The 57,671-nt window shown below is 49.1% G+C and carries 51 protein-coding genes, 2 tRNA genes and 1 pseudogene (2 of these 54 running past the window's edge); 35 read left to right on the top strand and 19 right to left on the bottom strand.

Annotated elements, in window-relative coordinates; all coding sequences use genetic code 11:
- Positions 1-139, top strand: partial view of a DUF3592 domain-containing protein gene (locus tag Q9L42_RS14500; RefSeq protein ID WP_349431311.1) — the 3' portion only. The gene continues 281 nt to the left of window position 1, outside the view; 139 of the gene's 420 nt are visible here — the last part of the coding sequence; its start codon lies off the left edge, out of view; its stop codon occupies positions 137-139.
- A 3-nt stretch (positions 140-142) separates the two neighbouring features.
- On the opposite strand, the gene Q9L42_RS14495 is transcribed toward Q9L42_RS14500, so the two are convergent.
- The 4 genes from Q9L42_RS14495 to Q9L42_RS14480 all read right to left on the bottom strand — a co-directional run bounded on the left by Q9L42_RS14495 (position 143) and on the right by Q9L42_RS14480 (position 5,389).
- Positions 143-1,186 (bottom strand): IS701 family transposase, encoded by a 1,044-nt coding sequence (locus tag Q9L42_RS14495; RefSeq protein WP_305910187.1) that lies wholly within the window; start codon positions 1,184-1,186, stop codon positions 143-145.
- Between the two features lie 271 nt (positions 1,187-1,457).
- Positions 1,458-1,946, bottom strand: a complete 489-nt coding sequence (locus tag Q9L42_RS14490; RefSeq protein ID WP_305907694.1) for a TlpA family protein disulfide reductase — start codon at positions 1,944-1,946, stop codon at positions 1,458-1,460.
- Between the two features lie 3 nt (positions 1,947-1,949).
- The gene (locus Q9L42_RS14485; protein ID WP_349431310.1) at positions 1,950-3,197 is read right to left on the bottom strand and encodes a sialidase family protein; all 1,248 of its coding nucleotides are present in this window, start codon (positions 3,195-3,197) and stop codon (positions 1,950-1,952) included.
- Between the two features lie 197 nt (positions 3,198-3,394).
- The gene (locus Q9L42_RS14480) at positions 3,395-5,389 is read right to left on the bottom strand and encodes a TonB-dependent receptor family protein (protein ID WP_305907697.1); all 1,995 of its coding nucleotides are present in this window, start codon (positions 5,387-5,389) and stop codon (positions 3,395-3,397) included.
- A gap of 377 nt (positions 5,390-5,766) precedes the next feature.
- Here Q9L42_RS14480 and Q9L42_RS14475 point away from each other — a divergent pair, with 377 nt between their 5' ends.
- The 9 genes from Q9L42_RS14475 to Q9L42_RS14440 all read left to right on the top strand — a co-directional run bounded on the left by Q9L42_RS14475 (position 5,767) and on the right by Q9L42_RS14440 (position 13,266).
- Positions 5,767-6,012, top strand: a complete 246-nt coding sequence (locus tag Q9L42_RS14475) for a sigma factor (RefSeq protein ID WP_349431309.1) — start codon at positions 5,767-5,769, stop codon at positions 6,010-6,012.
- 15 nt (positions 6,013-6,027) lie between these two features.
- Positions 6,028-6,477 carry a sigma factor-like helix-turn-helix DNA-binding protein gene (locus Q9L42_RS14470; protein WP_305907699.1) on the top strand — a complete coding sequence of 150 codons (450 nt, stop codon included), beginning with the start codon at positions 6,028-6,030 and terminating at the stop codon, positions 6,475-6,477.
- A gap of 170 nt (positions 6,478-6,647) precedes the next feature.
- Positions 6,648-7,064: a nuclear transport factor 2 family protein gene (locus tag Q9L42_RS14465; protein ID WP_349431308.1), complete on the top strand. Its 417-nt coding sequence runs from the start codon at positions 6,648-6,650 to the stop codon at positions 7,062-7,064.
- A gap of 462 nt (positions 7,065-7,526) precedes the next feature.
- Positions 7,527-8,822 carry an EAL domain-containing protein gene (locus tag Q9L42_RS14460; RefSeq protein WP_305907700.1) on the top strand — a complete coding sequence of 432 codons (1,296 nt, stop codon included), beginning with the start codon at positions 7,527-7,529 and terminating at the stop codon, positions 8,820-8,822.
- Positions 8,823-9,203: 381 nt separating this feature from the next.
- Complete coding sequence (locus Q9L42_RS14455; RefSeq protein ID WP_305907701.1) at positions 9,204-10,418, top strand: tyrosine-type recombinase/integrase; 1,215 nt, start codon at positions 9,204-9,206, stop codon at positions 10,416-10,418.
- 257 nt (positions 10,419-10,675) lie between these two features.
- On the top strand, positions 10,676-11,209 hold the full coding sequence (locus Q9L42_RS14450; RefSeq protein WP_305907702.1) for a GNAT family N-acetyltransferase: 534 nt from the start codon (positions 10,676-10,678) through the stop codon (positions 11,207-11,209).
- A 496-nt stretch (positions 11,210-11,705) separates the two neighbouring features.
- Positions 11,706-11,885, top strand: coding sequence for a helix-turn-helix transcriptional regulator (locus Q9L42_RS21495; RefSeq protein ID WP_432648845.1), 180 nt, complete (start codon positions 11,706-11,708; stop codon positions 11,883-11,885).
- Between the two features lie 81 nt (positions 11,886-11,966).
- Complete coding sequence (locus Q9L42_RS14445; protein WP_305907703.1) at positions 11,967-12,635, top strand: hypothetical protein; 669 nt, start codon at positions 11,967-11,969, stop codon at positions 12,633-12,635.
- Positions 12,636-12,648: 13 nt separating this feature from the next.
- Positions 12,649-13,266 (top strand): hypothetical protein, encoded by a 618-nt coding sequence (locus Q9L42_RS14440; RefSeq protein WP_349431307.1) that lies wholly within the window; start codon positions 12,649-12,651, stop codon positions 13,264-13,266.
- Positions 13,267-15,695: 2,429 nt separating this feature from the next.
- Here Q9L42_RS14440 and Q9L42_RS14435 read toward each other — a convergent pair.
- Positions 15,696-15,782, bottom strand: a tRNA-Leu gene (locus Q9L42_RS14435).
- An 851-nt stretch (positions 15,783-16,633) separates the two neighbouring features.
- Here Q9L42_RS14435 and rnr point away from each other — a divergent pair.
- The 6 genes from rnr to Q9L42_RS14405 all read left to right on the top strand — a co-directional run bounded on the left by rnr (position 16,634) and on the right by Q9L42_RS14405 (position 22,598).
- On the top strand, positions 16,634-18,925 hold the full coding sequence (gene rnr, locus Q9L42_RS14430) for a ribonuclease R (RefSeq protein WP_349431306.1): 2,292 nt from the start codon (positions 16,634-16,636) through the stop codon (positions 18,923-18,925).
- Positions 18,922-19,662 carry a 23S rRNA (guanosine(2251)-2'-O)-methyltransferase RlmB gene (gene rlmB / locus Q9L42_RS14425; RefSeq protein ID WP_349431305.1) on the top strand — a complete coding sequence of 247 codons (741 nt, stop codon included), beginning with the start codon at positions 18,922-18,924 and terminating at the stop codon, positions 19,660-19,662. The genes rnr and rlmB overlap by 4 nt, the downstream gene beginning before the upstream one ends.
- A 112-nt stretch (positions 19,663-19,774) precedes the next feature.
- Positions 19,775-20,047, top strand: a complete 273-nt coding sequence (locus tag Q9L42_RS14420; protein WP_305907705.1) for a c-type cytochrome — start codon at positions 19,775-19,777, stop codon at positions 20,045-20,047.
- A 2-nt stretch (positions 20,048-20,049) separates the two neighbouring features.
- Positions 20,050-21,342, top strand: coding sequence for an NAD(P)/FAD-dependent oxidoreductase (locus Q9L42_RS14415; RefSeq protein ID WP_349431304.1), 1,293 nt, complete (start codon positions 20,050-20,052; stop codon positions 21,340-21,342).
- A gap of 380 nt (positions 21,343-21,722) precedes the next feature.
- A complete protein-coding gene (locus Q9L42_RS14410) occupies positions 21,723-21,899 on the top strand; it encodes a hypothetical protein (protein ID WP_349431303.1) in 177 nt (58 codons plus the stop codon).
- A gap of 255 nt (positions 21,900-22,154) precedes the next feature.
- Positions 22,155-22,598 carry a hypothetical protein gene (locus tag Q9L42_RS14405; RefSeq protein WP_305907709.1) on the top strand — a complete coding sequence of 148 codons (444 nt, stop codon included), beginning with the start codon at positions 22,155-22,157 and terminating at the stop codon, positions 22,596-22,598.
- Between the two features lie 87 nt (positions 22,599-22,685).
- Here the strand turns inward: Q9L42_RS14405 and Q9L42_RS14400 are convergent, their stop codons facing one another.
- Positions 22,686-23,699 (bottom strand): zinc-binding alcohol dehydrogenase family protein, encoded by a 1,014-nt coding sequence (locus tag Q9L42_RS14400; RefSeq protein WP_305907710.1) that lies wholly within the window; start codon positions 23,697-23,699, stop codon positions 22,686-22,688.
- A 29-nt stretch (positions 23,700-23,728) separates the two neighbouring features.
- On the bottom strand, positions 23,729-23,923 hold the full coding sequence (locus Q9L42_RS14395; RefSeq protein ID WP_305907711.1) for a hypothetical protein: 195 nt from the start codon (positions 23,921-23,923) through the stop codon (positions 23,729-23,731).
- Between the two features lie 714 nt (positions 23,924-24,637).
- On the opposite strand from Q9L42_RS14395, the gene rnd reads away from it, so the two are divergent.
- The gene (gene rnd, locus Q9L42_RS14390) at positions 24,638-25,786 is read left to right on the top strand and encodes a ribonuclease D (protein ID WP_305907712.1); all 1,149 of its coding nucleotides are present in this window, start codon (positions 24,638-24,640) and stop codon (positions 25,784-25,786) included.
- 94 nt (positions 25,787-25,880) lie between these two features.
- On the opposite strand, the gene gcvP is transcribed toward rnd, so the two are convergent.
- From gcvP to Q9L42_RS14370, 4 genes are all read right to left on the bottom strand, one after another.
- Entirely contained in the window at positions 25,881-28,778 is a 2,898-nt protein-coding gene (gene gcvP / locus Q9L42_RS14385) for an aminomethyl-transferring glycine dehydrogenase (RefSeq protein WP_305907713.1), read from the bottom strand.
- A gap of 2 nt (positions 28,779-28,780) precedes the next feature.
- A complete protein-coding gene (gene gcvT, locus Q9L42_RS14380; RefSeq protein ID WP_305907714.1) occupies positions 28,781-29,860 on the bottom strand; it encodes a glycine cleavage system aminomethyltransferase GcvT in 1,080 nt (359 codons plus the stop codon).
- A gap of 159 nt (positions 29,861-30,019) precedes the next feature.
- Positions 30,020-30,712, bottom strand: coding sequence for a TMEM165/GDT1 family protein (locus Q9L42_RS14375; protein WP_305907715.1), 693 nt, complete (start codon positions 30,710-30,712; stop codon positions 30,020-30,022).
- A gap of 491 nt (positions 30,713-31,203) precedes the next feature.
- Complete coding sequence (locus tag Q9L42_RS14370) at positions 31,204-32,019, bottom strand: ZIP family metal transporter (protein ID WP_305907716.1); 816 nt, start codon at positions 32,017-32,019, stop codon at positions 31,204-31,206.
- A gap of 645 nt (positions 32,020-32,664) precedes the next feature.
- Here Q9L42_RS14370 and ltrA point away from each other — a divergent pair.
- The 3 genes and pseudogenes from ltrA to Q9L42_RS14355 form a co-directional block, all read left to right on the top strand.
- Positions 32,665-33,458, top strand: a pseudogene (gene ltrA / locus Q9L42_RS14365) (group II intron reverse transcriptase/maturase); the annotation flags it as partial.
- A 105-nt stretch (positions 33,459-33,563) separates the two neighbouring features.
- Positions 33,564-33,977, top strand: a complete 414-nt coding sequence (locus Q9L42_RS21490; RefSeq protein WP_349431453.1) for a group II intron maturase-specific domain-containing protein — start codon at positions 33,564-33,566, stop codon at positions 33,975-33,977.
- Between the two features lie 944 nt (positions 33,978-34,921).
- On the top strand, positions 34,922-37,237 hold the full coding sequence (locus Q9L42_RS14355; protein WP_349431299.1) for a TonB-dependent receptor: 2,316 nt from the start codon (positions 34,922-34,924) through the stop codon (positions 37,235-37,237).
- A gap of 432 nt (positions 37,238-37,669) precedes the next feature.
- On the opposite strand, the gene Q9L42_RS14350 is transcribed toward Q9L42_RS14355, so the two are convergent.
- Positions 37,670-39,121 (bottom strand): beta-barrel assembly-enhancing protease, encoded by a 1,452-nt coding sequence (locus tag Q9L42_RS14350; RefSeq protein WP_349431298.1) that lies wholly within the window; start codon positions 39,119-39,121, stop codon positions 37,670-37,672.
- A gap of 325 nt (positions 39,122-39,446) precedes the next feature.
- Here Q9L42_RS14350 and tusD point away from each other — a divergent pair, with 325 nt between their 5' ends.
- From tusD to Q9L42_RS14310, 8 genes are all read left to right on the top strand, one after another.
- Positions 39,447-39,836: a sulfurtransferase complex subunit TusD gene (gene tusD, locus Q9L42_RS14345; protein WP_305907718.1), complete on the top strand. Its 390-nt coding sequence runs from the start codon at positions 39,447-39,449 to the stop codon at positions 39,834-39,836.
- A gap of 4 nt (positions 39,837-39,840) precedes the next feature.
- The gene (gene tusC / locus Q9L42_RS14340; RefSeq protein WP_349431297.1) at positions 39,841-40,200 is read left to right on the top strand and encodes a sulfurtransferase complex subunit TusC; all 360 of its coding nucleotides are present in this window, start codon (positions 39,841-39,843) and stop codon (positions 40,198-40,200) included.
- A 136-nt stretch (positions 40,201-40,336) separates the two neighbouring features.
- Positions 40,337-41,098: a MotA/TolQ/ExbB proton channel family protein gene (locus Q9L42_RS14335; RefSeq protein ID WP_305907719.1), complete on the top strand. Its 762-nt coding sequence runs from the start codon at positions 40,337-40,339 to the stop codon at positions 41,096-41,098.
- Positions 41,099-41,100: 2 nt separating this feature from the next.
- The gene (locus Q9L42_RS14330; RefSeq protein ID WP_305907720.1) at positions 41,101-41,982 is read left to right on the top strand and encodes a flagellar motor protein MotB; all 882 of its coding nucleotides are present in this window, start codon (positions 41,101-41,103) and stop codon (positions 41,980-41,982) included.
- A 20-nt stretch (positions 41,983-42,002) separates the two neighbouring features.
- Entirely contained in the window at positions 42,003-42,578 is a 576-nt protein-coding gene (locus Q9L42_RS14325) for a PilZ domain-containing protein (RefSeq protein WP_305907721.1), read from the top strand.
- A 15-nt stretch (positions 42,579-42,593) separates the two neighbouring features.
- Positions 42,594-43,586: a bifunctional biotin--[acetyl-CoA-carboxylase] ligase/biotin operon repressor BirA gene (gene birA, locus Q9L42_RS14320; RefSeq protein ID WP_305907722.1), complete on the top strand. Its 993-nt coding sequence runs from the start codon at positions 42,594-42,596 to the stop codon at positions 43,584-43,586.
- The gene (locus Q9L42_RS14315; protein WP_305907723.1) at positions 43,583-44,323 is read left to right on the top strand and encodes a type III pantothenate kinase; all 741 of its coding nucleotides are present in this window, start codon (positions 43,583-43,585) and stop codon (positions 44,321-44,323) included. Before birA ends, Q9L42_RS14315 begins: the two co-directional genes overlap by 4 nt.
- Positions 44,320-45,714, top strand: coding sequence for a hypothetical protein (locus tag Q9L42_RS14310; protein WP_349431296.1), 1,395 nt, complete (start codon positions 44,320-44,322; stop codon positions 45,712-45,714). Before Q9L42_RS14315 ends, Q9L42_RS14310 begins: the two co-directional genes overlap by 4 nt.
- Positions 45,715-46,481: 767 nt before the next feature.
- On the opposite strand, the gene Q9L42_RS14305 is transcribed toward Q9L42_RS14310, so the two are convergent.
- From Q9L42_RS14305 to Q9L42_RS14295, 3 genes are read right to left on the bottom strand one after another with little or no spacing between them, the layout of a single operon-like run.
- Positions 46,482-47,450: a COX15/CtaA family protein gene (locus Q9L42_RS14305; RefSeq protein WP_349432761.1), complete on the bottom strand. Its 969-nt coding sequence runs from the start codon at positions 47,448-47,450 to the stop codon at positions 46,482-46,484.
- A 2-nt stretch (positions 47,451-47,452) separates the two neighbouring features.
- Entirely contained in the window at positions 47,453-48,295 is an 843-nt protein-coding gene (locus Q9L42_RS14300) for an HDOD domain-containing protein (RefSeq protein WP_305907726.1), read from the bottom strand.
- A 27-nt stretch (positions 48,296-48,322) separates the two neighbouring features.
- Positions 48,323-49,321 (bottom strand): YgfZ/GcvT domain-containing protein, encoded by a 999-nt coding sequence (locus Q9L42_RS14295; RefSeq protein WP_305907727.1) that lies wholly within the window; start codon positions 49,319-49,321, stop codon positions 48,323-48,325.
- A gap of 65 nt (positions 49,322-49,386) precedes the next feature.
- Between Q9L42_RS14295 and Q9L42_RS14290 the strand changes: the two genes are divergently transcribed.
- The 6 genes from Q9L42_RS14290 (at position 49,387) to Q9L42_RS14265 (ending at position 54,081) form a co-directional block, all read left to right on the top strand.
- Complete coding sequence (locus Q9L42_RS14290) at positions 49,387-49,806, top strand: protein YgfX (RefSeq protein WP_349431295.1); 420 nt, start codon at positions 49,387-49,389, stop codon at positions 49,804-49,806.
- A gap of 16 nt (positions 49,807-49,822) precedes the next feature.
- Positions 49,823-50,683 carry an HDOD domain-containing protein gene (locus Q9L42_RS14285; RefSeq protein ID WP_305907729.1) on the top strand — a complete coding sequence of 287 codons (861 nt, stop codon included), beginning with the start codon at positions 49,823-49,825 and terminating at the stop codon, positions 50,681-50,683.
- Between the two features lie 4 nt (positions 50,684-50,687).
- Positions 50,688-51,890, top strand: coding sequence for a sensor domain-containing diguanylate cyclase (locus tag Q9L42_RS14280; RefSeq protein WP_305907730.1), 1,203 nt, complete (start codon positions 50,688-50,690; stop codon positions 51,888-51,890).
- Between the two features lie 104 nt (positions 51,891-51,994).
- The gene (gene ychF / locus Q9L42_RS14275) at positions 51,995-53,086 is read left to right on the top strand and encodes a redox-regulated ATPase YchF (RefSeq protein WP_305907731.1); all 1,092 of its coding nucleotides are present in this window, start codon (positions 51,995-51,997) and stop codon (positions 53,084-53,086) included.
- Positions 53,087-53,154: 68 nt separating this feature from the next.
- A tRNA-Met gene (locus Q9L42_RS14270) sits at positions 53,155-53,232 on the top strand.
- 165 nt (positions 53,233-53,397) lie between these two features.
- Positions 53,398-54,081, top strand: a complete 684-nt coding sequence (locus Q9L42_RS14265; RefSeq protein ID WP_305907732.1) for a tyrosine-type recombinase/integrase — start codon at positions 53,398-53,400, stop codon at positions 54,079-54,081.
- Here the strand turns inward: Q9L42_RS14265 and Q9L42_RS14260 are convergent.
- A complete protein-coding gene (locus tag Q9L42_RS14260) occupies positions 54,058-54,231 on the bottom strand; it encodes a hypothetical protein (protein WP_305907733.1) in 174 nt (57 codons plus the stop codon). The two genes, Q9L42_RS14265 and Q9L42_RS14260, sit on opposite strands and share 24 nt — an antisense overlap.
- A gap of 1 nt (position 54,232) precedes the next feature.
- Between Q9L42_RS14260 and Q9L42_RS14255 the strand changes: the two genes are divergently transcribed.
- Positions 54,233-55,204, top strand: a complete 972-nt coding sequence (locus Q9L42_RS14255; RefSeq protein ID WP_349432760.1) for a reverse transcriptase domain-containing protein — start codon at positions 54,233-54,235, stop codon at positions 55,202-55,204.
- Positions 55,205-55,341: 137 nt separating this feature from the next.
- Here Q9L42_RS14255 and Q9L42_RS14250 read toward each other — a convergent pair whose 3' ends face one another.
- The 3 genes from Q9L42_RS14250 to Q9L42_RS14240 form a co-directional block, all read right to left on the bottom strand.
- Complete coding sequence (locus Q9L42_RS14250) at positions 55,342-55,776, bottom strand: IS110 family transposase (protein WP_305907734.1); 435 nt, start codon at positions 55,774-55,776, stop codon at positions 55,342-55,344.
- Between the two features lie 314 nt (positions 55,777-56,090).
- A complete protein-coding gene (locus Q9L42_RS14245) occupies positions 56,091-56,585 on the bottom strand; it encodes a tetratricopeptide repeat protein (protein WP_305907735.1) in 495 nt (164 codons plus the stop codon).
- A protein-coding gene (locus Q9L42_RS14240; protein ID WP_349431293.1) for an RHS repeat-associated core domain-containing protein crosses the window boundary here: on the bottom strand, positions 56,578-57,671 show its end. The gene runs 4,234 nt beyond the window's last position; 1,094 of the gene's 5,328 nt are visible here — the last part of the coding sequence; its start codon lies beyond the right edge, outside the window; it ends in the stop codon at positions 56,578-56,580. The genes Q9L42_RS14245 and Q9L42_RS14240 overlap by 8 nt, the downstream gene beginning before the upstream one ends.

The following is a 57,671-nucleotide window of genomic DNA, read 5'->3' as shown; positions in this document are numbered from 1 at the left end:
GGTGAATGTGCGATATTGGCGTAACGATACCCGTATCGCGACGCTGGCAACCGTTTGGGAATCATTTTTTGGCCCCTTGTTGAGTCTTCTCATGGCTGTTTTTTTTAGTTGGATGGCGGTCGAGGAGTATAAAAAATAGAAGTTACGCATTGACGACCGGATGAAATTCAGGATTTAAATGTTTCATGGTTGGCACAATATTCTCGATGAAAGAGGCGATCACTTCTTTGAATAAATTTCGTTGTACGCCGTAGCAGTTGTTAATGACTGCTGCGAAGCTGAGTTTCTGTAGTTGAACGAAACCACAAATCGCCGCGAAAAGATGATTTGTAATAGCCCCTTTACTGCGAACTTGAAATCGCTCAATGTTGCATACCTGCTTAATTGCACGGTGATATTGCTCAATTTGCCAGTGTCGGTCGTGTTGTTCGTTAAAGGCTTTGTGATCAAAGGTAACGGTTTGCTCATCATCAGGTAATGCGCAGAAATAATGGCGCAGTTGGTCTTTTAACTGCGTCCGAAAGACTTTGCCATAACCGAAATTCTTGAGCCAGACTCTTAAGCCATCTTCTGGGATGTTCAATTGTTGAACTTGAACCCAGGACCCTTTTTCCACGGACACCAACCGGTTGCTTTCCAGAGCAAAGAGTAATCCTATCTGATGATTCTTTATCCGTTTAAGATTGCTCACGCAGCTGTACCAGCTGTCGCCGGTGACAAACGCCGGCTTCAGCCCCCAGGCTAATACTTCAGCCAGCATGTCCTGAAAATAGTCATTTTTAGTTTTGCCTTCGGCCTTGTCCACGCCCCGAAAGTTGACCGGTTGGTGTTGTCCTTGAGGATCAGTGTAATATAACGTCACCAGATTGATGCCTTTAACCGCACGATGATGCTTGCCTGACCAAAAGTGTCCGACCAACGCCATATACTGACTATAAGGCTTGTCGAGTACGCTGTCGTCGACACTTAACGTGCCGCCTGTTAAATTCAGTGTCGGGCTGGCTTCATTGTACAAGTCCTGGCCGCTATACGATTCTCGGTGCAGAAAGCGGTTGACACTATCGTGTGAAATTGACATGACCTCTCCTAATCGCCGACAACTGGCCTGCTTGGGTTCGCTTAACAAAAAACCAATATACATCGGCAGCGTACAACGGGCTGTTGAGGGGCGGGTTATTGCTCTTATCAAGGCTTGGCCTTCCGATGGCGGTAGTTAATTTAGGAATCATAGCTTAACATTGGCTGTCAATGCGTAACTTCTAAAAAAGTACTGACCGGAAAAGGCAGGTAAACGCCGAGAATATCAATAGTCAAAAGGAGTAAGAAATGGCGGAAAAAAATACCCACCGACGCAGCAATTCCCATATCCGGTTTTACAATATCAACGACTTGCCGTCTTCCATTTAATCGACAGGATATTCAGCGTTGCGCGGAGCAAGTGAGGGCTCGGTGCAGCGCTACTGAGACGACTGCTCTGACAGCCATTCAAGCAATTCCTGTTCGTTAATGATTCCCATATGACGGATTTCTTGATGATCCCGGCTGAAGAAATGAGTCACCGGTAATTCACCGCGCCAGCGCTTGTTGACATCGGCATAAATTCGTTCCGGAAATTGCTCGGCGAAAACCCACGTTTTTTCCACGTCGAGTTGGCTTCGTCGCAACACATCTTTAACGGTTTTCTCGTCGAGAAAAGAGTCGGTTGCGACCGTTATCAATTCGACATTCGGGAATTGTTTATATAGTTTTCCGAACATGGCCAGTTCTTTCATGCAATAGCTGCAAGATTCCGACCAAAAAACCACAATAAAAGGCTGGTTCGTATGTTGATTCTTAATTTCGGTAAAGCTGCCTTTGATGAATGGTTTGATGGAAAGATTTCCGGCATTGACCGGATTGCATATCAGTAGGATCAAACCAAATAAAAATAAGCGTAATTTCATCATTTCTTAAAGTCCCCGCATTGCCACGCGTTGTTGTTGACCGTCGTGTTCCGTCCACAAGGCCAGAAAACCTTGAACGGTCTTGACGATGCGCGGATGAGAGGCTCGCGCGCCGACGGTGGATAGCTGTAAGGGGCGGGACCACTCTTTATGCTCAGAATCCGATGATTCTGCGGAAAATACCGCCAATCCGTCTTCCGCCATCATGTCCCAGACCGCCACGACACGGCCATTGTCATGTGCGGCAATGTCCGCGTGTACCGCCGATTCATCGCCTAGCGGCAAGGCCGCTGACCAGTTTTTTCCAGCATCGCTTGAAAATAGATAATGAACCCCTAAATGATCCTGATGGCCACTGCCGACGACGGCATGGATCCGTTTCTTTCCATGGTGCTGTTGAAAATCCAGGCCGCCGCCGATATGGGGGCAACCCTCGAACTGCCAGTTAAATGCGCCGACCTGATTCAGGCTTTGCCAGTGTTGTTGTTCGTCGATGACGCCGATCGCCATATCGGAAGGTTGTTTGTCGCGATAAAGTACATACAGCTTACCTTCACCATTGCTTTTGATGGTATTCCAACAACAGGAGCAGGTCAGCTCATCCAGTGTCTCATTGCTTTGCCAGCTCTGGCCGCCATCGACGGATCTCGCATAATGCAAGGCCTGGGCTGCGCTCACGCCTGATCGTCCCCCGCGGCTGTCCAGCCATACCGCATGCATGGCGTTGGCGTCACTAGTCATATCGATATAACCGTGCGGGCCTTGTTTCCAATCCGGCGGCGTAGTCGCCTTTTGCCAAGTTTGGCCGCCGTCGCCGGAACGCGCCGCCAACATCGGGCCGGCATTGAAAGGGGCGCCTTTGACATAGCTCATCCAGGTGACGACGATGTTGTCGCCCTGGACCGTAATCTGGGCATCGTTTCCGCGCACGATATTGGCCGCAACCGTGTCTTCATCGTGAATCTTGACCGGCGTTGACCAACTTGTCCCCTCATCGGTCGAGACTTGGTGCCAGAGTGATTTTTTTCCCTGCCGATGCTTGCCGGTCAGTAGATGGAGGCGATTGCCCTGATTGACGATGTCGACACTGATCACCCCTTCGGGGATGGGATGATGCCGCATGGCGGGTTTATGCTGAACCGATTCGACTGCAACAGCGTGCTGATCGGCCTGAGCCTCGATATTATGTTGGTTTGAGCAGGAAATATTCAGACCCGCGAACACAATCGATAGATACACCAGATGTTTATTCATTGCGATAAACTAATTTCAAATGAGATTAAAGTACTCAAGTCCCTTGCCGTAACAGGGGGCTTGATCGTAAAAGCACACACCGTCAATAGCTGTTCCAGGCCGATATCGTCTTTCGATAACAAAGCCTATCATACTATTCCGAATGGCTTAACCGGCGACATATCACTTCTATCAAGGGTTCAGTCGCCTAGGTTGTTTTAGTTGAACTCAACCGAGAATCCGCCGAAAAAGGACAAGTCGTATCCTGGGTTAAAGACGCCGGCATCGCCGCCGTTGGCATTGGTTGTCAAGCCGGTATTGGAAACCCAATCTTTATCCAGCAGGTTGCGCGCATCGACAAATAATTTTACGCCTTTGCCGGTATCATAACCGCCACGCGCGCCCATGATGACATAGGAGGGCGCTTTCAGGGTATTGGCGTAATCGACGTAATAATCGCTGGCGTATTGAATATTCGGTCCGGCATAGAACCCCAAAGGATGTTTGTAGATAAGTTCCAGATTGGCGACATGGGTCGGTATGCCCGGTAATTCGTTGTCGCCGAATGATTTATCTCCATCAAACCGGAAGCGGTTATAGGTGTAAACCCCTTTGATGGCCAGCTTGTCATCGCCAAATACCCCTAGAGGAATGTCGCTGGACAGTCCCAGTTCGACGCCGCTGTGGTCGGTATGGTTGGCATTTTCAACGGCGGAGCGACCGGTTGGCTGACCGTTGATGAATTCTCCCTGGGTCAGAATCTCATCCTGTAACCAGGAATGATAAGCCGCCAAATCCCAATTAATGAGCCCCATGTTGCCGCGGGTGCCGACTTCCAAGGTTGTGCCGTCCTGAGCGTCCAGTTCCCGGGTTGTGTCATTGACGATAAACCCGTTGTTGAATTCATTATCGGTAGGCGGCTCGTAACTGCGGCTGGCATTGGCGAACAACTGGACATTCTCGTCCACATCCCAAATTACGCCCAGCTTCGGGTTGAAGCCGGTATAGTCCTTGGTGTTTTTTGAATCGGGGGCATTGACATTATTGACCACTACTCGGCGCCTGGCGTGTACAAACTGCGCCCCGGTAACCAACTTAACATTGTCGGTTAGGCTGAATTGATTTTCGGCATACAACTCGGATGTGGAGGATTCGCCGTGATTGATCCGAAGCAAGTTACCTTGTCGAGCATCGGTTAAAGTGACATGATTGGTTCCATCCATTTCGCCCCAGTAAACCAGCCCGCCGATAACAAATGAGTTTTCATGTCCGAAGAGATCGTTGTTTTGTGAATAACGAAAACTCAGCCCGGTTTCGTTGTTTTCCTGACCGATGAAAACAAACGGCAAGGGGTGGTCCAACTCTCTATGTTCGTAATATGCACCGATATCGAGACGGTCGGTCTCGTTGAAGGTGATGGTATGTTGAATATCGGTACGCAATATATCCAGATCACGCTGGGCATTTCTGGATTCCCAGAATCCATTGGCCTTCGATGGATCCTGATCGAATTGAGCACGAGTCAAAGAACCCGGCAATTCCATTTCCGTGCTGTGGGCATTGAAATGAATACGGGTTTCTGCGGAATCGCTCCAACGATAACCGAAATTCGCATAGCCTCGCCCGTCCAATTCTCTCGATTGATCACGAAAGCCATCCTGATACAACGAACTCGCCGATAAGAAGTAATCGAAATCTTCATTGATGACGCCGCCCAGAGTCATCTGGGGGCGAACATAATCATGTTCGCCGAACATGCTTTGGAAAGTAAAGCCTGGACTGTTACGCCCGGTGCGCGACACGAAATTGACCGCCCCTCCCAACATGGCAGAGCCATATTTCAAGGCGTTGGCGCCTCTGAACACCTCGACATAACGCGCATTCAGAGGTTCGATCAATTCGGGATTGGTAAAACCGCCGGGCGTACTGACCGGTAGGCCGTCACGCAAAAAACGCACGCCGCGAATGCCAAACGTCTGGGTGATACCGGATCCCCGTATCGATAATCTCGATTCACTGGCGCCAAACCGGCTTTGCGTGAAAACACCGGGAGACAACTGCAGCGTATCGCTCAAGCTTCCTACATATCGTTCCTTATAGTCATCGCTATCGATCACCATCGCTCCACCTGGAACACGCTTTATTTCCTGCCGAGCGTTCTCGAGCGACGGCGTAGTCAACGAGTTTCCCGATACGTCCTCAACAATTTCCATGACGGGAAGATGGTTGAGATTGTTTTCTGCCGCGGACAGGGGCCAAATCAGTAAAGGTTGGCATGCCGTGGCGAATAGGCATTTTTTGGCAATATAACTAAATGGGGGGCTTTGGGGTTTCAAGGTGCGAATTCCTAAATCAAGTTTAGATATCTTGATTTAAGCAATATTTACGCCAATAATAATCATTATTATTAACAATAACTTGGCGGGCAGTGGGGCGTTGTTCCGCAAAAAATGCGTTATATGACCTATTTTATAGGTAGTAAATAACATAGTTTAATTAGTAAATCGCTATCACCTTGAATCATAAACGGCGTAGCGATTCGGTTACAATTGTCGGCCTGAATAAATCAAACAATAAAAAGGCTAAACAAATGAAGCACAAAGGTTCGACGCCTGAGCAGTGGTTGGATTTATATGGTGATATTCTATACCGTTTCAGTCTTGCCAGGGTCAGTGATCCTGATATTGCCGAAGACCTGGTGCAGGAAACGCTATTGGCCGCCTTGAAGACCAAAGTCGATTACGCCGGTAAATCCTCCGAACAGACTTGGTCGATAGGTATTTTGAAATATAAAATCATCGATTATTTTCGCAAGGCCAGTCGGGCAAGCGCTTAGGAGTACAATGAAGGCTTGGCAAATGGCGAAGAAGACTTTTTCGATCGTCAAGGTGGTTGGCGGATCGATTTGGCATCATGGGCCAATCCTGACAAGTCGCTGGAGCAGGAACAATTTCTCCAAGTGTTGCATGATTGTATAGAGCGGCTGCCGCCGCGGATGGCGCAATTGTTCATCTTGCGTGAAGTGGACGGCATGGAAAGCGAAGAAATCTGCCGGCTCTTGTCTATATCAATACAGAATAATTTTTGGATAGTGATGTCGAGAACGCGAGTGCGGCTGCGCCATTGTCTGGATTTAAATTGGTTCAGTCATTGGAGGGCGATAGTCATGTTAACTTGTAAAGAAGCGAGTCGGCTGGCCTCGAAGTCGATGGACGCTAAGTTAACTTGGCGTGAGCGATTGGGGCTTTGGGCGCATAAAATAGGGCTATCACTAACTCTTCCGAAGATTTTGACTGAATAAATCGGTTGTTATCTTTAGAAATTCAACGGCACATATGAAATCAGTATGTGATAGTTTATCTTGTGGGGCGAGAATTCTAATTTCGCTTTGCTGCTTGGTGTCAATTGGACGAAAGAATGCAGTCTGCAATTATCTATAAACAACGATAGTTCTAACCGAGAGAGGCTATTATGACGGAAACAAGACCCCCTTTACCGCCGTTCACGCAGGAAACGGCCAGAGAAAAAGTGCAGTTGGCGGAAAATGCCTGGAACACTAAAGACCCGGTAAAAGTAGCTGGCGCTTATACCGTTGACAGTCAATGGCGTAATCGGGCCGAAATTTTTTCAGGTCGCGAAAAAATTATCGAATTTTTGACTCGAAAATGGGACAGGGAACTTGATTATCGCTTAAAAAAAGAATTGTGGTGTTTTGCCGGAAACCGTATTGCAGTGACTTTTCGTTATGAATGGCACGACGATTCAGGGCAATGGTTTAGATCTTACGGTAACGAGTTGTGGGAATTCGCCGATAATGGCCTTATGCAGCGCCGGATTGCCAGCATTAACGACAAGCTCATTAACGAAGCGGATCGTGAAATAAAATAAGTGCCGATTCGATTGATTCGGCGGGCCGTTTTTATGAGCCTTCCGGCTGTGGCTTTATTCGGTGTAACTATTCAGTATCTTTCAGGGTTTAGGGAGTAGACCATTGATTTCTCGGGACGCGTGAATACTTCCCTGTAAGCTCTGACTGCAACGTCCTGTTGCAGACAGCCCGATAAATCAATAACCTACTCCCTCTTATAAAACTACGCTGAATAATTACTATTCGGTTCGCTAAGGCGAATTTAGATTGAACTCAGAAGATCTCAGTACTGATCGGGGCGTCAATATCAGTGTTTAATAGATTGTTATAGATTGTTATGGAAAGGACGGATGCAGATCTGCGGGTTATATTCGATTTTTTTAATGACACCGGAATCGCGTGAGAATCAGAGAAAAAAGTTTGATCGCGAAACGGGAGTTATTACGTTGATTTATGACTGTTGACATTTTCGTCACTTGAATATGAATTTAATGCGTTTTTTTCGGGGCAGGGTCAGCATGCCAGGGGCTGCAACAACGGATTCTGGGGTCTGCTTCATTGGTGAGCTCAAACGATTTTTCCTGCAAAATAATCGCATCAGAACTTTAGCGCTTATCGAACTTAATAATGCTTATCAAGTTGCGCGGCTGATACAAGGCAACGAAGCCGAAGATCAGCTGATCACTACTGTCGAACGGTATATTTTCACTTTTTTAAGGGATTATGATTGTGAAATAGCGGTAAAAATAGAACCTAATCGATTTGCGGTGGTATTAAATCATGATGCTAAAGCAGTGTTGGGGATCTTCGAAACGCTGGCTGAAACGATGGATCAACTAGAAGTCAGTATTGCCGATAAAACTTACTATCCGAAAGTGATGACGGGGATTACCCCTTTGACGCCAGAGTACCGCAGTGCAGAATTGGCTTTTTCGGCAGCCGATGAAGCTTTGTACCAAGCCAGAAGAATGGGTAATAGCATTGTTAAGCTATTGTTGCCCGATGACGACAAGCTGCATCGTTATACGAAAAGTTTGAGGCTATTGCCTGTATTGCGGGAAGGATTGTTGAAAAAGTCTTTTGTTTTTTATGCGCAGCCCATCATTCCGATCAATGCTGAAAACAACATGTCAAAGGCGGAAATTCTACTGCGTTATAAAGCTGCTGACGGTCGCATTCTTCCGCCCCGGGAGTATTTGTATACAGCGGCTTTATTCAACGTTAGCCGGGAAGTTGATCTGTACGTTTTAGAGCATTGCTGCCGTTTTCTAAGGGATCAGCCTTCGGATACCGCTTATTCGATAAATATCTCGGGGGCAACCGTTCGTTATCCACCGTTTTTCGACAAGGTGAAACAATGTATACGATTTTACGGCGTCGATTCAGAGCAAATATGTTTTGAAATTACCGAAAATGTCGCCGATCAGGATTACCATCAGGCTTCCTTATTGATGTACAGGCTTAAAAATGAGCTAGGTTGTCAATTATCTTTGGATGATATCGGTATTGGCTCCAGCAATTTAGCAAATTTACCTAAGTATGACGTGGATTATTTGAAGATTGACGGCTCCTTCGTGCAAACCTTGTTAACTGAGCCTTATTCCGAGCAAGTGGTCCGGTTTATCGATGCGGCCGCCAAGCTCCATCAAAAATTTTCTGTCGCGGAATATGTCGAACATCCCATGCAATTACAAAAACTCAACGATATCGGAGTCGACTATGCCCAAGGATATCTGACCGGCAAGCCCGAAATGCTGTTTGATTGTTCTCTTGATTGAGTCATTATTCCAACACCAGAAAAACGGTCGTTATAGAGCAATTAATGATGAGAAGTCGAGAGAAATGATGGGTGCTTTATTCGGAAGATTAGATGTGTTGGGAGGGTAATAGGGTGATCATTCAAACTATAAATGAGCTGCCTATGGAACCAAGATACGATTAGATTTAATGGTGCCGAGGAGAGGACTTGAACCTCCACGGGGTTGCCCCCACTAGCACCTGAAGCTAGTTATTGATCGTTTCATAAAGTCCCATTAAAATTATTTAAGCTTCATGTTCCTTTGTAATATCAATGATTAAGGCTTATACTTAGTCCTAAATAGTTTTATTATGTATCACTCAATCCCATGCAAAGTGGGTAGCTAGGTGGGTAGCTGGAAATGAAGATTACAGACAGAAACGCTAGAGCGTTAAGACTAGGTGACGGACAAAAAACGGCGATATTGTCAGAGGACGGACTACGATTAAAGCTGATGAATGATTCAAAGCGTTGGGAGTTCCGTTTTAGTTTAAATAAAAAGCGGTATGTGATGGGGCTTGGAAATTATCCCGATGTCGGAGTGGCTACTGTTAGGAAAATGAAACAGCAAGCCGCCGAATTAGTTGCTCAAGGAATCAATCCTATCGAGCAGCGGAAGGCCGATAAAATCAAATTGGAAGCCGAAAACCGTGACGTTAAATGGTTGGTAGATCATTTCTATACGAATTACATTTTGAAACACAGAGAACGACCGGATCAACCGAAGCAAATTATCGATGCTGATATTTTGCCGGGGCTTGGTTCTGTAAAGTTAAATGACTTAACGCCTATGAAGGTCGATGCTTTTTTGCAAGGCATTGTGGATCGTGGTTCACCGAAACACGCAAACAAGGTGTTGACCTTGCTGAAGCAGATGTTTAATTACGGTATCAGTAAAGGTGTGATGCCTACAAATCCTGCGGCCACAATTAGTAAAAAGTTGATTGGTGGCGAAGAACACGCCAGAGAAGTGTTTTTATCCGTAGATGAACTTAAAAAGCTTTGGTTGTTTTTGGACAGCGACGAACACGGCATTTCACAGCGTTACTGTATTGCGTTTAAATTGTTAATTTTGACCGGTGTTAGGACTGGAGAGTTGTTGAAAGCCCGTTGGGGCGAAATAGAAGGCGATGTCTGGACGATTCCCGTTGAACATATCAAGACACGCAAAAAGAATCCTAAGCCGCATGTTGTTTATTTAGCCGATCAGACAAAGGCGTTATTTGAGCAACTCAAGAACGACAGCGACTTTATTTATCCCCACCAAAGCGGTGACAAGCCTGTTTATGAAAAAACACTCAGTTATGTTGTGCGAGATTCGATACAAGGCAAGGTGGTCGATAAACATTGGACGCCGCACGACTTGCGCCGCTCATTCGCCACAGCTCAAAGTGAAGTCATTAAAACAAACCTGATGGTAATTGAAAAACTGCTCAATCATTCCCTGGGTGGGATGGCGGCTGTATACAACAAAGCGGAAATGTTAGAAGAACGCAAGCAAGCTTTACAAGGTTGGGCTGATTACTTATATGCGATTGTTTATAACAACAATGTCGTTCAATTCAAGGCTGGTTAGATTAAAGCCGTTGCAAAGCGTAATTTATTGCTTGATAATGTGGACATTGTTTCGATAAGTCTCATAAATTGGTAAGCAGATGGCGATTAAGACAACCACATTTGGTCGGGTTGAACTGAGTGGATCAGATGCCGCTAGGTTCCGTCGGCACATGGCCGAGGATAAGCCTAGTGAACGTGCGTTGGCGGCTATTGAGCGTGCAAAAAAGATAAGACAGAAAGTTAGAAAAGGCGAGCAATTTGCTTTTTCTATAAGCAATGACAGTTAGCATTTCCTATCATATAAGAAAGCTGGAAAATACCGATTCAGTCAACAGTTTTAAAACTGGCGATCCAGCTTTCACCCCGCTTAAAACATTCCTTCAAAAACAAGCCAAAGATTTTCAAAATGCGCATGTAGCACAGTCTTATGTGGCTGTAAGCAAAGAAAATAATGTGCTTGGTTTTATCACATTAACTTGCAGTGAAGTCGATCTAAGGAACGGTTACGAAATTGACGACTGTAAGCGTGCTAATGATTATGATTCGTTGCCCGCTGTGAAAATTGCGAGGTTAGCGGTTGATAGTCGGTATCGTGGTAATCAGATAGGCGAAACATTGGTCTCTTATGCGCTGGGCATCGTCATTGAGCAAATAGCGCCAGTGATTGGTTGTCGTTTTATTATTACTGATGCAAAGCAATCCGCAGTTAACTTTTATTGCAGGCAGGGATTCACTTTTCTAGATACGGACGATAATAGGGAAAGAGAAGAGCCTATTATGTTCTTTGATCTGCTTCCATGTTTTAAATAATCACATGTGAAATGGAAGCCATAACTATCAGCAATTAGGTTTGTAGCCTGTCCACCTTCGCCAAACCCTTGGCTCCGGTTACGGTTCTGGCCGGTCTCTCGGCACAATATATAGTGACGGCCGGCGCTCGGCCTTCGCTATATGCTGTGTAAGCCTAAAATAAAATACCGCTAAGTTTTTGAAGTATAAGAAAAAAGAGAATTTGCGGCGAAAAAAAGACTTGACGGGCAAATTTTGATGCAGATTCGGCTATGTTGGCATGTTATGATAGGGACACGGACTTAAAGAACGCCAAAAGTGAGATGGCGGCTCTCTTAAGTTCTGAAATCGACTTGAGGCAGTGCGTGAAATTTGATGGTTCAGATTTTAAATTGTATTTACACCGTTAAATGGTACAGCATTTAATGGTTTTTTCAACAAAAAATTGTTAAGTGCGTGTAATCGCTTTATTTTCGCCTTTCAAGTCATATTTAACTTATTGATATTATTAATATCTATGACTAACACAAACCATAAAAATTTTTTACGGACATCCGACATTGTTGCGGAATTTGGCGTGTCCCGATCGTCAATTTATCGTTGGCGAAATAACGGAACGATCCCTGAACCTCGAAGAATTTCCGAGCGTTTCGTGGGCTGGCCTCGTGAGCAAATCGAAGAAATCTTCTTGAAATAACCGGCTATGGCCGGCCCCCCCCTTATCTTAAAAACGGCTCTTAACTGAGCAGGGGCAAAGTCCGGCCAAAGGATTTTGCAAATGTTTGAAACAGATATAACCGAAACCGTCACGGTTAATGACGGCGCAACCATCGTCGAGAGGACGAAGGAAATCGAAATGAAAGAGCAAGAACTGAGTGAAAAGCTGGCGCAAGCTATTGAAGTCTGCGTCCAAAAGGGCGAAATTAACCTTAATTCTTATACATTGCAATCGCATGTTGAGGGGAACGACTTATTTAAAATCAACGTCGGCCCTTTGTCTCCATTAGAAGCAAGGCGGCTCCAGCGTGATTTGATGTCGCAAAAAACCGCACGGCGCATCATTTACACCGATCCTGATGGTCAATCGGTGTTGATGCTGGTATCGGAGCGGTCGTTCCAATTATTGGCGCAATTGGCAGATGGTGAATGGCATCAGTCGGCGGCACTGAAAACTATTCAAGCCGAAACCCGAAAGCCGATCGCAGACCTGCGGGCCTGCGGCGTAATTATCGGAACTAAGGAAAGCTCGTACAGGCTTTTCGGTACTGTTGATTTATATCCGCTGGGACCTTGTTTATCCGTCCCGCAACTCGGGGACATACTGCCTGACATTGGGACCGCAACAAAAATCGAGCACGAGAAGGCCAGGTTTGCGATTGCCAGGCGGGTGTCGAAAGTAAACAAAACCGCCGAGTCATTACACAAAATCGACACCCTTGACAAATAATTAAATCGAGGCGGTGTTAGCAGCACCGCCATCATTTGCCGCAATGGCAAGGAAAACAATGACCCGAAAATTATACCACAAAACCGCACAATGCGTGGCAAGCAAGATTGGTGCATCGCATACGCAAGGCGGAGTCAAGTCTGTATTTGTCTTGGAGCTGGCCGACGTCAGCACCGGCGAATTGTCGATTAAGTTTTTCAATGTCGAATTAACAAAAAATGGAAATTATACCGTAGGCCGCAACAGCGACTTTGCCAAACTGTATCGGCTTACGATTGGAGAGAATCATTCGAAAAGATTTAGCCGTGCCAACCAATTGCTTAGCCATTTTCACGGATTTGAGTTTTCTATCACCGATGAAGTGTCGAAAGGTCAAAACGGAAAACGCTTCAAGAAAGTCACCAAAATATTGCCAAAACATCCGGTTATTTCAGACGACTGGACGCCGACCGGCATGCTAAAAATGAAGCCCAGAAAGCGGCCAAAAAGCGCCGATTCAAAAGGCAACGAAAAGGCAAAAAGTAGGCAACAGGTAGGCAAAAAAAAGGCAAAAAGTAGGCAAAAGTTAGGCAACGATAAAACGCTACAGACCCCGAAAACACTTGACAGACCCCGAAAACACTTGGTCTAGAGCATGATCCCAATCCCATAAAGCCATCTCCCATCCAGGATAAAACCATATATCATAGACCCATACCAACCATGCGGGAAAAAGTTTTTACTCATGTCTGTGGTGACGATGAAAGCATGGACGAGTTTTTCGACAGAGTTATCGATGTATCGCTCGATTCCTGGCTGGGATAATTCGTCAGCATGTCCGCTTGTTTCTGCTCTGCTTGGGTCTTAGTTGCCTCTGTGGCTGATTTTATGCGCCTGTGAGCCGTTAAAGCGTTTTGTCATAGGGGGGGGGAGCAGTGTGAGTTTTTTCGGCTCTCCGTCAATTTTCGTAGCTTTTAACGAACAATCCCCGCTGGATGTTTATCTGGTCGGGCTTTCAACTTCCGAGCGCCTGATAAAACCTTATTTGCAGTCGGGATTTTAGGTTATAGCCTCTAATGTAGGTGTCTCAGGACAATGGCTTATCTTCCAAAGTGGCGCTGAACAGTATCAAGTTTTATCACTGCTGAGTAGAAATTCTATTGTCCACTTTTTTAAAAACAAAGGTGAAATTTATCAATGAGCTAGCGCGCCACTATTTCTGCGAAAGCTTGTTTTGGGCATCCCAGCCCAAGCAAGCGGCAGAAATTACGTGGCGATTATTGCCTCCGGCGGCCCCGATTCGTCCTGCGTCCGTGCCACTCCGCCATATCATCGTAAACTCGATGCTGGCTCCGTCGCACTCCCACAAATGACTTGACGGCGTTTCGGGAGACTTTTTATTTTGTCTCCACCTTCGCTCTCGCTTCGATTCCGACAAAACAATCGGCCCTACGCCTATCGGGGACTAAAAATCTTCACTTCGCTGGCGCTCCGTTTCCAAGATTTTCAGCGTTAGCGGTTATCAGCTTCATTCTGTTGTCCAGTATAAAGAAATAAGCAGCTTGGCATAAACCGGTGTACTTTGTGCTGTAAATGACTTCAATCAATAAACTATATGTTGTGCTATTTTACTAAATTAAACACAATAGATGGTTTATGGCTTATATGTTAGTAATATCTAATATAGAGAAAGATAGATGGTCGCATAGTGTGGGCGAGTGCGGGAGATTGCTGAAGTAGTAAATATTAGATATTGCTAATATTGATAAAGAATCAGTTTTATCAGATGTAACTAACAGTTACACCGCTCCAAAATGGATTAGCCAATATAGATCAAACGCTTATCACTATATATTGAACATAGACCGGCTACCATGCCGGTTTTTTTGTGCCTGGGTATCCGCCCAAGCCCGACAAATCGTAGGTTTTGAAGGCATCGAGATTGCCGGAGTCTAGTCAATTATTCACTAAAAAGAAACTTTACCTATATCAATAATCATGCCGTCCTGTAAGTCACTAATATAAAGGCTTTCACAATGTTGGCATGAAATCCAGCTAAGCATTTGATTGTTTCATTTTATGAGACAATAGACCGGTTTCCGGTAACGTATGAGGGGGGGGTAATGCAGAACATGACGGTCTTGGCGGTTATCTATGAATTGCTTAATGAGTGGTTTATCACTTACGAACAGTTGCTTTATGACGGCGACAGACGGACAAGAAAGGCGTTTGAGTAGGTTGTTGAGGCTAACCAATATCCTTTTATGTGGCGTGTATCAATACGGGCCTTGTAAGCGAATAGTAAGGGTGTGGATTTGATTGATGCCTCTGAAGGGATATAAGCGCAAACAGACCGAGCCAGGGTTAGCGGTCAAGAGTGAATCAAGGGGGGGGGGCAATAATTATGTAATTATCGTAATTATGTAATTACAGCATCCTAAGATTGTACTAAGATTTTTAGCGTTGCCCATGTGCGGCGTGGTTATATCTAATTGCCGGTGTTGTGTCGATTATTCACTAATCAGGAACTTTACCTATATCAATAATCATGCCGGGCTATATACCTTGATTATCATAGTGTGTAGCGTTTTGGCACGAAATCAAGCTGGGCATTTGATTGTTTACCGATTGGATACGCTGTCGGTGTTTAACCTGCCGATAAAGTGCTGTCACCGATCGGATGCGCCTAAGCTCCAAAATGGAACAGTCTATATAAAGCAATCACTTAAACAGTCATATCAAAACCTGTCCAGAAAAATGTCCAGTGTCGAAGCCTTGTTGCGCCTGGTTCGATAGGTATATCGGAAAATGTCGCCTGATGCGTCAGGTCGCTAAGGTGCCGCAAGGGGTTTGATGCTTCGAGCATAAAGACTCTATGTTTAGCATAAGGTTGGTGATTTACCGTATGCCCATAAATGCAATGCTTTTGCGTTCCTGAAAAATCGGGAGCGTTACAGGCAATGATTGCGGGATTCGTTAGATAAAAAACGAAATCGAACAAAGTGGGTAGCTAACTGGGTAGCTGGAATAAAAAAGGGAATATGTCAGGGTGGCCATTAAATCGTAAGTTATTGATTTTAATGGTGCCGAGGAGAGGACTTGAACCTCCACGGGGTTGCCCCCACTAGCACCTGAAGCTAGCGTGTCTACCAATTTCACCACCTCGGCTAAGGCCGCTTGCGGAAGCAAGCTAAGTGAAGCTGCGTATTTTATAGATCGGTCATGATAGTGTCAAATCTTTTTTTAAACTTTCTCCCATTGTAACTATTCAGTATCTTTCGGGTTTTAGGCAGTAGGTCATTGATTTCTCGGGACGCGTTCACCCAGCACCTAAATACCCTAGATTATTGGCTATGATTAATAATCTTTGTTAATTTAGGTGCTGGGTGAATACTTCCATGGCAGCTAACAGCATCCAGTTTCACGCGGCACTTGCACTTCCCTGTGCGGCGGCCGCTAGCGGTGTCCTATCTCACGCGGCACTTGCACCTCCCTGTGCGGCGTAAGCTCTGACTGCAACGTCTGACCGTCAGGGACGATGGAAATGCAGATTTTGCAGGTAGAAAATTGCTCCTGCATTTTCTACATTTCCGCCTTCCTTGGCGGTCAGAGCAAAAAATCTGCCTGTTGCAGACAGCCCGATAAATCAATAACCTACTCCCTCTTATAAAACTACGCTGAATAATTACCTCCCATTTACGTAAGCAAGGCTGTTTTAGTCCGTGCTGGCCACGATGATTGGTTTTTTACCAGGACTAGATTTTTGTTTTTGATGATGGGGGGATGGGCGCAACTTTAGCATCGATAATGGCGATATAAGCCGAGTAGGGCGCTATAAATGTCGGCAATGGTCGCTGAGGCGGATAAGAAAGGTATGATGTCGATGCGGGCTTAGGTTTTGACTATAGAGGACTTTTCGCTCAAATATGACCATGTTATCGTATCCGAAATAGGGCCAATATTGTGTTTCTAGGGTATACTCAATATTTATAAGAAATATAGAAAAGTACAGAATATAAATGACAGATAAAAACGATCAGGGAACTGATTTCAATGCCTATAACGACCCGTATGCACAACGGGAAGCGGAAAAATATGAGAATCCGATTCCCAGTCGGGAGTTGATACTGCAAGTGATTAAAGAAGCCGGTAAGCCGCTGCGTCGCAAGCAGATTGCCGACCACTTCGGTCTGCAGTCCGACGAAAGCCTGGAAGCTTTGCGCAGGCGCCTGCGTGCGATGGAAAGAGATGGTCAGTTAGTATTCAATCGCAGACAAAAATACTGCCTGGTCAATAGCCAGGATTTAATCGCCGGCCGAGTATTGGGGCATCCGGATGGCTTCGGTTTCTTACATCCGGACGATGGTTCGGGGGATCTGTTTCTGCTGCCGCGCGAGATGAAGGCGTTGATCCACAATGACCGGGCGGTCGTGAGAATTGCCGGCATCGATAGAAGAGGGCGGCGCGAGGCCGCCGTCGTAGATGTATTGGAGCGAAATACGCATCAGGTAGTCGGTCGATTTAGCAAGGAACGCGGCGTGTCCTTCGTCGTTCCGGAACACAACAAAATCAGTCACGAAGTCGTGATTCCACAGGATGAGGCAAACGGCGCCAAAGAAGGGCAGATTGTCGTCGCCGAGATATTGGAGCAACCGACCAAGCGCCGTCAACCGGTCGGAAAGATTGTCGAGGTGCTGGGCGAACATATGGCGCCGGGTATGGAAATCGAAGTCGCCATTCGTTCCTATGAATTGCCGAATGAATGGCCGGAAGAGCTTTTGGAGGAAGTCGCTCCTTTATCCGATCAGGTTCCGGAAGAGGCCAAAGAAGGTCGAACCGATATTCGTGAATTGCCGTTGGTCACGATAGACGGCGAAGATGCACGTGATTTTGACGATGCGGTGTATTGCCAGAAAACTCCAAAAGGCTGGAAGTTGCTGGTGGCGATTGCCGATGTGTCCCATTATGTGAAGGTGAATACCGCTCTTGATGCCGAAGCGAAAAAACGCAGTACATCGGTGTACTTTCCGGAACGGGTCATACCGATGTTGCCGGAAATCTTGTCTAATGGCTTGTGTTCGCTGAATCCTGATGTCGACCGTTTGTGCATGGTCTGTGAAATGTATATCAACAAGCAAGGTGAGGTCATTCGTTCACGCTTCTTCGAGGCGGTGATGCGTTCCCATGCGCGCCTGACTTATACCAGTGTTGCACGGATGTTGGTCGATGGCGATAAGAAACTGGCGAAAAAACATCATCATCTGATGCCGCACCTGCAAGAGCTTTACGCCTTGTTCAAGGCGATGAGAAAACAGCGCGAACAGCGCGGCGCAATGGACTTCGATACCCAGGAAACGCAGATCGTATTTGGCGCCGAACGCAAGATCGAAAAGATTGTGCCGACTGAACGCAACGATGCGCATAAGTTAATCGAGGAATTCATGATTGCCGCTAATATGGCGGCGGCGCGTTTTTTGAATCGTAAGAAAATGCCGCGATTATTGCGCATCCATGAAGGGCCGGGCAGCGAGAAATTACTGACGCTGAGAACCTTCCTCGGCGAAATGGGTTTGCATCTGGGCGGCGGCGAGAACCCGACGCCGTTGGACTACATGGAGCTGCTCGATTCCGTTCAAGGGCGTCCGAACGCGCATTTGATTCAAACGGTGATGCTGCGTTCGATGTCGCAAGCGGTTTACAGTCCGGAAACCAAAGGCCATTTCGGCCTGGCGTTGGAAGCCTATGCGCATTTTACCTCGCCGATCAGACGATACCCGGATTTGCTGGTGCATCGGGCAATCCGCCATTGTCTGCAAGGTAAAACAGCGGAATCCTTCTTCTACGGTTTTCCAGACATGGTGGTGCTGGGCGAACATTGTTCCGCAAACGAGCGCCGGGCCGATGAGGCCACCCGCGATGTCGTCACCTGGCTGAAATGTGAATACATGTTGGATAAGGTCGGCGAAGAATTTACCGGTCTGATATCCGCGGTGACCGGCTTCGGCTTTTTTGTCGAATTGCAGGATATTTATGTCGAGGGGCTGGTGCACATTTCCACCTTGCCGCAGGATTATTTTCATTTCGACGCCACCAGTCATCAGCTTTATGGTGAACGCACCGGCATCCGTTATCGTCTAGGGGATATGGTCAAGGTCAAAGTGGCAAGGGTGGATCTGGACGAGAAAAAAATAGATTTTGATCTGTTGCAAACCGGCAAAAAAAGCAAGGCTAAAAAAAAGACCACAGCTAAAAAAACAACTAAGGACAGAAAAACAGCCAAGGACAGGAACAAAACAAAAAAACGGTCATGAAGTTAACGAAGTTATTCGGCATTCACGCGGTGCAGGCCGCGTTGGATTATTCGGCCAAAAAAATTCACCATGCGTGGATCGATGCGCAAAGGCAGGACAAGCGTTTAAAGCAGATCATCGAGGATTTGGCCGATTTAGGGATCAAGATTGAGAAGTCCGAACGCAAAAAGCTGGATCGGATGGCCGACGGCAAGAACCATCAGGGCATTGTCATTGAAGTCGACATGCCCACCATGCGCACGGAAGAACAATTGAAACTAGCGGTGGCGGCTTTGACCGAAATGCCTTTTTTTCTGGTGTTGGACCAGGTGCAGGACCCGCATAACCTGGGCGCTTGTCTGCGCACCGCCGATGCGGCCGCGGTGCAGGGCATTATCGTGACTAAGGACAATGCCGCCGGCATCACGCCGACGGTCTGTAAGGTAGCCAGCGGTGCGGCGGAAACGGTGCCTGTTTATCAGGTCACTAATTTAGCTAGAACCTTGCGCTGGTTGAAGGAACAGAATATTTGGGTCATGGGCAGCAGCGGTGATGCTCAGCAATCGATCTTTGACGCCGATTTGAACATGCCCTTGGCGTTAGTGATGGGCGCCGAAGGAACCGGCATGCGTCAGCTGACCCAAAAGCAATGTGATTTCCTGGTAAAAATTCCGATGGCGGGACAGGTGGAAAGCCTGAATGTGTCCGTCGCCGCCGGCGTGCTTGTCTATGAGGCATTCCGGCAGAGGACGAAGTAAACAAAATCATGCCGTCTTTAGGCAGCAGTTAAACCTGATCGCTAAGATGAAAAGCTTATCAATATCCAGCCCATTAGCAGCGCAGCGAAATACGCGATTTCGGGTCACAATATTGTTAGCGATTAGTTTAATCATGTTGATTCCCGAATCCTTGCGGGCGGATATTTCTCCGCGACTGATCGTTTCAAACTGCCGCAGCTGTCATTCCGGACTGGGGACGGTTATTCCAAGTCTCAACGTCTTATCGGCCGAACAAATCAAGCAGGCATTACTGCAATTTAAATATGACCGACGCAAGTCCACGGTGATGGGGCGCATCGTCAAGGGCTTAAGTGATGCTGAAATTAGCGCCGTAGCGCACTCTATTCAAGGTCATTCGCAATAATCATGGTTAGCCGTAGAGACTTCATCAAACTAGGCTTATCGACCACGGCCATGGCCGCAGCGGGTTGTCGGCAGTTGTCGTTCAGGCGTCGCAGCAAGGCCCATGTCGTGATCGTTGGCGGCGGTTTTGCCGGGGCCTCGGCGGCCAAGACGATCCGTAAACTGGACGATTCGATTAAAGTCACGCTGATAGAGTCTAACCCCCGTTACCTTACCTGTCCCGGCAGCAACTGGGTGTTAGGCGGTCTTCGCGACCTGGAATCGCTGGGCTTCGGTTATGATCAGCTAGCCTTGCACTACGGTATCACCGTGATTCATGAACGGGTGACAGCGGTGGATGCCGAAAAAAAATCGCTTAGACTGAGTAATCGGCAGACAATTAACTATGATCGTCTGATTATGGCGCCGGGCATCGATTTTCGTTGGGGCGACATCGAAGGCTATGACGCCGCGGTGGCCGAATATATTCCCCATGCCTGGAAAGCCGGTCAGCAGACCCAGACATTGGCTAGCCTGGTTCAGGCCATGCCTGATAATGGGACCATCGCCATTGTCGCCCCGGCCAATCCGTTTCGCTGTCCGCCCGGGCCTTACGAGAGAGCTAGCATGCTGGCCTATTATTGCCGGCAACACAAGCCGAAGGCCAAAGTTCTGATCCTCGATCACAAACGTGGATTCTCCAAGCAGGATTTGTTCGTCGAGGGTTGGAAACAACATTACGGTTACGGCACCCACGCCGCCCTGATCGAATGGCAATCGATTGCCGATAATCCGGTGATTGCGTTGGCGGCGAAAAGCAAAACGTTGCAGACCGATTTCGGCGACCAAATCAAAGCCGATGTGCTGAATGTCATTCCGGCGCAGAAAGCCGGATTGATTGCGCAGCAGGCCGGGCTGTGCGATGACAGCGGCTGGTGTCCGGTACGGCCCGTCAGCGGTGAATCAACGCTCCGACCGGATATACATGTAATCGGCGATGCGGCGATTCAGCAACCGATTCCTAAATCGGCTTTTGCCGCGACTTCGGAAGCTAAGGTTTGCGCATTTGCCGTGGTCGACTTGTTAAACGAACGAGAATTATCCGAGCCGGTTTGGGTCAACACCTGTTACAGTTTGGTGACGGCCGATCATGGCATTTCCGTCGCGATGGTTTATAAACTCAATGAGGCCGGCGAGATTAGTGCGCTAGCAGGGGCGGGCGGGGTCACCGAGCACACCGACCGGCAATCCTTGTATCTAGAATCGCGTTATGCCATGGGGTGTTATGACAGCATTACCCGAAATACTTTTTCATAATGTATCGGTCGGGCTAAGATTGGATCGATTACTTTCGAAGCCTGAACGGCCGCAAATCAATCAAAATAGAACGGCCGTTTTTAGCAGGGTATCCAGTACAGCCCATTATTCTAATGGTGGGTAAAGGCATTAAAAAATACCTAAGAATTCATGCGCTTGCTAAAGTAGTCAACTCGTCAGATGAAAATGGATGCTGTAGCAATTCCCAGTTTGGCGTTCAAAAAGGCCATGAGTGAACGGTGCTCCTCGACAGACACATCCTTGCCCTAAACGCCGCAAAAAGGCTCAAACTGATGGGGATGGCTGGCGCCTACCGAGCACCCGTCATATAGAACATGACTGAGTACTAGCACACAGCTTAATTGTTTAAAGGGGGAGGTATGAATAATAATAACGTTACTTTTTTTTCAAGATTGGTCGTAGGTATTGTGGTGTTGTTGGCGTTGATCGCCTTGCACATCATCCCGTTGCCGATTTTGGAGGTGTTGATTTTGTATGTGATGATTTTTCGTCCGCGCTGGTTTAAGGACCTGGTAGATCAGTTTTATGAGCGATAGGTGAGTAATTATATTTATTAGAAATTTAGATCGACTGTTGGGCTATCTAGCCATAAACATGGCCGAGCCTTAAGGCTTAATAAATATTGGTTTGCGATAACAGAGTTATGTCAAGTTCAGGATAATTCTGTTCAGCTCGGATAACAGGCAGGAGCATGGCGTTTTAGGGATAGCTTGTTGTGATAGGACAAAGTTTACGTAGGTCTGCGCTGGTTCTTGCTTGCGTAATTTTATCGTTGGGAATTAGGTCGCTTAATGAAGAGATACAAAAAGATCATGGCGATAGTCTTTTCCGCCATATTTCATATCTTGTCGATCATCTTGATATTTTTGGCAAGCTATAATTTTATTGAGTTTGCGTTAGGTGTGGAGGAAGAATTTATGTCCGCCGTGATAAAGTCTACCAACATCTTTGTGATTTCCTTGGCTATGTTTGAGCTGGGCGCCGGCATCAGCAAAGAATATAATTCGGAAGACGAGGGAAGTAATGTTTTTATCAATGTGAGAAGAACGATTACTCGGTTCGTCGGCACGGTCTGCATCGCGCTGGTGCTGGAAGCCTTAATCATGATCATAAAGTACAGTCAATTGGAATTGGCCGGCAATCTTTATTATCCGGTGGGAATACTGTTTGGCGGAAGCTTTTTGCTCATTTCCCTTGGGTTTTTTCTCAATATGACTAAGGGGCATGAAGAGTAACAGCGTTTTTATATCCTATGCCGGCATTGAGGTAGATCGTTCGATTCTATCTAGCGTGTAAAGCAAGGATAGCCGTCTGCGTTTGGCTTAAAAGCCTTCCAGTACGACTTTGCCGCAGGCCTTTCCGCTTTCGATGAAGGCGTGCGCGCGTTTTAGGTTGGTTGCATTGATTGTGCCGAAATGTTCGCTGAGTGTCGTTCTTAGGATGCCCGTATCGACCAACCCGGCGGCTTCGCTGAGCAGTTGATGCTGCTTGATCATATCGGTCGTTGCAAACAGCGAACGGGTGTACATGAATTCCCAGTGCAGCGATATGCTTTTTTGTTTCATCAGACCGATATCCAACTGCTCTGGGTCGTCGATCAATCCCATTCTGCCTTGCGGCGCCAGGCATTTAACGATGTCCTGATAATGGCTGTCGGTATGGGTCAGGCTGGCGACGTGGCTGACCGAGGCAAGGCCTTTTTGTTCAAGTTGTTCTGGCAATGACTGGCTGTGATCGATGACATGATTGGCTCCCAGCGCTAATGCCCAGTCCCGGGTTTGCGGGCGCGAAGCGGTGCCGATGACGGTCGCGCCGGTCAGCCTATGGGCGATCTGGGTCATCATCGAGCCGACGCCGCCTGCAGCGCCGATGATCAACAATTGTTCCGAAGGGGCATTATTATCCTTGGCGATGCCTAAGCGGTCGAACAGCAGTTCCCAGGCCGTGATCGTGGTCAGCGGCATCGCCGCCGCTTCGGCAAAGTTCAGTGATTGCGGTTTCTTCGCGGCTATCCGCTCATCGACTAGGTGCAGTTCGGCATTGCTGCCGGGACGGTCGATGGCGCCGGCATACCATACTTCATCGCCGGCTTCGAACAAGGTGACTTGATCGCCGACCGCCTCGATGATGCCGGCGGCATCCCACCCCAGTACTTTGGTTTCGCCGGGTTCCGGTGTAAAACGTTTGCGGATTTTGGTATCGACCGGATTAACCGAGACCGCCTTGACCCGGACCAGCAGATCATGGGGGCCGGGCGCCGGTGCGGGAAGGTCGACATCGATTAAAGAATCGGTTGCGCTGATGGGTAATGATTGATGATATCCGACCGCTTTCATGCTGACTCCTGGCTGTTGATGGATACAATTTAATCCCCGATGGCAATTTTTTGCAAGCCGTTCGTCGGGAGATAGTAAAGAAGCTCATGCGGCAAGCCGTTGCTCCACTGCACGAAATAAAGGCGCCTGCCGCCAATATAATCGTCAAGCGTCGCCTTCCTGCGTAGGATGTGCTGAACAACGTGAAGCGCATCAAAAACCGGTGCGCTTCCTATCGTCAGCACACCCTACCCGCATCGGGTGGATAAAGCGCAACGGATCCGCCAACGTAGGGCGGCTTCGCGGAGCAAGCCGCCAAACCCCAGCAATTCCCATATATTTGAGTATTTTTGCGGGGTTTAGGGCATGGGGTGTGTCTGTCGAGGAGCGCCGTTCACCCAGCACCTAAATTATGCTGGAATGTAAAATATAGTCCAGTAGCCATGGAATTTAGGTGCTGGGTAAACCCATCCCTGGGGGCTTGACGGCAGCATCCTTGCTGCCGACATCCTCGCCAAACACACCCCATGCCCTTTTTGAACGCCAAAGTGGGAATTGCCGCCAAACCCCGCGCCGGGGCAAAATTGGCCGTTATTGGTATCCAGGCGGATTGCCTGGCGGCGAATCCACGCTACGACTGAGATGCCCATGTAAAACCGATCGTCGTCCAGCGTCGCCTTCCTGCGGATGTGCTGAACTGCGTGAAGCGCATTAAAAACCGGTGCGCTTCCTATCGTCAGCACACCCTACCCGCATCTTCGTGCAGGTCGGAGTTACAAACCCCGTCCTGCCCAGAAAAATTCTCAAACTAGGAATTGCTGGCGCCTACCGAGTACCGGTCGTATAACATGACTGAGTGCTAGTCAGCGGTTGAGCTTAGTCTGGAAGCGGCTTAGGGCAAGGGAGAGATTTACAGTTTTACTGCCAAAAAGGTAAAAAACTGCTATTGTTAGCACACTATGACAATTCAATACATTAATACCACTGAAAAGCTGGATGCATTGTGCCAGCAAATTTTACAGGAGCCGTGGATAGCACTGGACACGGAGTTTTTAAGGGAAAAGACTTATTACCCTCAGTTTTGCCTGCTGCAAATCGCGACGCCGGAATGGGTGGCCTGCATCGATCCTTTGGCGTTACCCGATCTGGACAAGTTATTCGATGCGATTTATCAGCCTACGATCACCAAGGTGCTGCATTCCTGTCGGCAGGATCTGGAGATTTTTTATCAACTCACCGGCAAGGTGCCCGAGCCGGTTTTCGATACTCAGATAGCGGCGCCGTTACTGGGATTTCAGGAAAATCCAGGCTATGCGATGCTGGTTTCGAATTTCCTGAACATCAATCTCAGCAAGGCCCATACCCGCACCGATTGGAGTGTGCGTCCCTTAAGCGAGGCGCAGATTCAGTACGCCGCCGATGACGTGATTTATCTGTGTAAGATTTATCAAATCATGTGCGAACAGCTGGAAAAGCTGGGGCGTCTGCATTGGCTGGAAAATGACTTTAAACAGCTTAATGATACCGAGCTTTACCAAATCAGCCCGTCCAATGCTTGGTTGAAAATCAAGGGAAAGAATAAACTGACCGGTAAACAATTGTCGATCATACAAGCGTTGAGCGAATGGCGTGAAAGCACCGCTCAGTCGGTGAACAAACCACGTAATTGGCTGATCCGTGACGATATGATGCTGGAGTTGGCGAAGTTGCAGCCGGCGACGGTCTCCGAACTGGCAAAAGTGCGCAATATCAATGAACGGCTGGTCAGGCGTTACGGCAATGTGCTTTGCGATTTGATTAATGAAGCCAAGCAACATCCGCCGAAACCGTTACATGAAAACGGCAAGCCGCCGAAAAAAACTCAACAACAGGAAGCGGTGCTCGACGTGTTAACCGCGATAGTTCGCATCCGTGCGGAACAAAATTCGTTGAACCCGGTGGTTTTGGCGACCCGTAAGGATTTGGAAAAGCTGATTTATGCCGATGAAGACAATCCTTTGTTGCAGGGCTGGCGCCACAGCATGGTCGGCGAGGAGCTGCAGTGTCTGTTGGAAGGGCGTTGTGCGCTGAAACTGACGCCGGAATCGGTGATCGTCAATCAGGCGTAGCAGGGTCTGCGAGCGCGGGTCTAATTCCGCTGCGCTTTAACCGCCTTATGACACCATATCGATTGATGAGTCGGCAGCATCTTACCGTCTGTTTTCATTGATAGTCGGATAGCGGCGGACAGGTGCATTGCAGGTGGCGGTCGCCGTAGACATTGTCGATGCGTCCGACCGGCGGCCAATATTTGTCGTCATCCTGATTGTTGCCTGGAAAGAAAGCCTGAACTCTGGGATAGGGCATCTGCCATTCCTCCAATAATAGGCGGTGACTATGTGGCGCATTATGCAGCACATTGTTGTCAGGGTCGGCTTTGCCGCTTTCGATGTCGCGGATTTCCTGTCTGATTGCGATCAGCGCCTCGCAGAAACGATCGATTTCCCCCTTGTCCTCGCTTTCGGTCGGTTCGATCATCAGCGTTTCGGCGACCGGAAACGACACGGTAGGCGCATGAAAACCGTAGTCGATCAGGCGTTTGGCGATGTCTTCGACGGTGATATTGCAGCTTTGTTTGAAGGCTCGACAGTCGATGATGCATTCATGAGCGACCCGATTGTTCTTGCCGGTGTACAGGACTGGATAATGCGGCGCCAGGCGCTGGGCAATATAATTGGCGTTCAGGATGGCGTTCAGGGTGGCCTGTTTCAAGCCGTGAGCGCCCATCATCGCGATATAGGCCCAGGAAATGGTTAGGATGCTGGCCGAACCCCAAGGCGCCGCAGAGACCGTTCCAACGGTGCCGTGTTCGGTTTTATGCGGATTGACGCCTTTGACGACCGGGTGTTCAGGCAGATAGGGCGCCAGGTGTTGACCGACGCCGATCGGACCGACGCCGGGACCGCCGCCGCCATGGGGAATGCTGAAGGTTTTGTGCAGATTCAGATGGGCGACATCGGCGCCGATCTTGCCGGGCCGGCTCAGGCCCAACAGGGCGTTGAAGTTGGCGCCGTCCAGATAGACTTGCCCACCGTGTTGGTGGACGATGTCGCAGATTTCCCGGAATGCCTCTTCGAACACGCCGTGGGTGGACGGGTAGGTAATCATCAACGCAGCCAGCGTGTCGTGATGTTCGGCGACCTTGTTCCGCAAATCCTCGACGCTGACGTTGCCGTTGTCATCGCAGTCCAGCACCACGACTTTTAGACCGGCCATCACGGCGCTGGCCGGGTTGGTGCCGTGCGCCGAAGCCGGAATCAGGCAAATATTGCGTTGCTCCTGTCCGTTTGTCTGATGGTATTTGCGGATCGTCAGCAGGCCGGTGTATTCGCCCTGGGAACCGGCGTTCGGTTGAAAGGAAAAGGCGTCGAAACCGGTCAGGTCGCAGAGCATATCCTCCAGTTCTTCGATCAGTTGCTGATAACCCAAGGTCTGGTGCAGCGGCGCGAACGGATGCAGGCCGTTGAACTCATGATAGGACAGCGCCTGCATTTCGGTGGCGGCATTCAGCTTCATCGTACAGGAGCCGAGCGGGATCATGCTGCGGTCCAGCGCGATATCCTTGCGCGCCAGTTTGCGCATATAGCGCATCATCTCGGTTTCCGAATGATAGCGTTCAAACACCGGATGCTGCAGGATGGCGTCCTGGCGCAACAATGGTTGCGGCAGGCATTCGGCTATGGTTTTATCGAGCGCGTTGATATCGGGCTGATCGCCGGCGGGGCCGGAAAATATTCGCCACACGCTGCGGATCAGATCGCGATTGCTGGTTTCGTCGAGGGAAATGCCCAGGTGATCGGCATCGATGATGCGCAGGTTGATTTCCGCCTCCTGCGCCTTGTTGGCGATGCGTTTGGCTCTTCCTGGGGTGTGGATGACGAAGGTGTCGAAAAACTGCCTGCTTAGAATCGTATAGCCCATGCTTTGTAAACCTGTCGCCAGGATTTGGCTGTAGCGGTGGACCCGTCCGGCGATCAGGGCCAGGCCTTGGGGGCCGTGATAGATGGCGTAAAAGCCGGCGATGACCGCCAGCAATACCTGTGAGGTGCAGATGTTGCTGGTGGCCTTGTCGCGGCGTATATGCTGTTCGCGGGTTTGCAGCGCCATCCGCAGCGCATATTGACCGTGACAGTCCTTGGAGACGCCGATGATGCGTCCGGGCGTGCTGCGCTTATATTCGTCCTTGGTGGCGAAGAAGGCCGCATGCGGCCCGCCATAGCCCATCGGAACGCCGAAGCGCTGGGAATTGCCGACCACGATATCGGCGCCGAAGGAGCCAGGTGACTTCAATATCACCAAGCTGAGCAAGTCGGCGGCGACCGTGACCAGCGCCGATTGCTGGTGAGCGATGCGGACGATGTCGCTTAAGTCATGAACTTCGCCGTCACAGCCGGGATATTGCAGCAAGAAGGTAAAGAATTTCTGCCGTTCAAGGTCTTGCTGGTAGGGGTCGCCGACCACCACATCGAAGCCGAAGGGGCGGGCCCGCGTTTGCATCACGGCAATGGTTTGCGGATGGCAGTTTTGGTCGATGAAAACGCGGTTGGAAGGGCTTTTCGACAGGCGTCTGGCCATCGTCATCGCTTCGGCGGCGGCCGTCGCTTCGTCGAGCAATGAGGCGTTGGCCAGTTCCATGCCGGTCAGGTCGCAGATCATTTGCTGAAAATTCAGCAAGGCTTCCAGCCGGCCTTGGCTGACCTCGGCCTGATAAGGGGTGTAGGCCGTGTACCAGCCGGGATTTTCCAACACATTGCGTTTGATCACCGCCGGCATGATGGTGTCGTAATAACCCATGCCGATCAACGAAGTAAACACCTTGTTGCGATTGCGCATCTTGCGCAGGTATTTGATGACCGCCCGTTCGCTGATCGTGCCGGTCAGTTTTAACGGTTCGCTATTGAGTATGTTGTCGGGGATGGCTTGTTCGATCAGGTCATCGAGTTTTCCCAGTCCCAGCTCGGCCAGCATTTCCTGGACTTGTTGCGGGTTGGAGCCGATGTGGCGCTGGATAAAGTTGCCGCGCATTTCCAGTTGCTGCAAACTCGGGCGGGATGTGGACATGATTACCCCCTGTGGTAGTGATGCGGAACGAAAGGCAATGTTGTGACCCGCATCGAAATCTGACGGTTTCTGACTAAAGCATAGCAGCTTTGCTGGTCGAATCGACGGTCGATTAACGCCAGCGCAATCGGTTGTTTCAACGTCGGGGAGAAGCCGCCGCTGGTGACGTAGCCGACCTTTTGCCCGGAATCGTTGTGGATTTCGCTGTGTTCCCGTACCGGAATCTTGCCTTCTATCAATAGGCCGACTCGCTTCCTGGGGGCGCCCTGTTGTAGTTGTCGATGGATGATGTCGGCGCCGAGAAACTGCCGTTTTTGTTTGTCGATCACCCAACTCAGGCCGGCCTCGACCGGGCTGATGCTTTCATCGAGTTCGTGGCCGTAAAGGCTCAATCCCGCTTCCAGTCGCAAACTGTCCCGGGCGCCTAGGCCAATCGGCTGAACCGGCTCAAACGACAGGATTAATTTGGCCAGCTCCAATGCCGATTCATTGGCGACGGAAATTTCAAAACCGTCTTCACCGGTATAGCCGCTGCGGCTGATCAGGCAGGGGATGTCGTGGATCGACGTGCGGCAAAGCTGCATGAATTTCAAGCGACAGGCGGACGGCGCCAGTTGCTGCATGACTTGCTGTGCGGCCGGACCTTGCAGCGCGAACAAAGCCTGATCGGGTCGGCTGCGGAAATGCCGACCTAGATGCTGTTGCAGATGAGCATAGTCTTTGTCTTTACAGCCGGCATTGACCACCAGCATGTAATCTTGATCCAGTCGACTGACGATGATGTCGTCGATGATGCCGCCTTCGTGATTGGTCAGTACCGTGTAGCGTTGTTTGCCGCTGGGCAGAGTGCCGATTATGGATGGAAGCAGTTTTTCCAATGCCGTCGCCGCGTCATCGACGGTGATTAAACATTGGCCCATGTGGGAAATGTCGAAAAATCCGGCATGGCTGCGGCAATGCCGATGCTCGGCGATGATGCCGTTGGCATAGTGCAGCGGCATCGAGTAATTGGCAAACGAGACCATTTTGGCATCCAGGTCCCGGTGTAGGTCGTATAGCGCGGTTTGTTTGAGATCGGCCACCGGATTCCTCTCGTTTTTGATGAATGACTATAGCCTTTAGCTATAGTCTAAGTCCGATGCCTAAGCGAATTCAAACAAAAAGATATTTATTCTTTGCGGCGGTCACGTGACGATTCAAGGTCACGGTCGCTATAGTCTATAAGTCCGATGCCTTGATTACTAAAGTCCAAGCTTTTCGATGAAGCGGCTCAAATCAGGCAGAGCGCCTTGGTTCATCGCTTCGATGACGCCGTCATAGGCGCGAACTGCGGCGATGCCGGCCAGAATCAGGAAGATAATGCCGCTGATCTTATGCAGCAGAGACAGCGGCAGTTTTTGCAAGATCGTGCGCCCGGCCCAGACGCCCAACGCCGACGTAAAGATCAGCGCCAGTGTCGAGCCAATCCAGACGGCGTAGGGATTGGCGGTACTGCTGAAGGCGACGACGGCGAGCTGCGTCTTATCGCCGAACTCGGCGACGGTGATCAATAAAAAGGTCGTGAAGAATATGCTATGTCCGCTTTTCTCGACGACTTCTTCATCGTCATCCTCGTCCTCGTAATTAAATAGCGCATGAAGGCCAAAGGCGGCAAATAACAGGGCGACGGTTGCGGCGACGATATATTCCGGCAGCCATTTGGCGATCGCCGCGCCGAATACGACTGCCAAGGTGTTCAGCAAGACAAAGGCGGCAATAGCGCCCCAGATGACCGGCATACCGCGGTGTCGTGAGGCCAAGGTCATACAAACCAATTGGCTTTTGTCGCCGATTTCGGCGGCCGCTATCAGGGTGAAGCTGGCCAGCGTTGTCGCCGACAATTGGGCAAAATGTTGTGAGGCCAGAAAATTAACAATATCTTGTAAGATGTCCATGATTTGGGTCGGGTAAAAAATGAATCTGCTTGTAAAGCAATTAGCTTAGACTAGTGAGCACAACGACTATTGATCCTAAACTGTAAGTTAACAGCTGATTATAAGATATTTGTCTAAATAATAAGGTGTGAAATGGCATCATATCGCAGGGCTCCCTCATTCAAAAATACCTGAACCAGCACATTGGTTAAATAGCGCGTCATCCCTCTGGGCGGGGCGGGTTAATCAACCCGCCCCGAACGTTTTGGTTTTTAGTTTGGCATAGGATTGAAAGCTTCAGGCCGGGGTTACAATCCCCGGCCTGCTCAGCTACCCATGATTGTGAGTAGGAGGTAAATAAAAGCTGTGAAATGGCATCATATCGAATTCGATAATTCTGTAGGAGCAGCCTACGGCGTGAACGAGGGCGTCAAGCGTAAGTGTTCGGTAGCTTCAGACTCCCGCTTTTACACCGGGCTCCTACAGGCAGAGTTGGATATCGCGATAAGGTTTTAGCCTAGTAATCTTTCCAAGGCCATCATGATAATGAAGCCGATCATCAGGGCGAAGGTGGCGATTCGGGAACGGCCGTTGGCATGGGTTTCCGGGATGATTTCCTCGCTGATGACGAACAACATCGCGCCGGCGGCAAACCCCATCGCGATTGGCAGTATCGGCGAGAACACCGAGACCATCGTGATTCCCAACAGTCCGCCTACCGGTTCGACTAGTCCGGTCAGCGTGGCGATGCCGACCGCTTTCCATTTGTTGTAGCCCAGTCCGACCAGCGGCAAGGCGACCGCCATGCCTTCGGGGATGTTCTGCATGCCGATGGCGATCGCCAGCACGATGCCGTTTTTGATGTCGCCGGTTCCGAAACTGACCCCGACCGACATGCCTTCGGGAAAATTATGGATGGTGATCGCGATAATAAACAGGGAGATTTTCTGCATCGAATTCAGGCTAGTATCCGGCGCGGTGTCAAAATGCAGATGCGGTAATTTTTCATCGGCATAGTGCAGGAAATAAGCGCCGATCAGCATGCCGGCGGCGACCACCCATAAGCCATTGCCCGGCCAGATCAGGTCGCCGTACTCGATGCCGGGCAACAGTAGGGAGAATGCCGTTGCGGCCAGCATCACGCCGGCGGCCATGCCGAGCATGCCATTGAACAGCGATAGCGAGATTTCCTTGAAAAACAGCGCCGGCAGGGCGCCGACGCCGGTGGCCAGGCCGGCCAGAATGCTGGCCAGGAAGCCGATGACGACAATTTTGCCGAAGAGCAGGTATAAGGCGCCGAATATGACGATTTGCGGTGTGACTGGCATGGTAGTCAGCTAGCTGGTGAAAGTCCAGCCTTTGCCCTGTGAGAAGGGAAGAAGTAGGCGAAAGCAAGGGTGTCCAAAGAAACTCCCGGTAGCTACCCAACAGGGAAGCACGGTTACCGAGAGCCAATGCGGAATCTGAAAGAAGCTCTAGCCGAATCGGTCACCTAAACGAGAGTGAACCTTCGTAAGGCGGCAGCAAGAGGATGAGGTGCCCGCGTCCACCGAAGTCCGATATTCTCACCGTAACTTGCTGTTGTATTGAAGGTAGGTGGACCGAGATAAAGTTGACTATCTTACCCAGTGAAGGGCCGTCGGCTTCGGGTCGGTGTAACTGCGACACCTTAAGCCCTAAGCGCAGCAGTAATGCTGACGTGATGAACCGAGGGTCTGCAGATGAAGCCGTAGTAATCGTAAAGTTCGATGCCGATGAGGTTATGGTGACATAGCTGAGGGAAAAACATCGAACCAGTGACAGGAAGTTGGAGGTGAAGGGTGGAACACGTAAGCGGCCATGGCCGTTGATTATAAACTGAGGGTCTGAGATCAGCCTGACAGGAGCAATCGACTATTCGCGTCGTAAACAGTGAACGAATCGATTGCGCGAGATTGAAGAAAGGCCATTGCAAGAGAGAGAAAAAAAGTGAAATGAACGAACATGACCGATTGATTGAGGAACCAAGACTCTTTGACCAACTGTGCTCAACGTTGTATTTGAGTGCGGGATTTGAACAGGTGAAGAAGAACAAAGGCAAACCCGGCATTGACGGGGTCACGATAGCCGACTTTGAAGCCCGTTTAGACGAAGAGCTAAGTCGTCTGCAACAGGAATTGCAGGATTGGACTTACCAACCCTCGCCGGTTCGCCGAGTGGAAATACCTAAGCCTGGCGGCAAGGGCGTACGTCTGCTCGGCATACCGACGGTGCGGGATCGTGTGGTACAGACGACCCTGAAATTGTTGCTGGAACCGATCTTTGATCCGCATTTTTCAGGGCACAGCTATGGCTTTCGTCCGGGACGGAGTCAACACCAAGCGGTGCAAGCGGCGCAACGGATCGTGGAAAGCGGTAAACCCTATGTGGTGGACATCGACTTATCGAAGTTCTTCGATCGTATTCACCACGACCGGCTGATTGGCCGGATGGGGCAACGGATCGCCGACAAACGCATCTTGCGCTTGATCGGCATGATGCTGCGCAGTGGCGTGATGATCAACGGCGTCGTCAACCCCAACAAGGAAGGTGCGATGCAGGGCGGACCGTTAAGCCCTTGCTGAGCAACATTGTTCTGGACGAACTGGATCAGGAATTGGAAAAGCGCGGACTGGAATTTTGTCGGTTTGCCGATGACTGCAACATTTTCGTTGGGTCGCAAAAGGCGGCGGAGCGAGTGATGGAGAAAGTCAGCCAATTCATCGAAAACAAGCTGAAACTGAAGGTGAACCGGGAGAAAAGCCAAGTGGCTAAATCCGATGCGGTAAAGTTCTTAGGCTTTACCGTGGTCGACGGGACGGTGGCGATTGCGCACAAAGCCCTGCAAACGGCCATGAGTAAAGTCAAAGCCTTAACGCCGCGAGGCACCCATCAGACGCTGAATCACACCCTGGCCGACCTTAATCAGTGGTACGTGGGCTGGGCCAACTACTACAGCTTGACCCAATACCCGTCCCAGCTGAGGAAAATCGAAGCCCATATCCGGCGACGATTACGAGCGAGGCTGGTGAGTCAGCAGAAGCGGAAACAGCATCTGTATCGAAACCTGGTCAAACGGGGCGTACCGCGAAAGCAAGCCGCCCAGACGGTCTTTTCCAACAAGAAACGGTGGGCGCTTTCCGCAACCCGAGCGGTGACGAGAGCCTATCCGAACAGTTGGTTTATCAACCTGATGGGACAGGAAATACGATCCGACCGACAGTTAGCGCATTGGTTTGAGGTATCTCAATGGATTCGTCTTACGTGAGGAGCCGTGTACGGACCCGTACGCACGGTTCTGTGGGCAGACGGGAGCTGCGGCTCCCTCTGACCCGATATGCTAAGAATAGGCCGGTTAAGCTCGCGTAGCGCTGTGCCGGCGGTAACGCCATGATTTTCTGGTAATTGGGATTGGACTTTAAGCGTGCATACTGGGTGTCTAGAAAAACCTGAATATTTGCCATGGCATTACCTTATACATCTTATTAAAATTATCGGCCCATTATAGCGAACGGCCTGGGAAAAAATAGGGTTATTGTGAATTATCAGCAATTCCTAGTTTGTGTGTTTCAGCGGCGTTTAGAGCTTGAGGAGTGTCTGTCGAGGACAAACACGCCCCATGCCCTTTTTGAACGCCAAACTGGCCAAACTGGGAATTGCTGGGGCGGGGCGGGTTATTTAACCCGCCCCGAACGTTTAACTTATTCTAGTCACGGTTGAATCGTTCAGGACCTCGTTGACCTGCATTTCTCATAGTGTAATTGCTTTTCGCGCCGAGGGCGGCGCTCCTACGCAAAGCACCGTCTTGCCTTCGGATGTGTCGAACACCGTGAAGCGCATCAAAAACCGGTGCGCTTCCTATCATCAGCACACCCACATCCGTGAGATGGATCACGCACAGCGGATCCCTCTGGCGTATTTGTTGTTGAATTCTGTTTTGCCACTCATTCATTTAATGAGGTAGCCATGGAATATAGGCGCTGGGAGCTTGATGGCGGACTCCCTGCCGCCGACATCCTCGCCAAACACAACACTTCATTTTGTTATCCAATTGGAAATGGCTGGTGAATTAGCGAGGCGTCAGAATGGTTTGAGCTGGGTGTCTTTGTCAAAAGCAAACAGTCGGGAATATTTCCTTTTTTCTGTTCGAAGCTACAACGCGGGAACTCTTTTCATTATCATCTGTGCATTTGAAATGAACACGAGAGAAAGATGAAAAAAGTTGTGCAAGGTCTGCTGCCTTTGTTCTGTCTTAGCGGGGTAGGGGATGCGCTGGCCGAAGATAAACCCAAGATCAAATTGGAGACCGTCGATGTCATCGGAGTCACACCATTGCAGGGCAGTGGCGTTTCCGCGGATAAAATTCCCGCTCCTGTACAAACCGTTTCTTCGGATCAGCTGCAGGATGCCCAGAGTCTTTCCTTGTCGGATTATATGAACCGTTATATGGGGAGTGTGCATATCAATGAAGCGCAGAACAATCCCTTGCAGCCCGATGTCTATTATCGCGGTTTTGTCGCTTCTCCGTTGCTGGGCTTGCCTCAAGGCTTGTCCGTTTATGTCAATGGGGTGCGCTTTAACGAACCTTTCGGCGATTCGGTTAACTGGGATTTGCTGCCGCCCGGCGCGATCGATACGATGACGCTGGCGCCCGGGTCGAACCCCTTATTTGGTTTGAATACGTTGGGAGGGGCCATTTCGGTGCAGACCAAGACCGGTTTTTCCGCGCCAGGGCATCAATTGGAAGCCTATGGCGGTTCTTGGGATCGTCATTCGGAGGAATTGACCAGCGGTTGGAATAACGGCACCTGGGGCTATTTCATCGATTTGCGCCATTTCGATGAAGAAGGCTGGCGGGACTTTTCGCCGACTTCGGCGCAACAGGTTTTCGGTACGTTGAGCTGGCGCGGCGATCGCGGCAGCCTGGATTTGACGCTGGGAGCGAACGATAATGACATGAAAGGTAACGGCGCAGTTCCCGAGCAGTTGCATAACCAGCATCGGAAGGCGATATTCACGCATCCTGACCAGACCATCACGCGAATGTTTTTTTCCGAGTTGTCCGGCAGTTATGACATGGCCGATAACATTCAGTTAAGCGGTAACGCCTATTTTCGCCAGAACCGGATCAAAACCTTCAACGGCGATGACAGCGATTTCGAAGCATGTGACTTCGATAATTCTTTGTTATGTGACGAAGAGGATGAAATCGCAGAAGATATTTTTGGCAACCAGGTGTTAGCGGGCGATAATGTTGAAGGCGGGACTAATAACACCAGTCAGACCCATATGCGCAGCACCGGTGGGACGATTCAATCGTTGTTCAGTCATGATATTTTTGGTCGTGAAAACAGTTTCATATTCGGCGCCGCCTACGACTACGCCGATGTGCATTTCGAATCGGACACCGAATTAGCCCAATTGACTGCGAACCGTGGCACGATAGGCAGCGGGATTCAAATCGAGGAGGCCCGGGTCAGGCTGAACACCATCACAGAGAATTACAGTTTTTATTTCAGCGATACCTTCTCGGTGACCGATACTTTTGCACTGACCTTTGGCGGACGTTACAACCATACCAGCATTACGCTGGATAATCAGTATGTCAACGGCGAAGATAAACTCAGCGGTCACCATAATTACGACCGTTTCAATCCGTCGGTCGGTTATACCTGGAACATGCTGGACAATGTCACGATGTACGGTAGTTATAGCGAATCTTCCCGGGTGCCGACGCCGATGGAGCTTAGCTGCGCCGACGAGAACGATCCCTGTCGCTTGCCCAATGCCTTCGTCGCCGACCCGCCGTTGGCTCAAGTGGTTGCGAAATCCTGGGAAACCGGTTTCAGAGGCGACTTGAACGACTTGATGGGTGATGGCAGACTGAATTGGAATGTCGGTTTTTTTCATACCACCAATCATAACGACATTATTTTCAATCGCGGCGGTGACAGCATCAGCGAAGGCTTTTTCAGCAATGTCGGTCAAACGCTGCGTTACGGCGTTGAGTCTGGTTTCAATGCCGACATCCCGCATTTGTTCAGTGAAATCGACGATTGGCACTTTTCCACCAATTACACCTATCTGAATGCGCGTTTCCTCGATGGCTTCACGATACAAAACCCTTTAGATTTGGGCAGCGATGTCGGAGTTAATGTGGAAAGGGGAGACAGAATCCCCGGTTTGCCGGAGCATATTTATAAGGCTAGTCTAGGCGTCGATTTATGGAAAAGATGGTCGTTGGCGATCGACACGCAATATAGTGGTGAGCAGTATTTTCGCGGCGATGAAGCCAATATTACCGATCCGCTCGGAGGCTATTGGATTTTCAATGCCAGAACGGAGTTCAAGGTTAACGAGCATTTGGCGTTTTTCGGCAAGATCGAGAATATTTTCGATCGAGATTATAAAACCTTCGGCGTTTACGGCGAGGCGGATGAAGTGCTAGGAGATGACTTCGACAACCCCCGTTTCGTTTCACCTGGCGCGCCGAGAGCGGGCTGGATTGGGGTAAGGATTACATTGTAAGCAGGGCAAATTGTTGGACGGGTGCGAACCGGAAGATGTGAAAGCGTTTTCCGGTTTTTTATGGCTTTGACATTTCTTTCGGGCAATAAAAAGCCCGCTTAACGCGGGCATATCCAAACTTTTTGTTATTATTATTTTTCTTTGGACTGTATGCTTGCCTTTGGGCAGTTAATAACCAAGCAGTTACTATTCCTTATTATTGTTGTTATCAATAGCCTTATAATCAGGCCGCTCTCCTCCTCATAAACGACCGTTAGGTCGAACTCACTCCGTAAGTTGCAGAAGAGTTTATATCAAAAAAAACACAAGTGTCTATCAAAAAAAATGATTTTGTAAAAAAAATGGTATCGAGGCAAAAATATTTTTTAAATACAGTAAGTTATTGATATAAGTGGGTTCTTATAAAGAAAAATAAGCGGCAATCGCTGCATATTAATGATTTTGTTTGCGTTGTTTTTCTTCCCGAATGAAGAAGTTTAAGCGTTCATTAAGGATCGCCTGCTGATAAAAATTCAACTCTTTGGCTTGTTTGGCCAGCTTGATTTGCATGATCGCGGCTTCCGTTTGGCCTTTGGCGTAATAATATTCCGCCAGATAACGATGCGATTCCGCATCCTGTTCTAGGGCGGCCTGCGTTTGCGCCATCAGCTCATAGTAAATCGGCTGTTTCCGGGTGCGCGTATTTAGCGTTGCCAAGGTTTGTTTGGCCGGCTCCGGATATCCTGTTTTCAGCAGCGTTTCGATGAATTCAATTTTAATGGCGACATCATTGGGGAAATAATGCAGCGCCTGTTTATAGAGCTTCAAGGCTTGATCGAACTGTCGGCTGTCGAGCGCCGTTCTAGCTAAGGCGGCGGCGAATTGCGGTTGATTGGGATATTGCGCGACTAATTGACGAAAGATTTTTTCCGCGTCTGAGAACTGTTGGGATTTCAGATGAACCAAGGCGATGCCATAGCGGGCCACGGCCCGTTGAAATGGGGTTCCCTGGTTTTCGTGAGCTTGAAAATATTTTAATGTGCTCTGGTTGTCGCTGGTGGTAAGCACCCTAAGTTTGGCTTTTGTCAGCAAGTAGCCTTTGGAGTCCGGATATTGTCTGTATGGATACTGGTCGGCGCGGCCGCGGGTATCGGCGATTCGCGATGCCGAGACCGGGTGGGTGCGCAGGAATTCCGGTATGCCTTGGCCGTAATAGCGAGTGGATTGCTGTAGACGTTCAAAGAATACCGGCATGCTGCGTGGATCGTAATTGGCGTCAACCAAGGTTTGCATGCCGACTCGGTCGGCTTCCATTTCATTGTCACGGGTAAAATCGATCTGGAATTGGGTGCTGCCAGCTTGCACCGCGATCAGCGCCGCCTGACCTAGTTCCGGGGATTGGGTGCCTAAGAGTATCGCGGCCAGGGTAGCGGCGGCGGTGGGGATCGATAATTTTCTGGCCGCCTCGAAGGCCCGGTATAAATGACGCTGAGTAACGTGAGCCACCTCATGAGCCATGACCGAAGCCAGTTCACTTTCCGCCTCTGTGAGCAAGAACAAGCCTGAGTTAACGCCGATATAGCCGCCAGGACCGGCGAATGCATTAATGCTGTCATCGAGCACGACAAAAAAATGGAAAGGGTTGCCGGGCGTGTCGCTATTGGAGACCAACTGCCGGCCGATGGTTTCGATATATTGCTGGATTTCGGCATCTTCATTGATTTCGATTTGGGCGTGAAGATTTCGAAAAAAAGCTTCGCCCAATTCTTGTTCCTGGAGGGGGGATATCAAGGAACCGGAGGAATCGCCCATATCGGGCAGTTCGATTTTTTCAATACCTAACGCGATTGCAGGAATCGGCAGCATGCCTAAAGCCAGACTGAGTGTTAAGGGTTTAAAATTCATGCGGTTGAGACCGGTGAGAATGAGATTAAGTTCATGTTAACGATCTGGCTGGCTGTTGATTCGAATGCTGTTCGATCCTGTGTTCGAAGATGGAAGTGGCTTGCGGTCAAATGCTAAGTCATCATGAGAATGAGGTTTGGTTTGTCCAGAAGATGTGATGACTTGAGTCGTGGCGAATTGCGTGGCCTTGTCGAGCAATGATAACGTAAGCGGACGTTGTGTTAGTTAGACTAATTACAGCAAATTAAATCAGCAAGATTACGGCGCCCGTATTAAAATATCGTTCCAAGTATAAGCTATTTTCACCCTATTTTCCCTTCAATCCATGAATTTCGCGATACAAATCACCTGTAGCCCTTACGCCGGCAATGGTGGGCTGACCGCCTTCCGCTTTATTGAAACCGCCTTGCAAATGAATCATCAGGTGAACCGGGTGTTTTTTTATAAAGAAGGTGTTTATCATGCCTTCAAATACAACACGCCACCGGACGATGAATTACAACTCACCGCACAATGGAGCGCACTCGCAGAACGCCATGACCTGGATTTGGTGGTCTGTATTTCCGCCGCCCAGCGCCGGGGGTTGTTGTGCGAGGATGAGGCTAAGCGACAAGGTAAATTGGATGACGATGTGGCCGCGGGTTTTCGTATCGGTGGATTAGGGCAGTTGCTGGAAGCGACTCTAACGGCGGACCGCTTTGTCGAATTTTCCTGAGACTATGATAAAAAATTTTTTGTTTGTGATGAGCCAGGCTCCGCATGACGGCGCCGGTGTTCAGGAAACGCTGGATATCATTTTGACGACCGCGGCTTTTGATCAGTCAGTCAGCCTGCTGTTTCTCGATGATGGCGTCTTGCAGTTGCATCAACGTCAACAGTCCGAAAAGGTGGGCTTAAAAGATACCGCGGCGATTTTTCAGGCCCTGCAAATCTATGATGTGCATGAATACTTTGTCGAGAGCGAATCGCTGCAGCATAGAGGTCTGAAACCGGGCAATTTGATATTACCGGTGCAGGAGGTCTATCGCAAAGATATTAACGCGCTGATGCGACGCTTTGATCGGGTGATTTCCGCTTGAATAAGTGTCGCTCAGGGGTATAGCTGGCTATATGGACACAACTAAATAAACTATTTTTTGTGAATATACTAAAATAATCGCTTAGGCGCTGCCATTCTACAGCGCTTTGGCTTTGTTTTTACTTAAGAGGTTAAGAGTGGATATTGCATCCTTGGTCGGTTTTTTATTGGGTATCGGTATTATCGTCGCGGCTATTGCTACCGGCGGCGACATCATGTTGTTTGTCAATGTGCCATCATTGTTGATCGTATTGGGCGGCACCTTTGGGGTTTCGTTGATGCGTATTCCGCTGTCTGATTTCTTACGCTCTTTTGCCATTCTGGGTAAAACATTTATGAATAAAAGTGAGGACCCAGCTTCGCTGATCGAAGATGCGGTGCGGCTGGCCGATGTAGCAAGAAAGAATGGTTTATTGGCTTTGGAAAGCGAGGAAATTTCCAATGATTTTATGAAAAAAGGGGTCAATTTATGCGTCGACGGCCATGATCCGGCTTTCGTCAAAAAAATGCTGCAACAGGAAATCGACCTGATGGTCAGTCGCAATGAAGCCGGCCAAAATATGTGGAAAGGGGTCGGTGACCTGGCGCCGGCGATGGGAATGATCGGCACCTTGGTTGGCTTGGTGCAGATGCTGGCCAATATGTCCGATCCCGCCAGCATCGGTCCGGCGATGGCGGTGGCCTTGCTGACGACCCTATACGGCGCGATCGTGGCCAATTGCTTCGCATTGCCGATGGTTGATAAGCTGGCCAATGTATTGAGTTATGAAAAGACCAATAGAGAACTGATTTTGGATACCATCAGCGGTATTCAGGAAGGCATGAATCCTAAGGTGTTGGAAGCCCTGCTTAATTCCTACTTGTCCGAGAAAAAACGGCTGAACAATGAGGAAGAATGATCATGGCGGATGAATGTCCCAAATGTCCGGAGGCGGGAGCGCCGCGTTGGCTGGCGACCTTCGCCGATCTGATGTCGTTATTGATGTGCTTTTTCGTGTTGTTGTTATCGTTTGCGACGATGGACGCTAACAAGTTCAAGAAAATGTCGGAATCGATGATGAACGCCTTCGGTGTCCAGAGGGACATTCCAGCCGATGATGTGCCGATGGGCACCAGCATCATCGCTCAGCATTTTTCACCGGCCCAGACCGAGCCGACTTTATTGCCGGACGTCAAGCAGTCGACTAATCAAAAAGATACACAACTGGATGTCAGCGCTAAGGATATGGAGGTGCTGAAAAAGCAAATTATGGAAGAGAAACTCAAGGAAATTGAGGAGCAGGCCGAACAAATCAGGAAAACCTTGCAGGAGGAAATTAACGCGGGGTTGGTTACGGTAACGACGGAGGGTTTGAAAATCATCATTCGGATCAATGAAAAAGGCTCTTTTCCGTCCGGCAGCGCCGTGTTGAAAGCGGGGTTTGAGCCGGTCATGGATAAAATCACCGAGTCGGTCAATCATTCGGTGGGTGAAGTGGCCGTCGCCGGACATACCGATGATGTGCCGATTTCAACCGACTGGTATCGGTCGAATTGGGAATTGTCGGCGGCTCGTTCGGTGACGGTGGCTCATTATATGCTGAATAACAAAAACACCGATCCCAAGCGCATCGTGATTGAAGGGTATGCCGATACCCGACCATTGGTCCCAAACGACTCGGACAAAAACAGAGCGAAAAACCGACGGGTTGAGATCATTATCGAACAGGATGATCCAACTGTAGATTTGGATGATAGCGCTACGGTTATTCAGAGCGACGCATTAGCAGATAAATTGAACTAAGGTTTCCCGGAAATTGGAATATGAATACTGAGCAGCAGGAAAGACGGCGTTTTTTTCGTATCGAAGATAAGGTCAATTTGGTTTACAAGGTCGTCGATGAAAATACCGTGACGGCATTAAGCCACGTTTCCGATGATTTACTTAGCAATTGTTCGCTGGCCGCCGCCCTCGATGCGATGTCTCAGGAAGCCCGCATCATCGGCGCCCGCTTGGAAAAAAATCAACCGGAAATCTTCGAATATCTCAAAATCATCGACACCAAAATTAATTTGTTAGCCCAGGCGTTAACGATGCAGGGCAATCAATTCGGCGAACATGATAGTCGGGATGTCAATATCAGCGCTTCCGGGCTGGCTTTTGCCGCCGACGAGGAATTACAACCGGGGCGGTTTTTGGAAATAAGAATCATGCTGACTTCCTGTATGGCGGTGATAGTCGCCTATGGCAAGGTCATCTATTGCCAACGCAATGAAGAGGGCGGCGATTATCCCTATTTTGTCGGTGTTGACTATGTCAATATGAAAGACGATGACCGTGAACTGTTGATCAAGCATGTAGTGAAAAAACAGATGCAGCAGATTCGCGAGAGCAAATGAGGATCAGACTCTGACGTGGCTATTTCCGCAAATCTTAAACGTGCGCTTCGTCTGTTGGCTGATGGCGGTTTTCATTCCGGAACCGAATTGGCCGAATCGCTGGGCGTCAGTCGCTCCGCCATTTGCAAACAATTGCACGGTTTGTCCGAGCTGGGCATTGAATTAAGCGCCGTCAGCGGAAAAGGCTATAAATTACAGCATCCGATGGCCTTGCTGTCATTGCGGCAAATAGAACAGTATTTGTCGCCGCAAGCCGATCTCTTGTTGAATGGCGTCGAGATACATGACTTGATTGCATCCACCAATAGCTATTTGCTGGAAAAGGCGCAGCAGAGCGGAGCCAATGGCATCGCCTGTTTTGCCGAATTTCAATCCGCCGGCAAGGGACGTAGGGGCAGACAGTGGTTGTCGCCTTTCGGCAGCAATATTTATTTGTCGGTGTTATGGCGTTACCAATCGAGTCCGGCGATGATAGCCGGCCTGAGTCTTGCGGTCGGGGTCGCGGTCGTCAGGGCTTTGAATGAGCTGGGGATCGTCGATGTCGGTCTGAAATGGCCTAATGACATTTACTGGCGGCAGCGAAAACTGGCCGGCATCTTGATCGAAGTGTCAGGAGAAAGTGGCGGCCCCTGTAATGCAGTGATTGGCTTGGGTTTGAACTGTTATCTTCCTCCGCAACAGGCCCAAGCCATCGAACAGGCCTGGGTCGATCTCGATAGCATTGTCGGCCGCCATAGCCATGGTCTGAGAAACAAACTGGCGGCGGTGTTGTTGAACCATATCATGCCGGTTGTTGCCGATTTTGACGACAAGGGATTGAGCCATTATTTAGCCGAGTGGCGCGACTACGACTGCATGCAAGGCAGGGCGGTCGACATCTACATGGGCCAACAGTGTTATCAGGGCAAGGTCGAGGGCATCGATGATCAGGGGATGTTGATGATTCGTGACCAGGATCTGAAATTAACGCGTTTCGCTTCTGGCGAAGTGAGTTTTAGCAACTCATGAAGCTGCTGCTCGATCTCGGTAATTCCCGGTTGAAATGGGGCATAGAGCGTGACGATGATGTGAGATTTCAAGGCTCTCTCGATTATCGCAGCGAAGATTTCGTCGAACAAATTCGCCAAACCTGGCAAAGATTCGATCAGCCGGGAACGCTGGCCGTTTCTTCGGTAGGCGGTCATCAGCCGGTCGAAAAATTGCTGCGGCTGGCGCAACAGTTATGGCCCGATATCGTTATTATCCGGGCCTCATCCTCTCGTCATGCGTGTGGCGTCACCAATGCCTATCGGCAAGCGGAAAAGCTCGGTGTCGATCGTTGGCTGAATTTATTGGCTATGCATCATTATTATCCTGGCGCAGCCTGTGTGATTGACTGCGGTACGGCCATTACCGTCGATTTCCTCAACCGGCAGGGTCAGCATTTGGGCGGATTGATCAGTCCGGGCTTAAGGTTGATGAAGAGATCGTTGCAGCGAGGAACCGCTCAGTTGCCTTTTAGCGAGCAGGACAAAGTGGCTGGATTGGCGGCCGATACCGAGGCGGCGATCTATAATGGGACGCTTTATGCGGCGGCCGGATTGGTAGAGCATGTGCTGTCTAGGCAGCAGCTTTCCGGCGATGTGATCATGACCGGCGGAGATGCCTCGCTTATCGCTGAAAACCTAAGCATAAAGACGATTATCGAACCTGATATGGTGCTGAAGGGACTGTCGGTTTATTGCAAAAAAGGGTGTCGACTATGAAGTTCTGCTTCTTTCTTGTGATCTTGGCGAATGTGATTTTTTTTCTTTGGGAACTCCAAAATGGCGGGCTTCGCTCTAGCTCGCAACGCGGCATCGATGACGCATCCTCGGAAAAGCAGATTTTGTTGTTGAGTGAAATCAGCAAACACGACACGCCCGTGACCGTCCGGTTGACCGAAGAATCGACTGGATCGGCGTCCGCCGCAAGCGATCGGTTGCAGGCTGAAGACTGGCTGATGATGAGCGAATTTGGCTCCGATCAGCAAGAGATGGATTGGCTCATGGCGCAGTTGATGGCCGATGACGCAGATGCCTTGCCGGCGCCGCATGCAAGTGTGGCAGAGTTAGGCGCAAAAGCGGTCGGTCCGGCCTCGGAATTAACGGAGCAATGGCTGGCGATGGTCGAGCAAGGCGCTGAACAAGAAGAGCTTGAATTGATGGCCGCGCAACTCATGATCGATGAAAGCGACGTGGATGACTTGCAAGCAACGCAGCAAGTCCAGAAGGCGCTGATTGCCGAAGGGGAAAAATTGACCGATAGCGTTAACGATGAGGCGGACAAGGGCAGTATAAGTACCGATAAACATGAACCGCGAAGTCGGGTCGTTAGCGCTGAGCTAGATGAGGTCGTTGAGGCCTCCGCGCCGGCCTGTATTGAGATCGGGCCGTTTGCAAACGATCCGCAAATGACTGCATGGTTGAACAAACAAGGGCTGGATCCACAAAGGACGGAAACCTTTGTTAAGGAACAACAGGCGATATCCTCCTATCTGGTCTATTATCCGGCCGCCGAAACGTTTGCCGCTTCCAGAAACAATGTTGCGTTGCTGGAGAAGAGGGGAATCAAAGACTTATGGTTGTTTCGCAAAGGCGAGATGAAGGGCGCAATTTCACTGGGTCTGTTCAAACAAAAATACCGGGCGGAAAAGTTCGCTAAGCGCATGATCAGCAAGGGGATAGCAGCTGACGTGAGTGCGCGTTATACAACCGAGAAGCGTCTTTATCTCAGGGTGAATCAGCCGTTTTCAACTGTTCAGGCTGAAGACTTAGACTTGAGCAATTTGCGGATCGGCGAGACGAAGGATAAGCGGAAAGTTTCATCCTATTTGGTTTATTATCCGGCCGCCGAAACGTTTGCTGCTTCCAGAAACAATGTGTCGATGCTCAGGAATAAGGGAATTAAAGAGTTATGGCTGTTCCGAAAAGGCGAGATGAAAGGCGCCATTTCTCTCGGCTTGTTCACGGAGAAACAGCGGGCCGACAACATCGTCGAACGTTTAGCTGGCAAAGGTATCAAGGTTAACGTAGCCGAGCGTTACGATGACGAGGAGGAGCGCTCAGCCGAACAGGCCGAAGTATTGACGATCAACAAATGTGTGACAGAAGACTAAGTTGATAGAGTTGAATGAGGTGGCATGGTGATGAATCCCTCTGGACGGTGTTGCTAGATCGCCATCTGTAACGCATCACAAACCAGTTTCGCCTTCATCAGGGCTACCTCATTAAATGAATGAGTGGCAAAACAGAAAATTAGCAACAAATACGCCTAAAGTAAGTTAAACGTTTAGGGTGTGTTAAATAACCCGCCCCAATTTTGCCCTGGTGGCGGTTTTTGGCGGCTTGCTTCGCGAAGCCGCCCTACGATGCGGGTAGGGTGTGCTGACGAGTGGAAGCGCACCATTTTTGATGCGCTTCACGCTGTTCAGCACATCCTAAGGCAAGGCTACAATTAGCATGCAATAGGATTCGCCGCCAGGCAATCCGCCTGGATACGCACAACGGCCAATTTTTCCCCGGCGGCGGTTTTTAGCGCCCCGCCCTGAGGGATGACGCGATATTAACCAATCTATTGATTCAGGTATTTTTTAATGAAGGAGCTCTGGCCTTCATCCGTGAACCCATGCTTTATGTTGGTCTTTTATTTAGGGACGACTTGTCTTGGTATAAATCCTCCAGAAATTCACTTAATATCGACCGGTTTGCATGCGGTATTACGACCACATGGGCATAATCTTGTTTTGATTGATTCTTTTCCAGTTGCATGGTCGCCAAGGTGTATTATATTGCCCAGTATGGAGCGGGCACCCTCGACCAGTTGGCTAGTTTAGTAATTTATCGGGATTTTTGCCATCGGTGTTGTTGGTTTAGGCTTAGAAGATTAGGCTTGCTTCGAATACCTCATGCAAATATAGAGAAAGAATTGCATGCCGAAAATCAGGTTGGCCAGCAATAAATGGATCGGTTGAGCGATCGGCGGGACGCCCAGGCGGTCTAACGTTATGCCGGCAACAATTGCGCCGACAATCAAGCCGGTCAAGGCGTAAGCCAGTTTTAACAATAGGTTGTCCTTGGCGACCGAACGATAGATTTGCCAGCCTAACCACAGATTGGTGAATAAAATCAGCGCTGAAAACGAACGATGGACATAAAAAATGATCGGAAAGCTGTCTCGCCAGTATTGTCGGTCGATGTAGTTGTGTTCGTGGGCGATGAAGTCGACCGCTTCGCGCACTTGCGTGCCCATCGCAACTTGGATCAAGGTCATGGCCATTGCCACCTTCAGTACCGTGATAAAACGTTCGGAAATGCGCTGGCTGTCAATTTGCGCAATAAATCTCTTTTGCGAACGGGCTATCGCGTATATCAACAAGGCGACGATAAACAAGGCCAACAGCATGTGCAGCGTAATCATCAACGGCTTTAGATTGCTGGCGACCACGGCGGAGCCCAGCCAGCCTTGAAAACTGACTAGAAAAAAAGCAGTCAACGCCAGGTAAAAAATGGCTTTATCGCCTTTTAAATAAATTCTCGACGACCAGGCGGTCAGGAAAATCAAAATGCCGATAGTTACGCCGACCAAACGATTAACGTATTCGGTCCAGGTCTTGACCGGGTTGAAGTCGGTGTTCTGGTAGCCGCGTTCGGCATAGACCTCATGATAATTCGGTGGCAGTTGCGATTCATCGGTAGGGGGAATCCATTGGCCGAAGCAAGTCGGCCAGTCAGGACAGCCCATACCGGCTCCGGAGGCGCGAACGATGCCGCCCATCAAAATGACCCCATAAACCGCGAAAATGGTGAGTATGCCCAGGCGTCGAAAGCGTAAGGCTGCTTGAGTATCAATCATCATCAGGTGAGCATCGATTGAGCGAGTTCAATCTCTTCGGAAATGCCCTCGATTTCCAGCACCTCGGCATCGGACGCCAGACCCAGTTTGGCGAAAGAAGGCACCGTGCTCCAGTCAACCCGGCAAGCAGGATGGTCGCTGCCGGCAATGCTTTGTAGGAAGGCTACCTGTACGATATCGACATAATCGGCCTTGGGACCGGAATCTCTTCCGAAATCGATATATTCGGATGCGACGCATTTCAGTTCGTCGGGAAAATCCCAGGTTTCCATGATCAGTTTGCCGATGGCCGGGTGGGCCTTTTCCAGCAGTTTGTTCAGCCTGGAGGGGCTATCCCTGAATTCGGGAATGTCCTCGACCAACATTAAAATAGGCAGCTTGCCGATTTGATGGATCAGGCCGGCCAACATCGCTTCATCGGGGTTCAGATGAGGAGCGAAAGAACATAAGGCTCGGCTGATGGCGGAGACATTGACGCTTTGCTCCCAGGTCGCGCGGAAGTGCTCTTCCAACAGATCGCTGGTCGGTGTGAACATTTGTTGCATCACCAGGCTGGTGATCAGTGTGCGGATGGTTTTGTTGCCCAGGCGCGTGACAGCCATCTGGATGTTGCTGATTTCAACCATGCCTCGGTACAAAGGACTGTTCGCAACCTGAATTAATCGAGCAGACAACGCCGCGTCGGTGACAATCATTTCGGCCAGTTCCTGGGCTGTTGCATCGCCTTTCGAGACGGCGTCCCTGACTTTCAGAGCGACGTCCGGCAACGTGGGTAATACTAGCCGATTGGCATCAAGTTCTGTTTTGACATGAACGAGAAAGTCTCGAACCGATTTGAATTGCATGGATAGGTTTCCGTTATTTGCCGTTATTTATTGAAAAGGAATGAGGGTGATTTTATCCTGACTGGAATTGTTCAGTACAAGAGTTTTTTGGTCGCTGTCGCTTGTTGGCATCACCAGTAGCAATCTGCAAGTTTGTCCTAGACAGCAAAAAGCCACTATCTTGGCTGAGCTTTCTCCATTGTCGCCATCGATTATCGTTGTGTCGCGATCGATGATTTCAGCATTGCTGCATTCGGCCAGATAAAGCTCACGTTTTGCCTTACCAAGATAATGGGTGCGGGCGACGATCTCCTGGCCGGTATAACAACCTTTGTTGAAACTGATGCCGCCTAGCTTGTCGACGTTAAGCATTTGTGGGATATATTGTTCGGAAACCGACTCGTCAAACCAGGGAATGCCGGCGGATAAGTCTTGGTAACTCCAGAGATTAGAATCACCTTTTTGCAGGATTTGGCTATCCACCGTCTGTGACCAGAACCGTTTAGCATGGTCGAGATCTGCTAAAATCAGATAGCGTGGCGACGGACTCGGTAGCTTGATGATGTGTGGGTCGCCTTTAGTAACTTGATAATTGTTGACCGGCAGAGTTATATTGGCAACGCTAGGGTGTTTGCTATTCAGACCCAATAGACATAAATTTTCGGCTTCGCGGGTCAGGGTTACTTTGGCGCGCAAGATATACATCCGCAACTTGTTGATGACCTTATCTAATAAGGAAGTCGGCAGTATGACTATGAAAGCATCGTGTTGTCTGCAGATCAGTAGGTTGCTGATGACTCTGCCCTTGGCGTTGCAATATGCCGCAAAGCCTGCTTGGTCATCCGTTAAGTCGTTAATGTTGCAGGTCAGCTGGCCTTGTAGAAAGGTTGACGCATCGTCGCCACTCACTTTAAATGTCGTTAAGTGGGTGACTGGGTAAAGTCTTTCTTCGATAGTGTTGGGAGTGCTAGGCGAGAACTCAATATGCCGATCATCGGTCAAACGAGCGCCTTTCGATTGTAAAAATGCTATCCAGTCCGAATTCATGGTCTTCAGCTTTGATAAAATTTGGTGATTATAGCTTGATTAATTCAATAGGGTAATGCCTAGTTGTGAATAAAAAACCGAATCCTGTGCAAATCTTCGCCATAGAACATTCGCAGCGGCTGAATGGGCTGATCCTGTCGACTCATCTGCTCGCCGCGGCCGGTTGTTGGCTGAATAGCTTAGCGTTGAGTAATCGATTAATTTTACTTGTGTTTTTGCTAAGCAGTTTATTTATTCAACTATGGCGTTATAATAAAAAACAGATTGTATCTTTAAAATATTCCGAGCACGGCGGCTGGGAATTAGTGTTAATAAATGATCTTTGCATCCCGGTCGAGTTTGAGGCGACATCTGTTTTAACCGTTTGGATGATGTTGTTGAGCTGTAAGATTGGTCGACAAAAAAAGATTATTGTTGTCTTTAGCGATGCGTTATCCGATAAAGACTATCGAACAATGCTGGCGACCCTTAAAACTTCGGGGTAGCGAATAGGAAATCATAGTGAACTCCAAGCAAGATTATCAACTTAGACTCAACAGGATTAAAAATCTCCCTCCGTTGCCTGAAGCAAGCCTCAGGATTATCGATGCGGTTAATGATCCGGATATCTCGGTGAATGAGCTGGTCGATGTGCTCTCTTTGTCGCCTTCTTTGGTTGCCCGCTTATTAGGTTTGGCAAATTCGGCTTATTTCGGATGCAGCGGAAAAATCAGTGATCTCCGCAAAGCGATTATTCAAGTGTTGGGATTGAATTTGGTAAAGAGTCTATCCTTGAGCATCGCATTGAACGTGCATCTTGATATTAGAAAATGTCCGGGTTTCAATGCCGACGATCACTGGAGTCAAGCCCTGATGACGGCCGTCTTTGCGCAAAAATTATCGAGTAAAAATCAAAATGAGTTCGATTCATCAGCCACCGTTTATACTTCCGGCTTGCTGTTGAATATCGGCATGTTAGTGGCGGTTTTTCTGTTTCCGGAAAGCATGAATGATATTTTTGGCCGTAGTGACAAATCCATTCATTACGTGCATGAGAATATTCGCCACTCATTTGGTGTCACTCATTATCGACTGGGCTATTTATTATTGAATAAATGGCGCTTGCCGCCGGTTTACCAGGCGGTGTTGAAGGAGTTCGATAATCCAGGCTATCGCGGCAAGGTTGCGCAACTGATTGAACTCATTAAGCTTAGCCAGGCTCTTACGATCACTATTAACAGCGATGCGCCATTTACATTGTCGGATTACCAAGTCGCGCTCGACAGGCTATCCTTGTCGGCCGAGGATTTGATAGCCGCAATAGATGAAGTCAAGGAGCATAAAAATAATATTCGTGAATTGGCGGCGATAATCAGTGGATAACAAAATGCCAGAAAATATAAATTACGAGATTGGTGTTGAGCACGGCATGGAGGACATTGTCGTCGATTTGATGAACTCGTTGTCGACGATAAAAGAATTGTCTGAGCTCAATTATCAGTTAAGCGTCAATGATGAAAAGTTGCTGTTGGATAAGGCGTTGTCGACGCTGATTCAAAATCAGGATATGGAGCGCTGTTCCTTTTTCTTACTGAATGAGGATGAACAAGTCTTGGTTAATGTGACCGGGCTCAGTTACTTCGAAGTTTTGGAGGACCTAAACGAGAGCTTCCAATCACGACAATTCAAGGTCGGCGAAGGCATCATCGGGCTTGCCGCGGAAAAGAAAACGCTGCAGCATTGCCACAATTGCCGCGAGGATGAGCGCTTTATTAACAATGGGGCAGAGATGGATGGCGCCATGCCGGGCTCGATTATCAGTGTACCGGTTTTTGCCGCTAACCTTGAATTGATCGGGGTGCTCAATATTTCCCATCCAGAACCGTATTATTTTACTGAATGGCATATACGCTTATTGGAAATCTACAAGAATATGTTGGGGCAATTGATCTCCAATTATCGTTTGTTTCATCAAATGGAGCGTCAGATTGCCAGCCGAACGACAAAGTTGGAAAGAGCCTATAAGGATATCAAGCGCCTGAAAGAACATTACGAAAACATTTCGGTGCTCGACCAGCTGACGGGTCTTTATAATAGGCGTTATTTTTATAACCAGATTAAGATGACGATGGCCGGCTATGAGCGCTATGGGCAAGCGATGTGTTTGTTGATTATGGATATCGATCATTTTAAATCGATCAATGACAACTATGGGCACATTTTTGGCGATCAGGTGTTGATCGATATCGCGAACCTGTTAAAAACACAGGTTCGTCATGCCGATGTGTTGGTGCGCTTTGGCGGAGAGGAATTTGTCATTATTTTTACCAATACCAGCTGTGCCAATGGCATTATGTTTGCCGAACGAATCAGAAAGGAGGTCAATCAGCTGTTCTGGCAAAAAAAGGATGATTCGATCCGAGTGACGATGAGCATAGGGCTTTATTGTCATGATAATGATTGTTGCCAGAGCATGCCGCGGGCGAATATCGATCAAATCATTCATTATGCCGATATGGCGCTTTATGCCGCCAAGAAAAGAGGACGAAATCAGGTCGTCAAATTCAGCAAAGAGCTGATTGAGGAATAGAATCTGGCTTCCGGTTTTTAGATTCAGTCATTCGATTGTATAATCTGCCTCCTGTTTTGGTCCGATAGGGCCTGCTCCTTCAAATATTCAGTTAAGAGAACTCTATGGCACTTCATTGTGGTATTGTCGGTTTGCCTAATGTCGGTAAGTCGACTTTGTTTAATGCGTTAACTCAGGCGACCATCGCGGCGGAAAATTATCCTTTTTGCACGATAGATCCGAATATTGGGGTGGTGCCGGTCCCAGATCCAAGAATGGACAAGCTGGCGGACATCGTAAAACCTGAGAGAGTGTTGCCGACCACGATAGAGTTTGTCGATATCGCAGGCCTGGTCGCCGGCGCCTCCAAAGGCGAAGGACTGGGTAATCAGTTCTTGGGCAATATCAGGGAAACGGACGCGATCGTCCATGTCGTACGTTGTTTTGAAGATGACAACGTCGTTCATGTCGCCGGTAAGGTCGATCCCACTGGCGATATCGAAGTCATCAATACCGAATTGGCGCTGGCGGATATGGCTTCGGTGGAAAAAGCCTTGCAACGCGCCGCCAAGGCCTCAAAGTCCGGCAATAAGGAGGAATTGGCAAAAAAACAGGTGTTGGAAAAAGTAGCAAAACATCTGGATAACGGCGAACCGGTTCGTTCGTTGAATTTGACCGAGGACGAGCTCAAGCTGATCAAAGAGCTGTGTCTCATTACGATAAAGCCTACTTTATATATCGCCAATGTTCAAGAAGATGGTTTTGTAGACAATCCGATGTTGGATCAAGTCGCCGATTATGCCGCCAAGGAAGGGGCGAAGGTCGTGTCGGTATGCGCGGCTATCGAAGCGGAAATAGTGCAATTGGAGGATGATGAAAAGAAGGAGTTTCTCGATGAACTGGGTCTGGAAGAGCCGGGATTAAACAGAGTCGTCAGGGCCGCTTACGAATTATTGAACCTTTCCACTTATTTTACCGCTGGCGTCAAGGAAGTGCGGGCTTGGACCGTTTTGAAAGGCGCATTAGCGCCTCAAGCGGCCGGCGTCATTCACACCGATTTCGAAAAAGGTTTCATCCGCGCCGAAGTGATTTCCTATGAGGACTTCATTGCTTGTAATGGCGAGCAGGGGGCCAAGGACGCCGGAAAATGGCGTCTCGAAGGCAAGGAGTATGTGGTCCAGGACGGTGATGTGATACATTTTCGATTTAATGTTTGACATTCGTCAAACAGGTTCTTATAATTATTAGCTCTTCGGGACGGTCTGTTTCGAAGAGTCAATACAGTGGCGACATAGCTCAGTCCGGTTAGAGCGCGGGATTCATAACCCCGAGGTCCCAGGTTCGATCCCCGGTGTCGCCACCACTTTACCCCCTTGAAAAATAAGGATTTTTTTCAAATAGCCATCGGTTAAAACACGCACACAAACCGTAGCACTACACTAAATACTACACTACTCCAAACACGGAGAAGCTGTATAACTACGCTAGTTGCTACACCATTCCGAATACACCTATATTCGAGGTTTGTATGGCGTATACCATTCGAAAAATACAAAATAAATCCGGTCATGTTTACAGGTCCGTTATCCGTGATCGGCTCGGCAAACAAATCAAATCCAAAACCTTTAAACGCAAAACCGACGCCAAAGCCTGGGCGGACCGGATCGAGCAAGACCGTGATGCCATTGCCGCTTTTGGCAACAAGGGCGCAAGGCTGACCTTTGCCAAATTGGTCGATGAATACATGCTCCAGTGGGCTGGCAAGGATATCGAACACCAATTACAGCGAAGCCGGTTCTGGGTCAAACGGTTTGGCGATTACCGGCTGAATGAAATCGACGCCGATAAAATCCGCGCCGAACTGAATGCCATGAAAACTAAAAATTGCCGGGTAGGGCAAGGACGCGGAAAGAACGCCGGCAAAACTAAATCCATTGACAAAACCCTGTCCAATACCACCGTAAACCGCTACCGTGGGACGCTGTCGTCGATTTTTACCTATGCCTTTAAGCAAGGCTATGTGACAGCTAATCCCGTCAGGAGAACGTCGAGCCTGCCCCAGCCTAAGGGCCGTGTGCGCTATCTGTCGTCAGTCGAGCGTGACCGCCTGTTAGCGGCTTGTCGTCAGTCTGAATGGATCCGGCTTTATTTGCTGGTGTTGATGGCGATGACCACAGGCATGAGGAAATCAGAACTCTTGAATCAATCGTGAATCAATCGAGTCTGACCCTAATACTGCTCTGATTTTGCGGCGCAGCGCGTCATAGGTGTAATGGGTTTCGCGGCCGAGGCGGTCGCGTATTTTGACCAAGTCCAGCTTGTCCCAGGTGTATTCCACCGCGGTGCCGTCGTCATAACTCACGCTGGAATCAATCGAGTCTGACCCTAATACTGCTTATCGCCCGCGGCACAGCCAACATCAATGTCTGGCGAAGCTGGGCGAAACCATTCAGCAGAAGCGTGTCAACCATGTGGTCGAAGCCGACATTCGAAGCTTCTTCAACAAGGTCAATCATGATTGGATGCTGGAATTTCTCCGCCACCGGATCGGAGACCCGCGGATCCTCCGCCTGATCGAGCGTATGCTTAAAGGCGGGATACTGGAAGATGGTCTGGTGCAAGCCAGTGAAGAGGGTACGCCCCAGGGCTCCATCCTCTCGCCGCTGTTATCGAACATCTACCTGCACTATGTACTGGACCTCTGGTTCAGTCGGCGGGTGGTGCTACGAAGCGCAGGCGAAGCGTACTATTTTCGTTTTGCCGACGACTTCGTGGCCGGGTTCCAATACAAACAAGAAGCGGACGCCTTCATGAAGGCCTTATCGGGACGACTGGAACAGTTCGGATTGAGTCTCGCCGAAGAGAAGACCCGCTGCATAGAATTCGGGCGATTCGCCAGAACCAATGCGCAAAGGAAAGGGAAGAAGCCGGAAGAGTTTACATTTCTCGGTTTTACCCACTACTGTGGGAAGACCAAGCGGGGAGACTTCAAGGTCAAGCGACGCACCGCGCGCAAGAAATTCGGCGCGGGCTTGAAGGCCTTCGACGAATGGGCGAGCAAGGCGCGACACAAGCTGACCAAGGGCGAAATGCTACGCCGCGCCAAGGCGCGGGTAGCTGGCCACCTGAACTATTATGCCATCACGGATAACGCAACCCGGTGCAGTGACTTTGTCTATCGCGCAACACACATTCTGTATAAACGGCTCAACCGCAAGAGCCAGCGCAAGGCTTACAACTGGGACCGGTTCAACCAGGCTTTAAATAGCATTGGTTGGCCGCGCGTACGCATCCGCATAGACCTGAATCCATTTCGAAGGGCGGAGGCTTGCTGAATGACTGATCGAGGAGCCGGATGTGGGAAAGCCGCTTGTCCGGTTCTGAGAGGGGGCGGGTATCAACCTGCGTCATGGGTGAGATATTGTGGCACCGTCGGGAAACCAGGCGGCAAACGGAGAAAACCAACATCACCCTACCGCGCTGGGAGTGCCTGTCCTACTCGAAACACCGGCTGGCTCATAGCTCTTAATGCGATGACTTCGTCAGCTGGACGCTGCCACGCTTCAAACGGCATTCTTTCGCAATAGGCCGCTAAGGTGGCCGCATCGATAGTGTCGGTCTTACTCCGTTTCATCAAGGCCTGAGCGAAGTTATGCGCGGCTTTAGGATTGATAACCATCACTTCGAGGTCATCGGCCCGACTCAATGCGACCGCTAAATCAAAATGATAAACGCCCGTTGCTTCCAAGCAAATCCGCGTTTCGCCTTTCAATTTGGTTAATCGCTGAATGATCTCAAGATGCCCGGCTGCAGTATTTTCAAATTTTTTGGCCGGACGTGCTTTCCCTTTGATAATCACGACGACCACTAATTCTTTTTGGCTCACATCAATGCCAACATAGTTCATTATCTATCTTCCTAAGATTTGTTTGTTATGATGATCGCTGGTTTCCCAACCCTGACACTTCATCTACCGTCCTTGTGAATGCAGACTCAGAAGCTTAGCTTACAGGTCTCAGATACTCCGCGGCATGGATGACGAGGGAGGGGAGCCTATCTACGAACAAGCTAAAGGCTTCAGGGTGGGACGGCTTCCCCAGAAATCGACAATCACTATAAACTTTTGGGTTTAAATTATCTTGTGTTTGAAGATGTCTTTAATATACAAGGGTGGTTTCGAAGTTTTGGCGGATTGCCTAGCGGCGAATCCATCTTACGGCCTTAGTCCTTTTGGATAGGGTCTTTAAGGTCTTTTAAAACATCTAACGCAGCTTCTACACCCTCATCTGCTGCTTTTTTAATAAATATAAGACCCAATGGTTTGTTTTGAGATATACCATAGGAGCCATAAAATAAATTAAGACCGTGATCTAGCATTGCTTTAGGGTAACCCTGTTCAGCAGATAACCTATAAAGCTCTGCTGCCTTGTTTTTATCCTCTGCTAACAAATCACCAAATTCATAACTCTCTGCTAATGCATATGTTGCAGGCATAAACCCTAAGTTCGAGGCCCTTTTTAATAGTCTAATCCTTCTTTCATGAAACTCATTTTCCGTTTCTGAGTTTTTTATGCTAAAAGAGGCATAAAGAAATAAAGATTCTGGTAAATCTTGTCTAATTAATGGCTTTAATAGTTCAAGCGCTTTTTTTAAATCACCTTGATTTATTTCATTTTTTGCTAACTCTAATTGTTTTTTTATCTCATTGCTAACCATGAGGAATTACCTGTTGTCCTTTCGGATCTCTGCAACGACATTGAATGTGATGGGTTGATTTCGCACCCAAATTGTCTTTAGCTGCTTTTTCGGCAGCTTTTTTAGCTTCCATAAGCGAATTTCCTTCACCATATCCCAGTGCAGATTCCTGATTATTATTTGACGAATTATCAGGACACCTACCATCCCTGTTTGCTCTGCAAATACAGCTATATTTACCACGTTTTCTGTCTGGATAAGGAACCGGAGTAGCTGCATTACGAGGAACAATATCAGAACCCTCTCCAGCAGAACTTGGGTAAATTACCGCAGCAACACCAGCGGCGACCGCAACCGCTCCAGCTCCAACCGCGCTAGCCGCTGTACCTGCAGCTTCAGCTATGCCGCCAGCACTTGGAAGAGGTAGCGCAATATCTAACCCATCAGGATCCGTCCAATTAACCGGATTCCCCCCAGCATAGGCGTAAGTATTAATTCCCCCATCTAACCCAATTGGATCGGAGGTAATGTACCTACCCGTTGCCGGATCATAATACCGGTTCCAGTTGTAATACAAGCCCGACTCCCGATCGTAATACTGCCCCGGAAACCGCAAGTCGTTGTCGATGGTTTCGGTGGTGATCGCGGTTTGTCCGAACGGGGCGTAACTCGCTTGCCAGACGATGTTTTGCGCTTGGTCGGTGATGACTTGCGGCGTTCCGATGTGGTCGAGGTGGTAATAATAGGCGTTTAAGCTGCGCTCGCTTTCGTCCAGCCGGTATTCCTGGGGATGGCCCTGAGTTTTGTCCATGATATGGGCGAAGCCTTTGCCGTCGTCGGGCAGGCGTATCCAGCCTTTAAGTTCTTGGTTTGCGCCTTGACCGATGGCGAAATGGTAGACGGCGCCTTCCCCGGTGATATCGATCTGCCATAAGGCGGCGTCGATGACGGTGTCCAGCAAACTGCCGTCGATGCGGAGCAGACGGATGCGCCGGGTGTTAATGTCGACACTCAGTTCGGCATCCCGGTGGGGTTGCTTGGAGAGAAAACGGTAGACGCCTTCGCGATCGGTCCGGTACTGCGCCAGCGGCTGTCCTTGCCAATACA

It is taken from the genome of Methylomarinum sp. Ch1-1 (assembly GCF_030717995.2).
Classification (GTDB): Bacteria; Pseudomonadota; Gammaproteobacteria; order Methylococcales; family Methylomonadaceae; genus Methylomarinum; species Methylomarinum roseum.
The sequence above is the reverse complement of the archived record's forward strand: the minus strand, read 5'-3'. Positions and strand labels throughout refer to the sequence as shown.

Excerpts from the sequence above, each read along its gene's own strand:
- Q9L42_RS14490 (WP_305907694.1), bottom strand. The coding sequence starts at position 1,946 with ATGATGAAATTACGCTTATTTTTATTTGGTTTGATCCTACTGATATGC.
- Q9L42_RS14485 (WP_349431310.1), bottom strand. The coding sequence starts at position 3,197 with ATGAATAAACATCTGGTGTATCTATCGATTGTGTTCGCGGGTCTGAAT.
- Q9L42_RS14480 (WP_305907697.1), bottom strand. The coding sequence starts at position 5,389 with ATGGAAATTGTTGAGGACGTATCGGGAAACTCGTTGACTACGCCGTCG.
- Q9L42_RS14475 (WP_349431309.1), top strand. The coding sequence starts at position 5,767 with ATGAAGCACAAAGGTTCGACGCCTGAGCAGTGGTTGGATTTATATGGT.
- Q9L42_RS14465 (WP_349431308.1), top strand. The coding sequence starts at position 6,648 with ATGACGGAAACAAGACCCCCTTTACCGCCGTTCACGCAGGAAACGGCC.
- Q9L42_RS14460 (WP_305907700.1), top strand. The coding sequence starts at position 7,527 with ATGAATTTAATGCGTTTTTTTCGGGGCAGGGTCAGCATGCCAGGGGCT.
- Q9L42_RS14455 (WP_305907701.1), top strand. The coding sequence starts at position 9,204 with ATGAAGATTACAGACAGAAACGCTAGAGCGTTAAGACTAGGTGACGGA.
- Q9L42_RS14450 (WP_305907702.1), top strand. The coding sequence starts at position 10,676 with ATGACAGTTAGCATTTCCTATCATATAAGAAAGCTGGAAAATACCGAT.
- Q9L42_RS21495 (WP_432648845.1), top strand. The coding sequence starts at position 11,706 with ATGACTAACACAAACCATAAAAATTTTTTACGGACATCCGACATTGTT.
- Q9L42_RS14445 (WP_305907703.1), top strand. The coding sequence starts at position 11,967 with ATGTTTGAAACAGATATAACCGAAACCGTCACGGTTAATGACGGCGCA.
- rnr (WP_349431306.1), top strand. The coding sequence starts at position 16,634 with ATGACAGATAAAAACGATCAGGGAACTGATTTCAATGCCTATAACGAC.
- rlmB (WP_349431305.1), top strand. The coding sequence starts at position 18,922 with ATGAAGTTAACGAAGTTATTCGGCATTCACGCGGTGCAGGCCGCGTTG.
- Q9L42_RS14415 (WP_349431304.1), top strand. The coding sequence starts at position 20,050 with ATGGTTAGCCGTAGAGACTTCATCAAACTAGGCTTATCGACCACGGCC.
- Q9L42_RS14410 (WP_349431303.1), top strand. The coding sequence starts at position 21,723 with ATGAATAATAATAACGTTACTTTTTTTTCAAGATTGGTCGTAGGTATT.
- Q9L42_RS14405 (WP_305907709.1), top strand. The coding sequence starts at position 22,155 with ATGAAGAGATACAAAAAGATCATGGCGATAGTCTTTTCCGCCATATTT.
- Q9L42_RS14400 (WP_305907710.1), bottom strand. The coding sequence starts at position 23,699 with ATGAAAGCGGTCGGATATCATCAATCATTACCCATCAGCGCAACCGAT.
- rnd (WP_305907712.1), top strand. The coding sequence starts at position 24,638 with ATGACAATTCAATACATTAATACCACTGAAAAGCTGGATGCATTGTGC.
- gcvP (WP_305907713.1), bottom strand. The coding sequence starts at position 28,778 with ATGTCCACATCCCGCCCGAGTTTGCAGCAACTGGAAATGCGCGGCAAC.
- Q9L42_RS14375 (WP_305907715.1), bottom strand. The coding sequence starts at position 30,712 with ATGGACATCTTACAAGATATTGTTAATTTTCTGGCCTCACAACATTTT.
- Q9L42_RS14370 (WP_305907716.1), bottom strand. The coding sequence starts at position 32,019 with ATGCCAGTCACACCGCAAATCGTCATATTCGGCGCCTTATACCTGCTC.
- Q9L42_RS21490 (WP_349431453.1), top strand. The coding sequence starts at position 33,564 with ATGAGTAAAGTCAAAGCCTTAACGCCGCGAGGCACCCATCAGACGCTG.
- Q9L42_RS14355 (WP_349431299.1), top strand. The coding sequence starts at position 34,922 with ATGAAAAAAGTTGTGCAAGGTCTGCTGCCTTTGTTCTGTCTTAGCGGG.
- Q9L42_RS14350 (WP_349431298.1), bottom strand. The coding sequence starts at position 39,121 with ATGAATTTTAAACCCTTAACACTCAGTCTGGCTTTAGGCATGCTGCCG.
- tusD (WP_305907718.1), top strand. The coding sequence starts at position 39,447 with ATGAATTTCGCGATACAAATCACCTGTAGCCCTTACGCCGGCAATGGT.
- tusC (WP_349431297.1), top strand. The coding sequence starts at position 39,841 with ATGATAAAAAATTTTTTGTTTGTGATGAGCCAGGCTCCGCATGACGGC.
- Q9L42_RS14330 (WP_305907720.1), top strand. The coding sequence starts at position 41,101 with ATGGCGGATGAATGTCCCAAATGTCCGGAGGCGGGAGCGCCGCGTTGG.
- Q9L42_RS14325 (WP_305907721.1), top strand. The coding sequence starts at position 42,003 with ATGAATACTGAGCAGCAGGAAAGACGGCGTTTTTTTCGTATCGAAGAT.
- Q9L42_RS14315 (WP_305907723.1), top strand. The coding sequence starts at position 43,583 with ATGAAGCTGCTGCTCGATCTCGGTAATTCCCGGTTGAAATGGGGCATA.
- Q9L42_RS14310 (WP_349431296.1), top strand. The coding sequence starts at position 44,320 with ATGAAGTTCTGCTTCTTTCTTGTGATCTTGGCGAATGTGATTTTTTTT.
- Q9L42_RS14305 (WP_349432761.1), bottom strand. The coding sequence starts at position 47,450 with ATGATTGATACTCAAGCAGCCTTACGCTTTCGACGCCTGGGCATACTC.
- Q9L42_RS14300 (WP_305907726.1), bottom strand. The coding sequence starts at position 48,295 with ATGCAATTCAAATCGGTTCGAGACTTTCTCGTTCATGTCAAAACAGAA.
- Q9L42_RS14295 (WP_305907727.1), bottom strand. The coding sequence starts at position 49,321 with ATGAATTCGGACTGGATAGCATTTTTACAATCGAAAGGCGCTCGTTTG.
- Q9L42_RS14280 (WP_305907730.1), top strand. The coding sequence starts at position 50,688 with ATGCCAGAAAATATAAATTACGAGATTGGTGTTGAGCACGGCATGGAG.
- ychF (WP_305907731.1), top strand. The coding sequence starts at position 51,995 with ATGGCACTTCATTGTGGTATTGTCGGTTTGCCTAATGTCGGTAAGTCG.
- Q9L42_RS14265 (WP_305907732.1), top strand. The coding sequence starts at position 53,398 with ATGGCGTATACCATTCGAAAAATACAAAATAAATCCGGTCATGTTTAC.
- Q9L42_RS14250 (WP_305907734.1), bottom strand. The coding sequence starts at position 55,776 with ATGAACTATGTTGGCATTGATGTGAGCCAAAAAGAATTAGTGGTCGTC.
- Q9L42_RS14245 (WP_305907735.1), bottom strand. The coding sequence starts at position 56,585 with ATGGTTAGCAATGAGATAAAAAAACAATTAGAGTTAGCAAAAAATGAA.